The 56,041-nt window shown below is 72.6% G+C and carries 53 protein-coding genes (2 of these 53 running past the window's edge); 20 read left to right on the top strand and 33 right to left on the bottom strand.

All coding sequences use genetic code 11. The annotated features are described in order from the left end of the window. From ABD466_RS04475 to ABD466_RS04455, 5 genes are all read right to left on the bottom strand, one after another. Positions 1–599 carry the 5' portion of a hypothetical protein gene (locus ABD466_RS04475; protein WP_344655624.1) on the bottom strand. 136 nt of this gene lie to the left of the window's left edge, so only the first 599 of its 735 coding nucleotides appear in the window; the start codon lies at positions 597–599; its stop codon lies off the left edge, out of view. A 57-nt stretch (positions 600–656) separates the two neighbouring features. Next, the gene (gene cobA, locus ABD466_RS04470) at positions 657–1,874 is read right to left on the bottom strand and encodes a uroporphyrinogen-III C-methyltransferase (RefSeq protein WP_344655623.1); all 1,218 of its coding nucleotides are present in this window, start codon (positions 1,872–1,874) and stop codon (positions 657–659) included. A 38-nt stretch (positions 1,875–1,912) separates the two neighbouring features. Further along, the gene (gene cobT, locus ABD466_RS04465) at positions 1,913–5,980 is read right to left on the bottom strand and encodes a nicotinate-nucleotide--dimethylbenzimidazole phosphoribosyltransferase (RefSeq protein WP_344655622.1); all 4,068 of its coding nucleotides are present in this window, start codon (positions 5,978–5,980) and stop codon (positions 1,913–1,915) included. Positions 5,981–6,122: 142 nt separating this feature from the next. Continuing rightward, positions 6,123–7,409, bottom strand: a complete 1,287-nt coding sequence (locus ABD466_RS04460; RefSeq protein ID WP_344655621.1) for a bifunctional cobalt-precorrin-7 (C(5))-methyltransferase/cobalt-precorrin-6B (C(15))-methyltransferase — start codon at positions 7,407–7,409, stop codon at positions 6,123–6,125. A gap of 302 nt (positions 7,410–7,711) precedes the next feature. Further along, a complete protein-coding gene (locus tag ABD466_RS04455; RefSeq protein ID WP_344655620.1) occupies positions 7,712–8,146 on the bottom strand; it encodes a GNAT family N-acetyltransferase in 435 nt (144 codons plus the stop codon). 507 nt (positions 8,147–8,653) lie between these two features. Here ABD466_RS04455 and ABD466_RS04450 point away from each other — a divergent pair. Beyond that, positions 8,654–9,250 (top strand): hypothetical protein, encoded by a 597-nt coding sequence (locus tag ABD466_RS04450; RefSeq protein WP_344655619.1) that lies wholly within the window; start codon positions 8,654–8,656, stop codon positions 9,248–9,250. A gap of 149 nt (positions 9,251–9,399) precedes the next feature. On the opposite strand, the gene ABD466_RS04445 is transcribed toward ABD466_RS04450, so the two are convergent. Beyond that, complete coding sequence (locus ABD466_RS04445; RefSeq protein WP_344655618.1) at positions 9,400–10,191, bottom strand: sulfite exporter TauE/SafE family protein; 792 nt, start codon at positions 10,189–10,191, stop codon at positions 9,400–9,402. Between the two features lie 278 nt (positions 10,192–10,469). Between ABD466_RS04445 and ABD466_RS04440 the strand changes: the two genes are divergently transcribed. Beyond that, a complete protein-coding gene (locus ABD466_RS04440; protein ID WP_344655617.1) occupies positions 10,470–11,339 on the top strand; it encodes a DMT family transporter in 870 nt (289 codons plus the stop codon). 101 nt (positions 11,340–11,440) lie between these two features. On the opposite strand, the gene ABD466_RS04435 is transcribed toward ABD466_RS04440, so the two are convergent. The 3 genes from ABD466_RS04435 to ABD466_RS04425 form a co-directional block, all read right to left on the bottom strand. Further along, positions 11,441–12,490: an SPFH domain-containing protein gene (locus ABD466_RS04435; RefSeq protein ID WP_344655616.1), complete on the bottom strand. Its 1,050-nt coding sequence runs from the start codon at positions 12,488–12,490 to the stop codon at positions 11,441–11,443. 230 nt (positions 12,491–12,720) lie between these two features. After that, the gene (locus tag ABD466_RS04430; protein ID WP_344655615.1) at positions 12,721–13,140 is read right to left on the bottom strand and encodes an NfeD family protein; all 420 of its coding nucleotides are present in this window, start codon (positions 13,138–13,140) and stop codon (positions 12,721–12,723) included. 67 nt (positions 13,141–13,207) lie between these two features. Next, positions 13,208–14,044, bottom strand: coding sequence for an ABC transporter ATP-binding protein (locus ABD466_RS04425; protein ID WP_344655614.1), 837 nt, complete (start codon positions 14,042–14,044; stop codon positions 13,208–13,210). A 113-nt stretch (positions 14,045–14,157) separates the two neighbouring features. Between ABD466_RS04425 and ABD466_RS04420 the strand changes: the two genes are divergently transcribed. Further along, positions 14,158–14,937, top strand: a complete 780-nt coding sequence (locus ABD466_RS04420) for a hypothetical protein (RefSeq protein ID WP_344655613.1) — start codon at positions 14,158–14,160, stop codon at positions 14,935–14,937. Between the two features lie 83 nt (positions 14,938–15,020). After that, positions 15,021–15,500 (top strand): mycothiol transferase, encoded by a 480-nt coding sequence (locus ABD466_RS04415; RefSeq protein ID WP_344655612.1) that lies wholly within the window; start codon positions 15,021–15,023, stop codon positions 15,498–15,500. Between the two features lie 59 nt (positions 15,501–15,559). Here ABD466_RS04415 and ABD466_RS04410 read toward each other — a convergent pair whose 3' ends face one another. Beyond that, positions 15,560–16,003 carry a DUF3592 domain-containing protein gene (locus ABD466_RS04410; protein ID WP_344655611.1) on the bottom strand — a complete coding sequence of 148 codons (444 nt, stop codon included), beginning with the start codon at positions 16,001–16,003 and terminating at the stop codon, positions 15,560–15,562. A gap of 182 nt (positions 16,004–16,185) precedes the next feature. Here ABD466_RS04410 and serB point away from each other — a divergent pair, with 182 nt between their 5' ends. Beyond that, on the top strand, positions 16,186–17,421 hold the full coding sequence (serB, locus tag ABD466_RS04405; protein ID WP_344655610.1) for a phosphoserine phosphatase SerB: 1,236 nt from the start codon (positions 16,186–16,188) through the stop codon (positions 17,419–17,421). A gap of 51 nt (positions 17,422–17,472) precedes the next feature. Here the strand turns inward: serB and ABD466_RS04400 are convergent, their stop codons facing one another. The 8 genes from ABD466_RS04400 to fabG form a co-directional block, all read right to left on the bottom strand. Beyond that, on the bottom strand, positions 17,473–17,979 hold the full coding sequence (locus tag ABD466_RS04400) for a SixA phosphatase family protein (RefSeq protein WP_344655609.1): 507 nt from the start codon (positions 17,977–17,979) through the stop codon (positions 17,473–17,475). Further along, positions 17,979–18,170, bottom strand: a complete 192-nt coding sequence (locus tag ABD466_RS04395; RefSeq protein WP_344655608.1) for a hypothetical protein — start codon at positions 18,168–18,170, stop codon at positions 17,979–17,981. The genes ABD466_RS04400 and ABD466_RS04395 overlap by 1 nt, the downstream gene beginning before the upstream one ends. Before the next feature lie 153 nt (positions 18,171–18,323). Beyond that, positions 18,324–18,800 carry a MarR family winged helix-turn-helix transcriptional regulator gene (locus ABD466_RS04390; RefSeq protein ID WP_344655607.1) on the bottom strand — a complete coding sequence of 159 codons (477 nt, stop codon included), beginning with the start codon at positions 18,798–18,800 and terminating at the stop codon, positions 18,324–18,326. A 104-nt stretch (positions 18,801–18,904) separates the two neighbouring features. Then, positions 18,905–20,641 carry an MFS transporter gene (locus tag ABD466_RS04385; RefSeq protein ID WP_344655606.1) on the bottom strand — a complete coding sequence of 579 codons (1,737 nt, stop codon included), beginning with the start codon at positions 20,639–20,641 and terminating at the stop codon, positions 18,905–18,907. Between the two features lie 86 nt (positions 20,642–20,727). Then, a complete protein-coding gene (locus tag ABD466_RS04380) occupies positions 20,728–21,432 on the bottom strand; it encodes a hypothetical protein (RefSeq protein ID WP_344655605.1) in 705 nt (234 codons plus the stop codon). 117 nt (positions 21,433–21,549) lie between these two features. Then, the gene (locus tag ABD466_RS04375; RefSeq protein ID WP_344655604.1) at positions 21,550–23,097 is read right to left on the bottom strand and encodes an MFS transporter; all 1,548 of its coding nucleotides are present in this window, start codon (positions 23,095–23,097) and stop codon (positions 21,550–21,552) included. A gap of 261 nt (positions 23,098–23,358) precedes the next feature. After that, positions 23,359–24,129: an enoyl-ACP reductase FabI gene (gene fabI, locus ABD466_RS04370; protein ID WP_344655603.1), complete on the bottom strand. Its 771-nt coding sequence runs from the start codon at positions 24,127–24,129 to the stop codon at positions 23,359–23,361. 2 nt (positions 24,130–24,131) lie between these two features. After that, positions 24,132–24,836: a 3-oxoacyl-[acyl-carrier-protein] reductase gene (gene fabG / locus ABD466_RS04365; RefSeq protein ID WP_344655602.1), complete on the bottom strand. Its 705-nt coding sequence runs from the start codon at positions 24,834–24,836 to the stop codon at positions 24,132–24,134. Positions 24,837–25,008: 172 nt separating this feature from the next. Between fabG and ABD466_RS04360 the strand changes: the two genes are divergently transcribed. The 4 genes from ABD466_RS04360 (at position 25,009) to ABD466_RS04345 (ending at position 29,351) form a co-directional block, all read left to right on the top strand. After that, positions 25,009–26,520: a TldD/PmbA family protein gene (locus ABD466_RS04360; protein ID WP_344655601.1), complete on the top strand. Its 1,512-nt coding sequence runs from the start codon at positions 25,009–25,011 to the stop codon at positions 26,518–26,520. Beyond that, a complete protein-coding gene (locus ABD466_RS04355; protein ID WP_344655600.1) occupies positions 26,517–27,944 on the top strand; it encodes a metallopeptidase TldD-related protein in 1,428 nt (475 codons plus the stop codon). The genes ABD466_RS04360 and ABD466_RS04355 overlap by 4 nt, the downstream gene beginning before the upstream one ends. 92 nt (positions 27,945–28,036) lie before the next feature. Continuing rightward, positions 28,037–28,432 (top strand): DUF3099 domain-containing protein, encoded by a 396-nt coding sequence (locus tag ABD466_RS04350; RefSeq protein WP_344655599.1) that lies wholly within the window; start codon positions 28,037–28,039, stop codon positions 28,430–28,432. A gap of 100 nt (positions 28,433–28,532) precedes the next feature. Further along, positions 28,533–29,351: an isocitrate lyase/PEP mutase family protein gene (locus ABD466_RS04345; protein WP_344655598.1), complete on the top strand. Its 819-nt coding sequence runs from the start codon at positions 28,533–28,535 to the stop codon at positions 29,349–29,351. A gap of 3 nt (positions 29,352–29,354) precedes the next feature. On the opposite strand, the gene ABD466_RS04340 is transcribed toward ABD466_RS04345, so the two are convergent. Further along, positions 29,355–29,591, bottom strand: coding sequence for a hypothetical protein (locus ABD466_RS04340; RefSeq protein ID WP_344655597.1), 237 nt, complete (start codon positions 29,589–29,591; stop codon positions 29,355–29,357). A gap of 205 nt (positions 29,592–29,796) precedes the next feature. Continuing rightward, positions 29,797–30,786, bottom strand: coding sequence for a GTP 3',8-cyclase MoaA (gene moaA, locus ABD466_RS04335; RefSeq protein WP_344655596.1), 990 nt, complete (start codon positions 30,784–30,786; stop codon positions 29,797–29,799). A 279-nt stretch (positions 30,787–31,065) separates the two neighbouring features. Between moaA and ABD466_RS04330 the strand changes: the two genes are divergently transcribed. Continuing rightward, entirely contained in the window at positions 31,066–31,827 is a 762-nt protein-coding gene (locus tag ABD466_RS04330) for a helix-turn-helix transcriptional regulator (RefSeq protein ID WP_344655595.1), read from the top strand. Between the two features lie 57 nt (positions 31,828–31,884). Then, a complete protein-coding gene (locus ABD466_RS04325) occupies positions 31,885–33,426 on the top strand; it encodes a D-alanyl-D-alanine carboxypeptidase family protein (RefSeq protein WP_344655594.1) in 1,542 nt (513 codons plus the stop codon). Between the two features lie 10 nt (positions 33,427–33,436). Here the strand turns inward: ABD466_RS04325 and ABD466_RS04320 are convergent, their stop codons facing one another. From ABD466_RS04320 to ABD466_RS04285, 8 genes are all read right to left on the bottom strand, one after another. Beyond that, entirely contained in the window at positions 33,437–33,931 is a 495-nt protein-coding gene (locus tag ABD466_RS04320) for a DUF1003 domain-containing protein (protein ID WP_344655593.1), read from the bottom strand. 55 nt (positions 33,932–33,986) lie between these two features. Then, positions 33,987–34,352, bottom strand: a complete 366-nt coding sequence (gene mscL, locus ABD466_RS04315) for a large conductance mechanosensitive channel protein MscL (RefSeq protein ID WP_425558530.1) — start codon at positions 34,350–34,352, stop codon at positions 33,987–33,989. A gap of 174 nt (positions 34,353–34,526) precedes the next feature. Continuing rightward, entirely contained in the window at positions 34,527–35,642 is a 1,116-nt protein-coding gene (locus ABD466_RS04310) for a trypsin-like serine peptidase (protein ID WP_344655591.1), read from the bottom strand. Between the two features lie 457 nt (positions 35,643–36,099). Next, positions 36,100–36,261: a hypothetical protein gene (locus ABD466_RS04305; protein ID WP_344655590.1), complete on the bottom strand. Its 162-nt coding sequence runs from the start codon at positions 36,259–36,261 to the stop codon at positions 36,100–36,102. A gap of 108 nt (positions 36,262–36,369) precedes the next feature. Next, the gene (locus ABD466_RS04300) at positions 36,370–37,632 is read right to left on the bottom strand and encodes an amidohydrolase family protein (RefSeq protein WP_344655589.1); all 1,263 of its coding nucleotides are present in this window, start codon (positions 37,630–37,632) and stop codon (positions 36,370–36,372) included. Beyond that, positions 37,632–38,957: an amidohydrolase family protein gene (locus ABD466_RS04295; RefSeq protein WP_344655588.1), complete on the bottom strand. Its 1,326-nt coding sequence runs from the start codon at positions 38,955–38,957 to the stop codon at positions 37,632–37,634. Before ABD466_RS04295 ends, ABD466_RS04300 begins: the two co-directional genes overlap by 1 nt. A 17-nt stretch (positions 38,958–38,974) precedes the next feature. Beyond that, positions 38,975–39,871 (bottom strand): SDR family NAD(P)-dependent oxidoreductase, encoded by an 897-nt coding sequence (locus tag ABD466_RS04290; RefSeq protein ID WP_344655587.1) that lies wholly within the window; start codon positions 39,869–39,871, stop codon positions 38,975–38,977. Continuing rightward, positions 39,861–40,661 carry an acetoacetate decarboxylase family protein gene (locus ABD466_RS04285; protein ID WP_344655586.1) on the bottom strand — a complete coding sequence of 267 codons (801 nt, stop codon included), beginning with the start codon at positions 40,659–40,661 and terminating at the stop codon, positions 39,861–39,863. The genes ABD466_RS04290 and ABD466_RS04285 overlap by 11 nt, the downstream gene beginning before the upstream one ends. A gap of 90 nt (positions 40,662–40,751) precedes the next feature. On the opposite strand from ABD466_RS04285, the gene ABD466_RS04280 reads away from it, so the two are divergent. From ABD466_RS04280 to ABD466_RS04265, 4 genes are all read left to right on the top strand, one after another. Then, positions 40,752–41,405 carry a TetR/AcrR family transcriptional regulator gene (locus ABD466_RS04280; RefSeq protein WP_344655585.1) on the top strand — a complete coding sequence of 218 codons (654 nt, stop codon included), beginning with the start codon at positions 40,752–40,754 and terminating at the stop codon, positions 41,403–41,405. A 34-nt stretch (positions 41,406–41,439) separates the two neighbouring features. Next, on the top strand, positions 41,440–42,186 hold the full coding sequence (locus ABD466_RS04275; protein ID WP_344655584.1) for an SAM-dependent methyltransferase: 747 nt from the start codon (positions 41,440–41,442) through the stop codon (positions 42,184–42,186). Between the two features lie 85 nt (positions 42,187–42,271). Further along, on the top strand, positions 42,272–43,177 hold the full coding sequence (locus ABD466_RS04270) for a GNAT family N-acetyltransferase (protein WP_344655583.1): 906 nt from the start codon (positions 42,272–42,274) through the stop codon (positions 43,175–43,177). 100 nt (positions 43,178–43,277) lie between these two features. Further along, the gene (locus ABD466_RS04265) at positions 43,278–43,562 is read left to right on the top strand and encodes a hypothetical protein (RefSeq protein WP_344655582.1); all 285 of its coding nucleotides are present in this window, start codon (positions 43,278–43,280) and stop codon (positions 43,560–43,562) included. Between the two features lie 31 nt (positions 43,563–43,593). Here the strand turns inward: ABD466_RS04265 and ABD466_RS04260 are convergent, their stop codons facing one another. Then, the gene (locus tag ABD466_RS04260; RefSeq protein ID WP_344655581.1) at positions 43,594–45,606 is read right to left on the bottom strand and encodes an arabinofuranosyltransferase; all 2,013 of its coding nucleotides are present in this window, start codon (positions 45,604–45,606) and stop codon (positions 43,594–43,596) included. Between the two features lie 260 nt (positions 45,607–45,866). Continuing rightward, positions 45,867–47,240: a MocR-like pyridoxine biosynthesis transcription factor PdxR gene (gene pdxR, locus ABD466_RS04255; protein ID WP_344655580.1), complete on the bottom strand. Its 1,374-nt coding sequence runs from the start codon at positions 47,238–47,240 to the stop codon at positions 45,867–45,869. A gap of 69 nt (positions 47,241–47,309) precedes the next feature. On the opposite strand from pdxR, the gene ABD466_RS04250 reads away from it, so the two are divergent. After that, on the top strand, positions 47,310–48,299 hold the full coding sequence (locus ABD466_RS04250) for a DMT family transporter (protein WP_344655579.1): 990 nt from the start codon (positions 47,310–47,312) through the stop codon (positions 48,297–48,299). A 49-nt stretch (positions 48,300–48,348) separates the two neighbouring features. Further along, positions 48,349–49,197 carry an SURF1 family cytochrome oxidase biogenesis protein gene (locus ABD466_RS04245; RefSeq protein ID WP_344655578.1) on the top strand — a complete coding sequence of 283 codons (849 nt, stop codon included), beginning with the start codon at positions 48,349–48,351 and terminating at the stop codon, positions 49,195–49,197. On the opposite strand, the gene ABD466_RS04240 is transcribed toward ABD466_RS04245, so the two are convergent. Continuing rightward, positions 49,178–50,149, bottom strand: a complete 972-nt coding sequence (locus tag ABD466_RS04240; protein ID WP_344655577.1) for a VOC family protein — start codon at positions 50,147–50,149, stop codon at positions 49,178–49,180. The two genes, ABD466_RS04245 and ABD466_RS04240, sit on opposite strands and share 20 nt — an antisense overlap. A gap of 330 nt (positions 50,150–50,479) precedes the next feature. Between ABD466_RS04240 and ABD466_RS44360 the strand changes: the two genes are divergently transcribed. Then, positions 50,480–51,058 carry a transposase gene (locus tag ABD466_RS44360; protein ID WP_425558529.1) on the top strand — a complete coding sequence of 193 codons (579 nt, stop codon included), beginning with the start codon at positions 50,480–50,482 and terminating at the stop codon, positions 51,056–51,058. 49 nt (positions 51,059–51,107) lie between these two features. Here the strand turns inward: ABD466_RS44360 and ABD466_RS04230 are convergent, their stop codons facing one another. After that, positions 51,108–52,982, bottom strand: coding sequence for an ABC transporter ATP-binding protein (locus ABD466_RS04230; RefSeq protein WP_344655747.1), 1,875 nt, complete (start codon positions 52,980–52,982; stop codon positions 51,108–51,110). A 297-nt stretch (positions 52,983–53,279) separates the two neighbouring features. Here ABD466_RS04230 and ABD466_RS04225 point away from each other — a divergent pair, with 297 nt between their 5' ends. Together ABD466_RS04225 and ABD466_RS04220 are read left to right on the top strand one after the other, a co-directional pair. Then, positions 53,280–53,702, top strand: coding sequence for a phosphotransferase family protein (locus ABD466_RS04225; protein WP_344655576.1), 423 nt, complete (start codon positions 53,280–53,282; stop codon positions 53,700–53,702). Positions 53,703–53,708: 6 nt separating this feature from the next. Then, positions 53,709–54,533 carry an SGNH/GDSL hydrolase family protein gene (locus ABD466_RS04220; RefSeq protein WP_344655575.1) on the top strand — a complete coding sequence of 275 codons (825 nt, stop codon included), beginning with the start codon at positions 53,709–53,711 and terminating at the stop codon, positions 54,531–54,533. A 1,241-nt stretch (positions 54,534–55,774) separates the two neighbouring features. Here the strand turns inward: ABD466_RS04220 and ABD466_RS04215 are convergent. Next, a protein-coding gene (locus ABD466_RS04215) for an enoyl-CoA hydratase/isomerase family protein (protein ID WP_344655574.1) crosses the window boundary here: on the bottom strand, positions 55,775–56,041 show its end. Its footprint extends 510 nt past the window's final position; 267 of the gene's 777 nt are visible here — the last part of the coding sequence; its start codon lies off the right edge, out of view; its stop codon occupies positions 55,775–55,777.

Here is a 56,041-nt window from a genome sequence, read left to right as displayed (position 1 = left end):
ACCAGCAGCGCGGTGATCTTGTCACCGGCCCGCGTCCCGGCGACGGTCACGGTCATGCCGACCTGCAGCTGGTCCACACTCAGCGGACGCGCCTTGGTACCGAACTTGGTGTCGTCGCCGTAGACCACGGTGACCGTCTTCGCCCTGCCGCCCTCGATGCCGGTGAACGAACCGGCGTCGAGTTTGGTGATCTTGATCCGGGCGGCCTTGGCGGTGGTCTTCACCTTCTTCCCGGCCCCGTCGGCCGGTGCGCCGGCGGCCGGGTTCTGGTCCTGCGCCCGCGCCTGGGCGGCGCCGGACGGCTTCGACGAGGCCAGCGCCGTCGCCCCCCAGGCCACGCCCCCGACCACGATGACCAGCCCGGCGCCCAGCGCGGCGAGCTTGGGCGCTCCGAGACGGCCCAGACGGTGCTTCAGGCCTTGCGGCCGCCGGGGCGGCACTCCCTCCGGCCCCGGCAGCCCGAACTCGGCCGCCTGCTCCGGACGGTAGCCGTCCTCATAGCCGGGCAGCGGCGCTCCGGCGGTGTCCGGGCCGATGTTGTAGGGATCGATCGGCTGGAACTTCCGCGTCGCGTCGAGCGGGTCGTGGTCCTGGCTCATGCCGCCAGTACACCGCGCCGCTGATAAGCCGCCGGTGAATAAGCTTTCTGTAAGGGCTCAGGCCAGGCCGACGACCGGCCCGACCACCACGATCGCCGGCGGCCGGATCGCGGCCTCGGCCACCGCCGCCTCGATCAGCCCGAGCGTGGTCTGCACCCGCCGCTCCCCGGGCATCGTGCCCTCCTGGATCACCGCGACCGGCGTCTCGGGATCGCGGCCGTGGGCGATCAGGGTCGCGGCGATCGCGCCTATCCGCTCGATGCCCATCAGGATCACCAGCGTGCCGGTCATCCTCCCGAGCGCGGCCCAGTCCACGAGCGACTTCGGGTTGTCCGGGGCCACGTGCCCGGAGACCACCGTGAACTCGTGCGCGACCCCGCGGTGCGTGACCGGGATCCCGGCCAGCGCCGGGACCGAGACCGAGCTGGTGATGCCGGGCACCACCGAGCACGGGACGCCGGCCTCGGCACAGGCCAGCACCTCCTCGAAACCGCGGCCGAAGACGAACGGGTCGCCGCCCTTGAGCCGCACCACGGACTTGCCGGCCTTGGCCCGGTCGATCAGCACCTCGTTGATGGCCTCCTGGGCCAGCGCGCGGCCGTAGGGGATCTTGGAGGCGTCGATGATCTCCACGTCGGCGGCCAGCTCGTCCAGCAGCCCGCGCGGGCCGAGCCGGTCGGCCACCACCACGTCGGCCTCGGCCAGCAGGCGCCGGCCGCGCACGGTGATCAGGTCCGGGTCGCCGGGGCCGCCGCCGACCAGCACCACGCCCGGCGTCCGCCCGCGGTGGTGCGGCGCCGCCAGGGTCCCGTCGCGCAGGCCCTCCAGCACGCCGTCGCGCACGTCCACGGCGCGGCGCGGGTCCCCGCCGCCGATCACGGCGACCGTGACACCGTCGTGCCGGCCCACCGCCGGAGTCCACGCGGTGGAGTCCTCGGCGGAGTCGGCCCGCGAGCAGAACACCCGGCCCGCCTCGGCCTCACGGGCCACCGCGGCGTTCACCGCGGGGTCGTCGGCCGCGGCGATCGCGTACCAGGCCTCGGCCAGATCGCCGTCCCGGTACGGCCGCCGCTCCCAGCGCACCTCGCCGCCGTCGGCCAGGGCCTCGATCGCCGGCGTGGCCTCGGGGGCCACCACCAGCACCTCGGCCCGGGCGTCGAGCAGGCCCAGCACGCGGCGCTGCGCGACCGGGCCGCCGCCGACCACCACCGCCCGCCGGCCGGCCAGCCGGAGCGCGGCCGGGTAGACGGGGGCGGAGTCGGCGTAGGTGCTCATCTGTGGTGGTTCCCGGGGTCGTGAGAAGGGTCGTCGGCCTAGTGGTCGGCGGCGTCCTCACCGTCACGCTCGGCCACGCCCGCCGACTCGAAGGTGGCGACGTCCCGCAGCGCGCGCACGGCCGCCTGGACCAAAGGTAGGGCCAGGACCGCCCCGCTGCCCTCCCCCAACCGCAATTCGAGATCGATCAGCGGGACCACGCCCAGCGCCTCCAGCGCGAGCTGGTGCCCGGACTCGGCCGAGCGGTGCCCGGCCACCATCGCCGCCGTCGCCTCCGGGGCCAGGGCCTGCGCCACCAGCGCCGCGGCGCCGGCGATCACGCCGTCCAGGATCACCGGGGTGCGCAGCGAGGCCGCGCCCAGGATGAAGCCGGCCAGCGCGGCGTGCTCCAGGCCGCCGACCGCGGCCAGCACGCCCAGCGGGTCGGCCGGGTCCGGGCGGTGCAGGTCCAGCGCCCGGCGCACCACGTCGACCTTGTGCGCGTAGGTCTGCTCGTCTATCCCGGTGCCGTACCCGGTGACCTGCGTCGGCGAGGCGCCGGTGAACGCGGCGATCAGCGCGGCGCTGGCGGTGGTGTTGGCGATGCCCATGTCGCCGGTCAGCAGCACCTTGTTGCCGGCGGCGACCAGGTCGCGCGCGGTCTCGACGCCGACCTCGAGCGCGGCCAGCGCCTCCTCGCGGCTCATCGCCGGGCCCTCGGCCAGATCCGCGGTGCCGTACCGGATCTTGCGCGGCACCAGGCCGGTCTGCTGCGGCAGCTCGGCGTTGACGCCGACGTCGACGACGCACACCTCGGCGCCGATCTGGTGCGCGAAGGCGTTCACCACCGCGCCGCCGGCCAGGAAGTTCTGCACCATCTGCGCGGTGACCTCCTGCGGCCACGGCGTGACGCCCTGCGCGTGCACGCCGTGGTCGGCGGCGAACACCGCCACCGCGGCCGGCTCGGGCACCGGCGGCGGGCACACCCCGGCGAGCCCGGCGAGCTGCACCGAGACGTCCTCCAGCACGCCGAGCGAGCCGGCCGGCTTGGTCATGGCCGCCTGCCGGGCCAGGGCGGCGGTCCGCGCCGCCTCGTCCAGCGGCGCGATCGCGGCCAGGGTCTCGTCCAGCAGCGACACCGGGTTGTTGCCGGGCAGCGCGCGGCGGCCGTACTGCTCGTCGTGCACGGCCCAGGCCAGCGGGCGCCGCTTGGCCCAGCCGGCGCCGGACAGCTCCGGCTCCTCCGGGAACTCGCGGACGTAGCCGACGCACAGGTAGGCGACGACGGCCAGGTGGTCCGGCAGGTCCAGCGTGCGGGTCAGCTCGCGCTCGTCGAAGAACGACACCCACCCCACGCCCAGGCCCTCGGCCCGGGCGGCCAGCCACAGGTTCTCCACCGCGAGGGCGGCGCTGTAGGGGGCCATCTGCGGCTGGGTGTGACGGCCCAGGGTGTGCCGGCCGCCGCGGGTCGGGTCGCAGGTCACGACGATGTTCACCGGCGTGTCGAGGATGGCCTCGATCTTCAGGTCCTTGAACGCCCGCTGCCGCGCCTTCGGCAGCGAGGCCGAGTAGGCGTCGCGCTGGCGGGCGGCGAGCTCGTGCACCGCCTGGCGGGTCTCCCGGCTGCGCAGCACCAGGAAGTCCCAGGGCTGCGAGAAGCCGACGCTCGGCGCGGTGTGCGCGGCCTCCAGCACCCGGTGCAGGACGTCGTCCGGGATCGGGTCGGCGAGGAAGGTGGAGCGGACGTCGCGGCGCTCGCGGATCACGCGGTGCACGGCGGCCAGCTCGGCGTCGTCGTACGGCGGCACGCGCGGCACGTCGTCGTAGGCCTCGAGGGCCTCGTCGTACGGGTCCGCGGCCTCCTCCCCGGCCACTTCGGCCGCCTCAGCCGCCTCGGCCGGGGCCGCCCACGGGACGAGCATCTCCGGCTCGGCGTCGGCGTCGTCGACGTCCTCCTCGTCGGCCGCCGCGGCCACCGCGCCCACGGCCGCCCCCACGGCCTCGGGCTCGGCGTAGTCGCCGAACGTCTCGGCCGGGGTGATGGCCACGGTCGGAGTGGCGAAGACCGGGCCCGGGTCCTCGGTGCCGCCGGCGAACTCGGCGCCCGCGGGGAACTCGGCCCCCTGGGCGAACTCCGCGCCGGGCGCGAACTCGACGCCCTCGGCCGGGTCGTCGAAGACCGGGGGCGCGGGCTCGAAGCGCGGCGGGTCGAAGTGGGCGCCGGGGAAGGGCGAGTCCGCGGGCTGGGCGAGCGGTGCGGCCTGCGGGGCCGGGGCGGCTTGAGCGGCCGGTGCGGCCTGCTCCTCGGCACCCGGCGGAAGACCGTAGTTGGGCCCGGTGTTGGCGGTCAGCGGCCGGTCGCCGAACGACGGCATACCGCCCTCCGGCGGGCCGAAGACCGGGCCGGCCAGCGGCGACTCGCCGTTCGGGCCGAACGCCCGCAGCTCGCCGAGCCCGCTCGGGGCCTCGGCCGCGGGCGGGAAGCCGGCGTCGTCGGCGGCCGGCGGGAACCCCGGGCGGCTGTTGAACGACGGGTCGCTGCCGGCCTGCTGCGGGAACGGCATCGGGCCGCCGAACGTGGCCGCCGGGTCGAGGCCGGCGTCGCCGCCGAAACCGTGGGCCTGCGCGTTCTGCTGCTGGCCGACGAAGGGCGGCGGGACCGGCGGCGGGAAGCTGAAGGCCTGGTCTTCTTCGGCCTGCTCGCCGCCGTGCGGCGGGAAGCCCTGGTTCGCGAACCCGTCGGCGGCGGGCGGGAAGCCCTGGTTGGCGGCGAGCTGCTCATCGCCGGGCGGCGGGAAACCCTGGTTCGCGAACCCGTCGGCGGCGGGCGGGAAGCCCTGGTTGCCTGCGAGCTGCTCGTCGCCGGCCGGCGGAAAACCCTGATTCCCGAACCCGTCGGCGGCGGGCGGGAAGCCCTGGTCCCCGAAGCCCTGGTCCCCGAAGGCCTGGTCCCCGAAGCCTTGGTCCCCGAAGCCCTGGTCGTAGGCCTCCTCGCCCTGCGGGCCGCCGAACGCGGGCGCGGCGCCGTAGCCGCGGTTATCAGCGTTCTGCCTCCCCGGGCGGCGGCCGAAGGAGTCGGCGCGCTGCGGCCGGCCGGGCTCGTCGACGATCGCCGGGATGATGTCCGTCGGCTGGTCATAGGACGCCGGGTTGGGCAGCGGGGACCGGAGGTCGAAGCTGGCGGGGCGCTCGGCCGGCTCGCCGCCGTCGAAGACGCTGATGTCCACCTGGCCGCGGCCGTCCTGCGGGAAGCCGTCCTGGGGGAAGCCGTCCTGCGGGAAGCCGTCGTGGGCCAGCGGGGTGCGGTCCGCGGCCTCGTCGAAGTCGTTGCCGTCGGCCGGGGACGTCTGCTGCGGCACCACCGGATCGCGGCGGAAGACGTCGAACTGCTGGGCCTGGCGCAACGCCTCGGCGCCGCGCGCGCCCGGGGAGCGGCGGGTGGTGGGACCGGAGTCGGCGTTGGCGTCGCGCTGCTGCGGCAGGCTGAAGCCGCGGGCTTCAGGACCCTGATTCCGGCCGCCGGAGGGCGGCTGCGGGCCGCGGCCGGGCGGCGGGCCCGGGCGCTGCCCCCGGCCGTCCACGCGGCCGTCCACGCGGCCGTCCACGCGCCCGTCCATGCGGCCGTCCACCGGGCCGCGCTGCGGGGCCTGGTCGCGGAACGCCGAACCGGGCGGCACCACCGGACCTCCGGGGGCCCCGCCGGGGCGCGGCCGGATCGGCCGGGTCGGGCGGTTTCCCGCATCCGAGCCCTGCGGTGCACCGGGCCCGCCGGGGCCGGGGCGCCCGCCCTGCTCGGGGAAACCCTGGCCGGGACCGCCCGCCGGGCCGCCGATGCCGCCGCCCCCGCCGCCGCCCTCGCGCTGGTCGCGGTTCTCCCGCGGATCGCGGCCGCGGTGGCCGGCCGGACCGGCGGGGCCGCCGCCGGCCGGACCGCCCGGACGCGGCGCCGGGAAGTCCGGGCCGTCGTCGTCGAAGACCAGGCGGCTGAACTCCGTGGTCGGCTCGTCGTAGGGGCCGCCCCGTCCCGGCGGGAAGTCCCCTTCGAACGGCGGCCTGCCGGCACCCTCACGCCCGAAATCGTCGGCACCGGTCACCGTGGGTTCCTCGATCCTGTCGTTCCATACCATGGTTCGTTCCCGCTCCCGTTCCCCGTCCCCCTCGTGCGCGGGGGTTCGCGTGGGCGCTGCCAAGTATCGCTCTTGAAAGCCGCGCGCAAGCCCGGAAGAGCATACGCAGCCCCTGATCGGGTTGACTAAAAAGCCGGGTCGATCACCCGAGCTCACCCCAAAGAACGAATACCGGAGCCGCCGGGGCCATCCGGAACGCGTCCCCCGGGAACGGCGCCAGCCTCGAGGCCTGCAACTGCACGCCGTCCACGCGCCGGCCCCCGATCCGCAGCGCCTGCCGGACGGCGGGCAGCCGGTCCAGGGCGGTGACCGCGGTGACGACGGTGCGCGCGGAGGTGGTGGCGCAGGCCCGGACGATGTCGGCGCGCTCGGTGCCGACGAAGATGGCGTCCGGGCGCGGCAGGGTGCTGAGCGCGCCCGGCGCCGGACCGCTGACCACCTCGACGTCCACGCCGTGCATCACGGCGTTCAGGGCTATGCGTTCGCAGGCGTCGGGGTCGCGGTCCACGGCGACGACGGCGGCGCCCAGCCGGGCGCACTCCACGGCCAGCGCGCCGGCGCCGGCCGCGACCTCCCAGACCATGGCGCCGAGGCGCGGGGCCAGCCGCGCCAGAATCAAGGCCCTGACTTCGGAGGGCAGCACCTGCGGGCCGCGGGCGACGAAGGCGTTGTCCGGCACCGCCCAGCCGGCCGACGGCCCGGCCCACGCCGAGACCCAACCCGAGCCCCAGCGGGGGTCGTGCGGGGACTCCGGGCTCAGCCGCTCCTCGTCCAGCACCAGGATGGCGTCGGCGGCGCCCCACACCGCGCGGGCGGCCGCCTCGGCCGGGGAGAAGCTCTCGATGGCCTCGTCCGGTTCGCCCAGATGCTGGGCCACGATGAAGGCGCGCTTGGCCCCGCGCAGGGCGGTGGCGACCCGGTGCGGCGGGAACTCGGGGGCGGCCATGATGGCGACCTTGGGGTGGGCGCGGGCGGTGTTGGCCGCGCGCTCCAGCGAGCGGTCGTCGGTGACGCAGACCACGACCGCGTCGTCCCACGGCAGGCCCAGGCGGCCCAGCGCGGCGGCCACCGGGCCGGGCGCCGGGTAGCCGACGACCTCGAAGCCTGATTCGCGCAGATCACGCAGCACGCCGAAGAACCCCGGGTCGCCGGCCGTCACCACCACCGCCGGACCCGCCTTCGGGTCGGTGAGGTGCGCGGTGAGGCGGGCGTAGGCCAGGCGGTTGTCGTCGCCGAGCAGGATGCGCCGCACGTGGTCCGGGACGCCGATGCCGTCCAGGTGCCGGGCGGCGCCCACGACCAGTTCGGAGGACTCCAGGACGCGGCGCACGACCGGGCCCGGGAGCGAGCCGTCGTAGCCGACGACGGCGACCGGCGCCGCCGCCTGGGCTATCGCCGACCCCGCGGCGCCGTGCCGGCCGGCCGTCATGCCGGCCTCTCGGCCGGCATCACAGGCACGGCGAGGCTGGGGTCACGCCGTGGTTCGGGCATGGAGTCGTCCTCCGTGTCACATCTGTAGGAACTTCAACGCACACTAACACCGCCTGTTCCGTCCGCGAGGCGGCGAATCCGGCGAAACGGGGCGAATCAGACAGCGAACATGCCCGTTCGGTGGTGGCGTGACCGCGTGGCGCGCCCCCGGCGGACACCGGACCGGGGCCGCATCCGCAAAGGCACGTGCACCGGACCGTGCGGCCGCCCGACGTGCTCCCCGCCGACGCCCTCACGCGATCAGTGCGCCATGGTCACCTGCTGGATACCCTCGGCGAGGAAAGGCTCACCGGCCCGGGCGAACCCGAACCGCTCGGCCCACGGCTCCAGGGCGGTGGGCACGTCGATCAGCAACCGGCGTTCCCCGGCCATCTTCACGGCGTAGTCCAGCAGCCGGCCGGCGATCCCCCGGCCGCGCGCGCCGAACCGCGTGGCGAGCCGCTCTATCCGCAGCGCGTCGTCGGACTCCTGGACCACCCGCAGGGCGGCCAGCACCTCCCCGTCCCGCTCGGCCCACAGGTGGACGCTGGCCGGCTCGGTGTCCCGCCCGTCGATGTCCAGGTGGGAGCTCCCCCACTCGACGATGAAGACCTCCTGGCGCAGGCGGAGCAGGGCGTAGATGGTCGGCGCGTCGAGGTCCTCGATGTGCGCGTAACGATAGGAGACCTTGCCCAAGACGCATCTCCGAAACGGACCTGCCGGCTGTCTGCCGGGTTGTCATGGTGACGCGGATGCGCCGCGCCGCGTTGCCGAACCTGCCTGCTTCCCTGCCCCACGAACCAGCTCGCCCGGACCCCCGCCCCAGCCCGCCGACGACCCCCGTCACCGGCAGGATACTGACCACGGAACCCGGACGCCATGCGATCGGGACCGCACCGGGTCCTCCCCCAGGATAAGTAGTATCAGCTGGATACACTGCCATTTCGGGGAAGATGGACAACGCCCCAGTTTGCATCTATGTGGACGGGTATGCGCGCCCTTGCACGGACGCCACCCGGCGTCCCCACCACGGGAGTCGCACACGATGCGCCACAGCACGAGATTCGCCCTACTCACCACCGCCGCCCTCGCGGCCTGCGCCACGGGGGTGGGCACCGCCTCCGCATCCGCCCATACCCAGCCGACCGCCGACCCGGTGGCACCCCTCACGGCGACATGCGGCGACTCGTCGATGAAGGCGGCGTGCGACGCGGCGCTGGCGGCGATCCAGGCACTGCAGACGGCGATGCAGGCCGGAGGGACGACGGCGGCTCCGGCGCCGAGTTCGCCCGGCTCGCCGACGGCCCCGACGACGCCGCCCACGACCACCGCGCCGCCGACCACCGTGCCGCCGACCACTACGGCGCCGCCCACTACGGCGCCGCCCACGGACCCGGCGAGCCCGACGAGCCCGACGACACCGGCGCCGGCGCCAGCGCCGGACCAGCCCACGACACCGACAGCACCGCCCACCACCACGGCTCCGCCGACCACCACCACGCCGACCACAACGCCCACGACCCCGACCGCACCGGCGCCAGACCAGCCCTCGATGCCTACGGCACCGGCTCCGCCGACCACCACCGCGCCGCCGACGACACCTGCAGCACCGACAGCGCCTACCACCACGGCTCCGCCGACCACCGCCACTCCGGAACTGCCGCCGACCACCACCGCACCGGCTCCGCCGACCATCACCACTCCGGAACTGCCCCCGACCCCCACCACCACGGCCCCGCCGACCACCACCACCCCGGACCTGCCCCCGCCCTCCACCGCACCGGCCCCCATCCCGAGTAGCCCGAGCTCCCCGAACCTCCCGGTTCTCCCGAGCATCCCCGGCTCCCCCTCGCTGCCGGTGAGTCCGCCGACGTCGGCTGTCGCGGCTCCGGCGGCGGTCGACCGCTAGCGCTGGACCAGCGGGCCGCCGGTCGTTCCGGCCGGCGGCCTCACACCAGCATGGACACGATCGCCACCAGGCCGACCGTGATGATCAGTCCTCGCAGCACCTTCGGCGGCAGGCGGCGTCCCACCCTGGCGCCGATCTGGCCGCCGATCAGGGCGCCGATGGCGATGGCCGCGGCCGGGCCCCACTGGACCGCCGGGCCGCCGCCGAAGGTCCCGACCAGGATGAACAGCACCGCCGCGACCGCGTTCACCACGCAGGCGAGGACGTTCTTCACGCCGTTGAGGACCTGCAGGTGGTCGGCGTAGGTCAGGCCCAGGATCGCCATCAGCAGCACGCCCTGTGCCGCGCCGAAGTAGCCGCCGTAGACGCCGGTGCCGTAGACCGCGGCCAGGACGCCCCAGCCGCGGTCGCGGGAGCCGTCGCCCGCCGCCTCGCGCCGGGCCGCGATCCGCTTCGCCAGGCGCGGCTGCACCACGATCAGGACCAGCGCCAGGGCGATCAGCGCCGGGACTATCGCCTTGAAGGCCTTCGGGGGCAGGACCAGCAGCAGCAGGGCGCCGGTCGTGGCGCCCAGCAGGGAGGCGGCTATCAGGCGGGCCAGGCGGCCGGCGCGTTTGGCACGGAAGTCGCCGATCTCGGTGCGGTAGCCGTGGATGCCGGACAGGGAGCCGGAGACCAGGCCGACGGTGTTCGTCACGTTCGCGACCACCGGGCTGTAGCCGAAGGCCAGCAGGGTCGGGAAGGTCACCAGGGTGCCGGAGCCGACCACCACGTTGATCGTGCCCGCCGCCATGCCCACGCCCAGCAGTGCCGCCGCCTCGCCGATGCCCACTGCCGCCTCCGCCTCCCGCGCCTTCCGTGCCGTGCAAGTGTCGAGGGTAGCCCCAGAAGATCGCTTGGCCGCGAGGTGTCCCGCCCACTAAAATCCCGACCGTGCACCGGTTGTTCCCGGTCACCCCGCCGCCGAGCTCCTGAAGCGGGGTCGACCCGGTCCGTGGCCGCCACGGATCCAGGACCGCCTGCCGGCCGTCTGACGCCCGCAGGGCACTGAGTCACGCCCCCGCTTCCCGCGACCTCCATCGGACCTTTCCCGTCGCAGGAGCGATTCCCTTGATCTTCCTCATCACCTCCGGCGTGCTCTGGGGCACCGGCGGCCTCACCGGGCGCCTGCTCGCGCTGCACACCCACCTCTCCCCGGCCGCGGTGGCCGGCTACCGGCTGCTCATCGGCGGCGCGTTGCTCGTCGGCTACTGCGCCGCCACCGGCCGGGGACGTCCCCGAGATCGCGCCGCCTGGTTCCGGGTCGGCGTCCTCGGCCTGCTCTCGGCGCAGTTCCAGGCCTGTTACTTCTCCGCGGTGACACTGACGAGCGTGAGTCTCGCCACACTGATCACCATCGGCGCCGCCCCCGTCCTGGTGGTCGGCTTCGAGCAGGCCACCGGCCGGCGGCGGCTGGATACCCGCGTGGCCGGCACCGTGGCACTGGCCGTCGCCGGCCTCGGCCTGCTCGTCGGCCGGCCGCCGCACGGCATCGGCGCCTCCGCCCTGGCCGCCGGCGCGGCCTGCGCCGTCGCCAGCGCCGCCGGCTTCGCCGCGATCAGCCTGATCTGCGGCACGCCGGTGCCCGGCCTCGACGAGGCCGCGATGACCGGCTACGGCTTCCTTCTCGGCGGCGTGGCGCTGCTCGCCACGGCGACCGCCACCACGGGCGCGTCCTTCGCGCCCGGCCCCGCGGCCCTCGGCCTGTTGCTGGCGCTGGGCCTGGTGCCGACCGCCACCGCCTACGCGCTCTACTTCACCGGCCTGCGTACCGCGGCGGCCAGTACCGGCACCGTCACCGCGTTGCTGGAACCACTGACCGGCACGGCGCTCGCCGTGGCACTGCTCGGCGACCGCCTCACCGCGGTCGGGGCGCTCGGTGCAGCGCTGCTGGGGGTGTCAGTGGCAGCTGAGGCACTCGGAACGAGACAGGCGAGCTGAACCACGCTTCAGGTTCGATCCGCGCACAGAGGGCCGAGGTACCTCGGAGGCGAGGTACCTCGCTTCCGAGGTACCTCGGCCCCTACGTAACGAACCCGAGATCAGTCCTCGTCCTGATTGAAGAACACGTCGTCGGCCGGACTCGACGTCCCCCGCTGCCGCGGCGGCCGGTCCGCACGCGGCCCCTTCGCAGGGCCCTGCGCGTCGCCGCCGTGGGACAGCGGCCCGCCGCCGTTCCCGTTGGCGGCCAGCGACGGCTCCGGGGGCGCCGCGGGCATCCCGGGCAGCCGCCCCAGCGCCCCGCCCACGTTCTCCAGCGCCTTGCCGAACTCGCTGGGGATGATCCACAGCTTGTTGCTGTCACCCTCGGCGATCTTCGGCAGCTGCTGCAGGTACTGGTAGGCCATCACCTGGTTGTCGGCGTTGCCGTCGTGGATCGCCTCGAACACCTTGCGGATCGCCGCCGCCTCGCCCTCGGCCTGCAGCGCGCGGGCCTTGGCCTCGCCCTCGGCGCGCAGCACCGCGGCCTGCTTCTCGCCCTCGGCGGTGAGAATTTGCGACTGCTTGAAGCCCTCGGCCGACAGGATCGCCGCGCGGCGGTCCCGGTCGGCGCGCATCTGCTTCTCCATCGAGTCCTGGATCGAGGCCGGCGGCTCCACCGCCTTCAGCTCGACCCGGCTGACCCGGATGCCCCAGTTGCCGGTCACCTGGTCCAGGACCCCGCGCAGCTCGTTGTTGATGTAGTCGCGGCTGGTCAGGGTGCGCTCCAGGTCCATGCCGCCGACGATGTTGCGCAGCGTGGTCACGGTCAGCTGCTCGATGGCCTGGATGTAGTTCGTGATCTGGTACACCGCCGCGCGGGCGTCGGTGACCTGGAAGTAGATCACGGTGTCGATGGACACCGTCAGGTTGTCCTGGGTGATCACCGGCTGCGGCGGGAACGGGACCACCTGCTCGCGGACGTCGATGATGGCGCGCACCCGGTCGACCACCGGCATCAGGATCCGAAGGCCCGGGGTCAGGGTGCGGGTGTAGCGGCCGAAGCGCTCGATGACCGCGACCGTGCCCTGGCCCACGATGCGCACCGACTGGAACAGCGACAAGCCGATCAGGGCGGCGATCACGATGAGGACGACAACCGTGGTGATCATATCGACACCTCCTTTATGACATCGGAGTCCGGCGGAGGAGGCGGCGGCACCCCCCGGTGACAGAGCTCGATCTTAGGCCCACCCGTCACCCGCCAACCACCCTTCCAGGAGGCGCTGGGCGCCGCTGCGCCACCGAATCGCGAAGGCACGGCGCACACACCGTTCCCCGAGGATTGTCCTGCCCACCGGACCGACCGGGGAACCACCGGTCCTGACATCCCTCGGGAGGGCTACAGCACCAGAGCGGTCGCCCCGTCGATCTGCGCGACGTCCACGCGGTCGCCGACCGCGTACTCGCTCTGGCCGTCGTAGGCCCGCGCGCTCCAGATCTCCCCGGATATCCGCACCCGGCCGTCGTGCCCGTCGACCCGCTCGACCACCACCGCCTCGGCGCCGAGCAGCCGGTCGGTGCCCTGCCGGTGCTCGGGACCGTGCAGGCGCTTCATGGCGGCCGGGCGCGCGAAGACCAGGGTGGCCACCGACACGGTGCCGAACGCCACGATCTGCACCGCCGCGTTCCCCCCGACGCCGGCTCCGACCGCGGCCGCCGCGGCCCCGACCCCGAGCATCGCGAGGACCAGCGTGGTCGTGGCCAGTTCCAAGCCGATCAGCACGGCCGCAGCGACCGCCCACACCATCCACGCGTGCATGGATCCCATGCTACGCAAGGAGAACCGCCGGGGGCAGGCCTCGAATGTCAGGCCCTTGTCTCCCCGGTCACACCGCGCGGGCGTACCAACGGTCGCCCGCGGCGGTGGCGTACTTCTCCACGCTCAGCGGCAGCCCGAACGTGGCCGTCAGGTTGTCCGAGGTCAGGGCCCCGTCGATGGGCCCGGCCGCCACCACCGCGCCGGCCCGCACCAGCAGGATGTGCGAGAAGCCCGGCGGGATCTCCTCGACGTGGTGCGTGACCAGGACGGTCACCGGCGCGTACGGGTCGCTCGCCAGCCGGGACAGCCGCCGCACCAGGTCCTCGCGGCCACCCAGGTCCAGGCCGGCGGCCGGCTCGTCGAGCAGCAGCAGCTCCGGGTCGGCCATCAGCGCCCGGGCGATCAGCGCCCGCTTGCGCTCGCCCTCGGACAGCGTGCCGAAGGTGCGGGCGCCGAACTCGGCCATGCCCCACCAGGCCAGCAGTTCGTCGGCGCGCCGGGCGTCGGCCTCGTCGTACTTCTCGCGCCAGCGGCCGACCATGCCGTAGGAGGCGGTCATCACCACGTCGCGGACCGTCTCGCCGCGCGGCAGGCGCTCGGCGACCGCGGCCGAGGAGTACCCGATGCGCGGGCGCAGTTCGAACACGTCCACCGCGCCGAGCCGCTCGCCCAGCACACCGACCACGCCGGCGGTCGGGAACAGCGAGGTGGCGGCGATGTTCAGCACCGTGGTCTTGCCCGCGCCGTTCGGCCCGAGGACCACCCAGCGCTCGCCCTCGCCGACCGTCCAGTTCACGGCGTCCAGCAGCTTGCGGCCCTCGCGGACCACGGAGACGTCGACGAGGTCGAGGACGCTGTCGGGGTCGAGGACGCTGTCGGGGTCGACGGACAGGACTTCGGTCATGGCGGGCACAACTTTCTGACGCGATACGGCCTCGATCTTCGATCGGTCAAAGCTTAGGCCACTCCCGCGGACGACCGGCGCCCCCGTCGGGCGCGCCACGTACCCTGGTGGACATGCTGAGCGAACACCGGTCGGGACGTCTGGTCGCCTGGGGCAACGCCTGGCTGGCCGGGCACGCCAGCCTGGACTCGGCCGCCGAGCGGGTCATGGCCGACGGCGACGACCCGCACCGGGTGACCGGCGTGCCCGGCGAGGACGGCGAGGTGGGCTGGACCATCGCGCTGGGCCGGCTGCGCGCCGCCGGCGTCACCGGCCTGCGCCTCGCGCTGCCCCGGCCCGGCGACCCGCTGGGGCTCAAGGGCCCGGCGGCGTTCAACCAGGCCGCGATCGCCGCCGGCGAGGCGGTGCTCACCGACGGCCCGGCGCTGGGCGTCGTCCCCAGCGTCGACGGGTACGGCCCGAACGGCGACCGCGGCCACACCGTGCGCTGGACCGTCACCCCGGTCGAGGGCGGCGCGGCCCCGGCGCCGACGCTGTCGGAGGCCGAGCGGGAACTGGCCGCGGCACTGCGCGAGGCCGCCGAGGAGCTGGCCCGGCTGGACGTGGCCCGCTGGCGGCCGGAGCTGGCCGAGTCGCTGGCCGCGATCCGCGGCCACGGCCGGGCCCCGGAGGCGGTGCTGGCCCCCGGCTACCCGCCCCGTGCCGTCAAGGTCCTGACGCAGGCGCAGCGGCTGGCGGCCATCGCCGACCTGGCCGGGCAGGACGAGGGCGGCAGCGTCACCGCCCTGGAGTCGCGGCTGCGGGCCTCGGCGCTGGTCGGCCTGGAGCGGGTGACCCGGCGGGCGCAGCTGGCGGCCTACCACTCGATCCTGGAGCCGGGACGCGTCGACTGAATCAGGTTGCTTGCTCACGGGTTTTGGTGCGTCAGGGATTCCACCGCCTACCTGGGGACAAATCGTTCGCTTACCTTCCTGGCATGCTTACGCGGCTCCACCCCCCGATCGCCGCCGACGAGCGCGCCACCCTCGACGCCTTCCTCGACGGCGCCCGCGCCGCGATCCGCGCCAGCTGCTCGGGTGTGTCCGACGCCGACGCGCGCCGGATCGCCCTGCCCGGTTCCGGCCTGACCCTGTGCGGCGCGGTGTCGCACCTGCGCTGGGCCGAGGCCACCTGGTTCGAGGTCGCGCTGCGCGGCGAGCGGGATCGGGCGCCGGCCCAGGACTACCTGGCCGACCCGGACGTGCCGCTGGCGCAGCTGCTGGACGAGTACGACGCGCAGTGCGCCCTGTCCCGCAGCATCGCCGCGAGGCTGAGCCTGGACACCTCGGTGGCGGGGGGCGGCACCCGCTACAACGTGCGCTGGATCCTGCTGCACATGCTGGAGGAGACGCGGCGGCTGCTGGGGCTCATCGAGGCGGTGCGGGAGCTGCTGGTCGGGGATCCGGTCGCGAGCTAGGCGGCATCCCCGCCGTCCGGCCGGCCGCCCGGCTACCCGGGCTACCCCGCCCACCCCGGCTACCCCAGCGTCAGCGCCGCGAACTCCATCGCGATCCCGATCCCGGTCACCGCCAGCGCCCCGGCCAGCGCCAGGAAGTCCCGGAACCGCAGGTCGAAGCGGGAGACCAGGATGCGCTCCGGGCGCAGCGGGTCGTACCAGAGCCGCACCTGCGCCCCGGTGGCCACGCTCTGGTGCGGACGGTAGCCGTAGGCGCGGGTGACGACCGGCGGGCCGGTGCTCGCGAAGTAGCGGACCCGCGGGGCGTTGCGCACGGTCCCGGAGGCGTCGCAGCACACCACCATGCCGATCACCTCGCCGCGGGCCGGCGCGCCGAGCAGCCGCAGCCGGAGCCGCGCCAGCCGCTGCAAGCACACCGCCAGCCAGAGCACCCCGCCACCGATCCAGAACATCCCGGACGCGGCGAGGAACCCGGCGACGAATGACAGGTCGTCCGCGGCCATACTCAAATGCTAGGCCGATCTTGGTCGGCGGCGGGGGTCGAACGGTCCGGCGTCACCCGTACGGGCCGAGCCTCACGGCCCTTGAGGTCCAGGGCGCCCTCGGCACAGCCCCATGACCTGCGGCGCCCGCCACGCGGACACTCCCCCGCGGCGGGGTGGCCCCCGGGTACCGTGGAAAGACCATGAACACCGCGCTCGCCCTGCCGCCGCCTGCCGAGACCGTCCTGGTCACCGTCTACGGCGCCGACCGCCCCGGCGTCACCGCGAGCCTGTTCGCCGCGCTCGAGCCGTTCGACGTCCCCGTCGTGGACGTCGAGCAGGTCGTGGTGCGCGGCCGGCTGGTGCTGGGGGTCCTGGTCGGGGCGCCCGCCGACGAGACCGCGCTGCGCCTGGGCCTGCACCGCTGGGCGGCGGACGAGAAGCTGGACATCGAGGTGGTCTCCGGCCTCGGCGACAACCGCAAGCGCCGCGAGGGCCGCACCCACGTGACGGTGCTCGGCGCGCCGCTGCGTCCGCACGCGATGGCCGCGCTGGCCCGCGAGATCGCCGCCTGCAAGGGCAACATCGACCGGATACACCGGCTGGCCAAGTACCCGGTCACGGCCATCGAGCTCGACGTCTCCGGCGCCGACCCGGACGTGCTGCGGCCCCGGCTGGCCCGGGTCGCCGCCGCCGAGCAGGCCGACGTCGCCGTGCAGCGCGCCGGACTGAACCGGCGGGCCAAGCGGCTGGTGGTGATGGACGTCGACTCCACCCTCATCGAGGGCGAGGTCATCGAGGAGCTGGCGGCGCACGCCGGGTGCCTGGACGCGGTCGCCGACATCACCGCGCGGGCGATGCGCGGGGAGCTGGACTTCGCCGGCTCGCTGCGGGAGCGGGTGGCGCTGCTGGCCGGGCTGGACGCCTCGGCGCTGGAGGACGTGCGCCGGTCGGTCCGGCTCATGCCGGGGGCCCGCACCCTGGTCCGGACCCTAAAGCGGCTCGGCTACCTGGTCGGGATCGTCTCCGGCGGCTTCACCCAGGTCACCGACTCGCTGCGGGACGAGCTCGGCCTGGACTTCGCGCTGGCCAACACCCTGGAGATCGGCCCGGACGGCCGGCTGACCGGCCGGGTGGTGGGCCCGATCGTGGACCGGGCCGGCAAGGCGGCGGCGCTGCGCGGGTTCGCGGCCTCGGCCGGGGTGCCGGTGGCCGACACGGTGGCGATCGGCGACGGGGCGAACGACCTGGACATGCTGGCCGCCGCCGGGCTCGGGGTGGCGTTCAACGCCAAGCCGGTGGTCCGGGAGCAGGCGGACACGGCGGTGAACGTGCCCTTCCTGGACACGATCCTGTACCTGCTGGGGATCACCCGCGAAGAGGTGGAGGCCGCGGATGCGGCCGAGGAGCTGCCGGAGCCGGTGCAACCCGCTGCCTGAGCCCGGCGGACTCGGTGACGTCAGGGGGGCTCGGCAACCTCAAACGCGAGCTCAGCCGCGCGGCGACTCCACGGCGACGATCGACGCGCCGGCCGGGTCCAGCGCGGCCCACTCGCCGTCGAACTCCAGCACCGTCGCGGTGTTGGTCGGATAGCCGGAGTGGACGCGGCCGACCAGGTCCGCATGGGTGTCGTCGGCCAGGGCCAGGGCCAGGTACTGGGTGCCGGGGTTGTGGGAGACCACCAACAGGGTGCCGACGCTCTCCGGGGTAGCCCGGATCACCTCCAGCATCTCCCCGGCCGAGGCGCCGTAGAGCTCGTCCAGATGGATGACCTCGGGCTCGGTGGTGAACGCTTCGGCGGCGAGGGCGTAGGTCTCACGGGTCCGCTGCGCGGTCGAGACCGCGGCCCGGTCAGGAACCCGGCCCTCGGCGACCAGCCACGTCCCGGTGCGCGGCGCGTCATGGCGGCCGCGCTTGTTCAGCGGGCGCTCGTGGTCGGCGACGCCGTCGGGCCAGTCCGACTTGGCGTGCCGCAGCAGGATCAGGGTGTGCCGCATCAGCCGTTGGCCATGCCCCAGAAGGACAGCACGACCAGCACGACCATGATCGCCGCGATCAGCGCCAGCGTCCGGTACATGCTCTTGCCGCCCGCACCGCGCCGCGCCTCGCGCCACTCCCGCGGCGGCCACTCGGCGTCGGCCGGGGTGTCCGGGACGGTGCCCTGGGGTTCCTCGCTCGCTGCGGTCATATCGTCAGTCTCCCATCGCTTCCGGGCGGCGCGCCCCGCGGGGTCGGCGGCGGGGCGGCCCCGGGTGAGCGCCAAGTCAGTACAGGTCAGCACCGGGTCGGCACTGGGTCGGCACTGGGTCGGCACCGAACCAGCGTCCCAGCCGGCACCAGCTCAGCGCTGCTTGGGCTCGACCTCGTCGGCGAGCTGCTCCAGCACCGGCACCGCCGCGTGCAACGCGGCCAGCTGCTCCGCGGTGAGCCGCTCCATGCCCTGCACCAGCGCCGCGGTGCGCTGGCGCCGGACTTTGCCGATGAGCTCCTGGCCGCCCGGCGTCAGGGTGACCATGAAGGAACGCCCGTCCTCCGGGTCCGGCTCGCGCTGCACCCAGTCGGCGGCCACCAGCCCGTTCAGCGTCCGGGTCATCGACGGCGCCGCGACCTTCTCCCGCTGGGCGAGGTCCCCGATCCGGATCGGCCCCCACTTCTCGATCACGAACAGCGCCGACAGCTGCGCGAAGCTGGCCTCGGACTGCCGTTGCAGCAGCTGCCGGTTCAGGCGGCCCAGGGCGACCCGCAGCCGCGCGGCGACCTCGGCGTCGGGCTGAGCGTCGGAGGGGGCCGCGGGCCGGCCGGGAGGCGAGGAGTTCATCGGGTCCTTCACAGGAGCTGCGGGCAGGGCGGACGGTGCGGATATGCGGTGCGGGCGCGACGGAGTGCCGCACCCGCACCTTCAATCTACCGAGCCCCGCCGCCTCAGGCGGTCGCCGCCGCGCTCTGCTGCTGATCGGCGCCCGCGCCGCTCCCGGCCTGCTCCTCCGGCGCCGGCCCGTCGGCCGCCCGGCCGGGCAGCGCCGAGGCCGCCGCCCCGATCACCGCCATGGCGATGGCGAGCCAGAACACGACCATCAGGCCGTCGTGGAAGGGCCCCGAGATGAGGTGGGGGAAGAATTCCCGGCCCGTCAACGTCTGCGCGTTGGAGGGGGGCACCGCGCTCAGGGTCGACGGGCCGAGAAGCTGTTGCATCGGGTTGTACCCGAGGAAGGCGGCGAACAGGGTCGCCACCGGCGGCAGGTGCGAGATCTGGGAGGCGGTGTCGGCCGGCACGCCCTGCGCGGTCAGGCCGCTGGACAGGGTGTGCGGCAGCGAGCTGGACAGCCCGGCCACCATGAGCGAGAAGAAGATGCCCATCGACAGCACCATGCCGGCGTTCATGAACGTGGCGCGTGCCCCGGAGGCCGCACCGCGCATCCGGGTCGGGACGCTGGACATGATCAGGGAGGTGTTCGGGGCGGAGAACAGGCCGCCGCCGACGCCGTTGAGGAAGATCAGCAGCGCGAACACCCAGTAGCTGAAGTCGGTGGGGATCATCAGCAGCCCGGCGAAGGAGACAGCCATCACCAGCAGGCCGCCGGCCGCGAACACCCGCGGCCCGAACTTGTCGGACAGATGCCCGGCGATCGGCCCGGCCGCGAGGAACCCGAGGGTCAGCGGGATCATGTAGATGCCCGCCCACAGCGGCGTGTCCTTGTAGTCGTAGCCGTGCAGCGGCAGCCAGATGCCCTGCAGCCAGATGATCAGCATGAACTGCAGGCCGCCGCGGGCGATGGCGCCGAGCAGGTTGGCCAGGTTCCCGGTGGCGAAGGCCCGGTTCCTGAACAGGGACATCGGCAGCATCGGATCCGAGCTCTTGGCCTCCACGACGCAGAACACCACCAGCATGGCGAGCCCGCCGATCAGCCCGGCGAGCACCCACGGGTCGGTCCAGCCCTGAGTGTGGCCGCCGTAGGGCTGGATGCCGTAGGTGATGCCGGCGAGCAGCGCTGTGAGGCCGACGGCGAACGTGAGGTTGCCCCACCAGTCGATCTTGGCCTTGCCCCGTATCCCGGTGTCGTGCAGCGACTTGTAGGCCCAGACGGTCCCGATCAGCCCGACCGGGACGTTCACCCAGAACACGGTGCGCCAGTTCCACTCCGACAGCGCACCGCCGAGCACCAGGCCGATGAAGGACCCGGCGATCGCCGCGACGATGTTGATGCCCAGCGCCATGCCGCGCTGCGCCGCGGGAAAGGCGTCGGTGATGATGGCCGCGGAGTTCGCCATCAGCATGGCGCCGCCGATGGCCTGCAACACGCGCCATCCGATGAGCCACAGCGCGCCGGTGCCGCCGTGGAAGGGATCCAGCGACAGCGCCACGGAGCAGACCGTGAAGACCAGGAACCCGGAGTTGTAGATCTTCACCCGGCCGAAGATGTCCCCCATCCGCCCGAGCGCCACCACGAACACCGCGGTGACCAGCATGTAGCCCATCAGCATCCACAGCAGGTAGCTGACGTTGGAGGGCTGGAGCGGGTCGAGCTTGATGCCGTTGAAGATGGCCGGCAGCGAGATCAGCACGATGGAGGAGTTGATCGTCGCGATCAGCGTGCCCACCGTCGTGTTGGACAGCGCCACCCACTTGTAGTGCGGATGATCCGGCCCGCGTGCGGTCATGCTCTCCCACCCTCGGCGATTTACTTAGTTTACGCACGCTAAGTATATGGAGGGGGTGGGAGGCTGACAAGAGAGAGGTGTTCCGGCTAGGAAGCCGAGGCCTGGTGACGGGCCTTGTGGAAGATGGGCTCGACGGCCACCACGCAGAACGCGTGCATGGGATCGTCGGTGCCCCGGGGATCGAAGAAGCCGCGGATGTCACCGAGGAAGCTCTCACCGTGCCGATGGATGTGGCGGTCCCGGGCGATCTGCTCACCGGCCGAGGTCAGCCAGTCCCCCATCCAGAACAGGACCTCGGCCCGGGCCGTGACGATGATCGTCCCGGCATGCTCGGCGTACCGGGCGGGATGGCGGTCGGACAGGCGGACGACCTCGCCGGAACGGTCGGGAGAGCGCGGGGCCGGAGCGGTCACCGTCAAGGGCGCCGAGGCACGCCGCATCCCGCGCCGCAGGGCGGGCCAATCCGAGCGTTTCAGTCCCGAGTCGTCGCGGGCCATGACCAGAGCCAGCGGTCGGGTGTCCACACCGAGGGCGGTCATCGGCTGGGCTCCGGGCGGCACCGGTACATGGATCGCGCTGTGCGCACTTGTCGCGGCGACGCGGAACAAGGCGCCGAGCCGCAGGAGGTCAGCGCGGTTCGCGTGCAGATACGCGACCCGGAGAGCGGGCGGATAGACGAGCGTGTTCCGCAGCATGGAGCCGGTGCTCAGGATCCTGCTGAGCCCGGATCCGGCGCCGCCGACCGGATGGCTCGTCACCCGCAGCCGCATCCTGCCCTCGCCCACCCCCATGGAGCCAGTACAGCACAGGAGCGGCCCGGCGCCTGGCGCGCCGAGCCGCTCCTCCCCCGAGTCCCCGTGTCCCCCGGATCCCCCCGAGTCCCCCGGACTCGTGGACGCCCGCGGGCGTCAGATCATGATCTCGTCCTCGCTCCGCGCCGTCTTCGGCACCATGAACGCCAGGGCCCAGGTCAGCACCAGGACGCCGGCGCCCAGCCAGTAGACGAGTGCCGCGGAGGTGAACGGCGAGCCGCCGCTGACGGTGGTGCCGGAGACCTTGATGTGCTCGACGCCGCCGTAGAACACGGTGCTGAAGACCGCGCCGGCGACCGCGTTTCCGAGTTGGTCGAAGGAGGCGATGACCCCGTTCGCCGAGCCCAGTTCGTGGTCGTCGACGGCGGAGAGCACCAGGCCGAAGAAGGGGGCGAAGACCAGGCCCATGCCGATGCCGCTGATGATCAGGGCGGGGGCGAGGTTCCAGCTGCTCAAGCCGCTGTCGAAGATCGGGCCGTTCTCCGTCATGTGCGAGAAGGAGCCGTTGTAGTGCTTGATGGTGAGCGCGGTCAGCGCCAGGCCCACGGCCAGCGTCAGCAGACCGGCGTGCAGCACCCGGCGGGGGGTCTTCTTGACGAACGCCTGCCCGGCGCCCATGGAGATGATCGTGCCCACCGACCACCACGCGCCGGTCAGCCCCGCGCGCAGCGGCGACCAGCCCAGGGTGACCTGCAGCAGCAGCGGGCTGACGATGAACGCGCCCGAGCACGCGCCGAAGAACAGGAAGATGGTCATCGTGCCGGTGGTGAACGCACGCTTCTTGAACAGGCTGGTCTCGATGAAGGGGTCCAGGTTCTGCTTGTGCCGGGCCCGGGCGTAGAGCCCGAAGACGCCCATCACGACCGCCGACGAGGCCATCATCAGCCAGGTCCAGGCCGGCCACTTGTACTCGTGGCCCTGGATGATCGGGTAGACGAGCAAGCCCACCGCCGCCGAACACAGGATCATGCCGATGACATCCAGTTTCGGCTTGTCACCCTCGCGGTGGTGCACCGTCGGCAGTACCTTGCCGGCGAAGTAGAGCGCCACGATGCCGATCGGCAGGTTGATGACGAACACCCAGCGCCAGCTCGTGTAGGTGATCAGGATGCCGCCGAGGATCGGGCCGAGCGCCGCGGACAGACCCATGAACGGCCCGAAGACGGCGAACGCCTTCTGGCTGTTCTCCCGGCCGAACTTCTCCCGGATCATGCCGATGCCCTGCGGGATCATCATCGCCGAGGCGCTGCCCTGGAGCAGCCGGGCGGCGATCAGCTCACCGGGATTCTGCGCCAGCGCGCACAGCCCGGACATGACCGTGAAGCCCGCGAGCCCGATCAGGAACATCCGGCGCCGCCCGGCGATGTCGCCGAGCCGGCCGCCCGCGATGAGCAGCACCGAGAACGACAGCACGTAGCCGATGTTGATCCACTGGTACTCGGCGTGCGTGGCCCCCAGCCCCTTGCTGACCGACGGTGCGGCGACGTTCATCACCGTGGCGTCCAGCAGGTCCATCATCGAGGCGCCCAGCACGGTGAACATCACCGCCCACGCACCCTTGGGGATCGGCGTCCCCGTCTCCTTCGGTACAGCGTCGGCCACCGGGGCCGTCAGGCCCTCGGTCCCGCTCAATGCCTCGCTCATCGGATTCCCCTCCGCGCCGATCGTCATGGCGGCATGACTGCGATGCACACGCTATATCTCGTGTGCCGATAGTCAAGCTATATCGCGAAACCCGCCGACCCCGACGACCTCAGATTGACGGTCTCGCCGTCCTTTCTAGCGGAGGCCACCGACAGGTTCGCCGGAATTTTCGGCGCGACGGCGGCCGGGCCCGCCCCTCACGAGGAGGAGCGGGCCCGGCCGGAAGGTCCGCGGTCCTTCGGGTCTCCCCGAGCCGAGCGTTCAGGCCCCCATGGCGTGCACGCCGCCGTCGACGTGGACGACCTCGCCGGTGGTCCGCGGGAACCAGTCCGACAGCAGCGCGACGATGCCGCGCGCGGCCGGCTCGGCGTCGTGCAGGTCCCAGCCGATCGGGGCCCGCTGGTCCCAGACGCCGTCGAAGGCCTCGAAGCCCGGGATCGACTTGGCGGCCATGGTCTTGATCGGCCCGGCCGAGATCAGGTTGCTGCGGATGCCCCGCGGGCCCAGGTCCCGGGCCAGGTAGCGGGAGGTCGACTCCAGCGCCGCCTTGGCCACGCCCATCCAGTCGTAGCCCGGCCACGCCACCTGCGCGTCGAAGTCCAGGCCGACGACCGAGCCGCCGGTCTCCGGGAACAGCGGCAGCAGCGCCATGGTCACCGACTTCAGCGAGTACGCCGAGACGTGCACCGCGGTCGCCACCGACTCCCACGGCGTGTTCAGGAAGTTGCCGCCGAGCGCGTCCTGCGGGCCGAACGCGATGCTGTGCACGATCCCGTCGACGCCGTCCATGTACTGCTTCACGTTGTCCGCCAGCGCCGCCAGGTGGTCGGCGTTGGTGACGTCGAGCTCGATCACCGGCGCGCCGCCGTTCGGCAGCTTCTTGGCGATCCGCTCGGTCAGCGAGGGCCGCGGGAAGGCGGTGAGCACCACCTCGGCGCCCTCCTGCTGGGCCAGCCGCGCCGCGTGGAAGGCGATGGAGCTCTCGGTGAGCACACCGGTGACGACGATGCGCTTGCCTGCGAGGATTCCCATGCTCAGTGCCCCATTCCGAGTCCGCCGTCAACCGGGATGACGGCTCCAGTGATGTACGCGGCGTCGTCCGAGGCCAGGAACCTCACGACCCCCGCGATCTCCTCGGTGGACGCGTAGCGGTTCAGCGGCACCTGCTTGAGGATCTCGGCCTTGCGGTCGTCGGTGAGCACCGCGGTCATGTCGGTCTCCACGAACCCGGGCGCCACCACGTTGCAGGTGATGCCGCGCGATCCGATCTCCCGCGCCACCGAGCGCGCGAAGCCGACCAGGCCGGCCTTGCTGGCCGCGTAGTTGGCCTGCCCGGCCGAGCCGGACAGCCCGACCACCGAGGAGATCAGGACGATGCGGCCGCGCTTGAGCCGCAGCATGCCCTTGCTGGCGCGCTTGGCCACGCGGAAGGAGCCGACCAGGTTGGTGTCGAGGACCGCCTCGAAGTCCTCGTCACTCATCCGCAGCAACAGCGTGTCGCGGGTGATGCCGGCGTTCGCCACCAGCACCTCGACCGGACCGTGCTGGGCCTCCACCTCGCCGAAGGCGCGCTCGACGTCCTCGGCCGAGGTGACGTCGCACTTCACGCCGAACAGGCCCTCGGGCACCTCGCCGGAGCGGTAGGTGATCGCGACCTTGTCGCCCTGCGCGGCGAAGGCCTTCGCGATGGCCAGGCCAATTCCCCGGTTTCCCCCCGTGACCAGTACGGACCGGCTCAATTCGACACCTCTTGTTCAGTCTCCGTGGGACGTCCACCTATGACGCCTGTGCCGACGTTATCGGGCTACCGGGCGGTAGCCGCAACCACGGTCGGCATAGATCGTCCGGCGTCGATTTTGTAGGGGTTCCACAACCAGGACGGAGCAGGGTTCTGCGGATAGGTTGGGCGGTATGACCGTAGACGAGTCCTTCACCGCGCTGCCTCTGGCCGATCTGGCCGAGGCGGCGCTCGCCCGGGCCCGGGAGCTCGGCGCCGAGCACGCCGACCTCCGCGTCGAGACCGTCCGCTCCCAGCTGATCAACCTGCGCGACGGCCACGTCGACGGCGTCGCGGACGCCTCCGACAGCGGCCTGAGCGTGCGTGTCGTGTACGACGGCACCTGGGGCTTCGCCGCCGGTGTGGCCCTCACCCCCGAGAACGCCGCGCTGCTGGCCGAACGGGCCGTCGAGGTGGCCCGGGTGTCGCAGCCGGTGAACGCCGAGCCGGTGGTGCTGGCCCCGGAGCCGGTGCACGGCGAGCGGGTCTGGGTCTCCGCCTTCGACGTCAACCCGTTCGACGTCCCCGACACCGAGAAGATCGCCCACTTCCGGGCCTGGTCCGAGCGCCTGCTGCGGCACCGGGGCGTCGCCCACGTGGACGCCGACTTCCAGGCCGTGCAGGAGTGCAAGTACTTCGCCGACCTGGCCGGCAACCGGCTGACCCAGCAGCGGGTCCGGACCGAGGGCGGGCTCACGGCGGTCACGGTGGACGAGGAGACCGGGGCCTTCGAGACCATGCGCACCACCGCGCCGCCGGTCGGCCGCGGGTGGGAGTTCTTCACCTCGAACGCCCACTTCGACTGGGACGCCGAGCTCGACGCCCTGCCCGGCCTGCTGCGGGACAAGCTGGCCGCGCCCTCGGTGGAGCCCGGCGAGTACGACCTCGTCATCCACCCCTCGAACCTGTGGCTGACCATCCACGAGTCCATCGGCCACGCCACCGAGCTGGACCGCGCGCTCGGCTACGAGGCCGCCTACGCCGGCACCTCGTTCGCCACGCTCGACAAGCTCGGCACCCTGCGGTACGGCTCCCCGGTGATGAACGTCACCGGCGACCGCGTCGTCGAGCACGGTCTGGGCACCGTCGGGTTCGACGACGAGGGCGTGCAGACCCAGCGCTGGGACATCATCAAGGACGGCGTCCTGGTCGGCTACCAGCTCGACCGGCGCATCGCGCAGCTGAAGGGCCTCAACGGCGGCCGCTCCAACGGCTGCGCCTTCGCCGACTCCGCCTCGCACGTCCCGATCCAGCGCATGGCCAACGTCTCGCTGCAGCCGGCCCCGGACGGCCCGTCCACCGACGAGCTGATCTCCCGCGTGCGCCGCGGCCTCTACATCGTCGGCCACAAGTCGTGGTCCATCGACATGCAGCGCTACAACTTCCAGTTCACCGGCCAGCGCGCCTTCCTGATCGAGGACGGCGAGATCAAGGGCCAGGTGAAGGACTTCGCCTATCAGGCCACGACCACCGACTTCTGGGGCGCCATGGAGGCCGTCGGCGGTCCGCAGACCTATGTCCTGGACGGCTCCTTCCAGTGCGGCAAGGGCCAGCCCGGGCAGGTCGCCCCGGTCAGCCACGGCGCGCCCAGCGCGCTGTTCCGCGGCATCCGCATCCTCAACACCGTCCAGGAGGCCGGCCAGTGACCGCCAGTGTGAGCCCGCAGGAATTGGTCGAGAGGGCCCTGGAGCTCTCCCGGGCGGACGGCGCGGTGGTCATCGTGGACGCCGCCACCGACGCCAACCTGCGCTGGGCCAACAACACCCTGACCACCAACGGCGTCTCGGCCGGGCAGTCGGTCACCGTGATCTCCGTGAAGAACGGCACCGTCGGCGCCGCCAAGACACAGCCCAAGGCCGGCGCCGGTGTGGTCGGCCGCTCCGGCGTCGACCTGTCCACCCTCGAGGACCTGGTGCGGGCCAGTGAGAAGGCGGCCGAGGACGCCGGCCCCGCGGACGACGCCAACGAGCTGATCCCGGGCCGCGTCTCGGCCGACTGGGACGCGGCGCCGGAGGAGACCGGCATCTCGGTGTTCGGCTCCTTCGCCCCGGCGCTCGGCGAGGCGCTGGAGGCCGCCCGCGCCGAGGGCAGCCTGCTGTTCGGCTACGCCGAGCACAGCCTGAGCACCCAGTACCTGGGCTCCTCGACCGGGCTGCGGCTGCGGCACGTGCAGCCCACCGGCTCGGTGCAGCTGAACGCCAAGTCCGGCGACCGGTCCCGCTCGGCCTGGGCCGGGGTGCCGACCGCGGACTTCGCCGACGTGGACATCGTGGCCGTCGGCCGGGACCTGGCGCGGCGCCTGGACTGGGCCAAGCGCAAGATCGACCTGCCGGCCGGCCGCTACCCCACCCTCATGCCCCCGACCGCGGTCGCCGACCTGATGATCTACGCGTTCTGGTCGGCCTCGCTGCGGGACGCCAAGGACGGCCGGTCGGTGTTCAGCAAGACCGGCGGCGGCGTGAAGTTCGGCGAGAGCGTGTCCGGCACCTCGCCGGTCAAGGTGACGATGCGGAGCGACCCGGCCGCCCCCGGCCTGGAGTGCGCGCCGTACGTCGAGGCCTACTCCTCGGACGCGTTCCAGTCGGTCTTCGACAACGGGCTCGAACTCGGACCCACCGACTGGATCCGGGACGGGGTGCTGACCTCGCTGGTGGCCACCCGGCGGACCGCCGCGGCGGCGCAGGCCCCGTTGACCCCGCCGGTGGACAACCTGATCCTGGAGGGCGCGCCCGGCGGCACCGGGCCGTCGCTGGCGGACATGGTCGCGAGCACCGACGACGGCCTGCTGCTGACCTGCCTCTGGTACATCCGCGAGGTGGACCCGCAGACGCTGCTGCTGACCGGCCTGACCCGGGACGGCGTCTACAAGGTCGAGGGCGGCGAGGTCGTCGGCGAGGTGAACAACTTCCGCTTCAACGAGTCGCCGGTGGCGCTGCTGTCCCGGATCGCCGAGGCGGGCCGGACCGAGCGCACCTACTCCCGCGAGTGGGGCGAGAACTTCAACCGGACCGCGATGCCGGCGCTGCGCGTCCCCGACTTCAACATGTCGTCGGTGAGCCAGGCGTCGTAGGGCCGGGCCTGGTCGCAGCCTTACCAGACCCCGCCGACGGGATGTCGGCGGGGTCCTGTTTTGGGCGGATGAGCGGGGCGTAGCCTGGAAGTATGCGCATCGGGCGGGACAAGGAATCCCAGCAGGAAGTGATCTACGGGATCACCGACGCACCCACGCCGCTGAGCCAGGACATCCGCTCGCGCGAGTCGAAGTACTTGATGGCGATGGGGATAAGGATCGCTGCGTTCCTGCTCATCGTGATCCTGCCGATCGCGTGGCCGTGGAAGCTCGGCCTGGCCGCACTCGCGCTGGTGCTGCCCTACATCGCCGTGGTCTACGCGAACGGCGGCCGCGAGCCGGAGCGCGGCGCGGACTCGCTGTACCGGGACCCCGCGCGGCGGGCGCTGACGCCGGGGCAGGGCGAACGCGACGGCCGGGCCGCCCCGGGCCGGGACGACGCTCCGGCGGAGCCGCTCGTCGGCCGCGTCATGGACGACGACGAGTAAGGGCCCCCGGACCCCGCTCCGCGCGCCGTCCGCCGCGCCACCGGATTCGGAACACCCCGAATCCACTGCGCACGTCGGTGGCATGTGATTCCGTCGTGCCATGACTTCTCAGCACGACTTGGCTGTCCGCTTCCGTGAGCTCCACGTCCCCGGGAACCCGCTGGCCCTGGCCAACGCCTGGGACGCCGCCAGTGCCCGCGTCGTCGCCGCCACCGGGGCCCCGGCCGTGGCCACCACCAGCGCCGGGGTGGCGTGGGGCCTCGGCGCCGCCGACGGCGACAAGCTCGACCGTGCCTCGGCGGTCGAGCTGATCCGCCGCGTCGTCGCCGCGGTCGGCACCTTCGACGTGCCGGTGACGGCTGACATCGAGAGCGGCTTCTCCGCCGATCCGGACGGCGTCGCCGACACCGTCGCCGAGGTGCTGACGGCCGGCGCCGTCGGCATCAACATCGAGGACGGGATCCGGGAGCCGGCCGACCACGCCGAGCGGATCGCCGCCGCCCGGCGGGCCGGCGAGGCCGTCGGGGTCCCGCTGTTCATCAACGCCCGCGTCGACGTCTTCCTCTTCGGCCTCGGAGCGCCCGAGACCCGGCTGACCGAGACCCTGGCCCGGGCCGAGCGCTACCTCGAGGCCGGTGCGGACGGGATCTTCGTCCCCGGCGTGGTCGCGCCGGAGACGATCGCCGCGCTGGTCAAGGACATCGCGGCGCCGGTGAACATCCTGGTGGGGCCCGGCGCGCCGTCGGTCGGCGAACTGGGGGCGCTGGGAGTGGCGCGCGTCAGCCTCGGGTCGGGCGTCGCGGAGGCCGCCTACGGTCTGGTCCGCCGGGCCGCGGAGGAGCTGGCAACGAGCGGCACTTACACCTCGCTGTCCGAGGCGATGGACTACGGCGAGCTCAACAACCTCATGAGCCGCTGAGGTTCAGGCCCCGTCGGAGGGCTCCGGCGCACCCGGCCGGAACGGTTCGACCTCGATCAGGAACCCCCGCAGATCGAGGAAGTCCGCCAGGTGCTGCCGGTGCTCCTCGCAGGCCAGCCACACTTTGCGCCGGTCCGGCGCGTGCAGCTTCGGGTTGTTCCACACGACGCTCCACGCGGCGGACCGGCGGCAGCCCTTGGCCGAGCAGATGACGGTACCGGGAGCGTCGTTCGAGGTCACGCAGCCACTGTAGAACACCGGGGGAAGGGCCGCGCCGGGGAAAGAAGACGCGGCGTCGAACGGCCACGGGGGGAGCCGCTCGACGCCGCAGGTGGCGCCCCGACGGGGGTTCAGGGCGCAGGTAAGAAGTATGACATGCGAACAGCCACCAGGGGAATGGGCCCCTTACTTTTCCCCGGTCAGCGCCGTTATGCGAGCGAGTGGTTCAGCCGCCGATCGCCGACATCGGACGGTCCGGCTGCACGAAGTCCGGCTCCCCGATCCCGGCCGCGCGCTTCTTACCGAGCATCGCGGTCCGCCAGCGCTCGGCCAGCTCGGCGTCGCCGGCGCCGGACCGCACGGCGGCGCGCAGGTCCGACTCCTCGCGGGCGAACAGGCAGGTGCGGACCTGGCCGTCGGCCGTCAGCCGCACGCGGTCGCAGGCGCCGCAGAAGGGGCGGGTGACGCTGGCGATGACGCCGACCCGGCCGGGCCCGCCGTCCACCAGCCAGGTCTCGGCCGGCGCCGCGCCGCGCACCTGCTCGCCCTCCGGAGTGAGCGTGAACTCCCGCTCCAGGGCGGCCAGGATCTCGTCGGCCGTGATCATCTCCGCGCGGTCCCAGCCATGCTGCGCGTCCAGCGGCATCTGCTCGATGAAGCGCAGCTCGTAGCCGCGCTCCAGACACCAGCGGAGCAGGTGCGGCGCCTCGGCGTCGTTGATCCCGCGCATCAGGACGCTGTTCACCTTCACCGGCGTCAGCCCCGCCCCGGCCGCCGCGGCGAGGCCGTCGACGACGTCCGCGAACCGGTCGCGCCGGGTCAGCTTCCGGAACACGGCGTCGTCGAGGGTGTCCAGCGAGACGTTCACCCGGTCCAGGCCGGCGGCCTTGAGGCCGGGGGCCAGCCGGGCCAGGCCGATGCCGTTGGTGGTCAGCGAGATCCGCGGCCGGGGCTCCAGCGCCGCGACCCGGGCGACCAGGTCGACCACCCCGGGCCGCACCAGCGGCTCACCGCCGGTGAAGCGCACCTCGTCCACCCCGAGCCGCTCCACCGCGACGCCGACCAGGCGCACGATCTCGTCGTCGGTCAGCAGCTCGGCCTTGGGCAGCCACGGCAGCCCCTCGGCCGGCATGCAGTAGGTGCAGCGCAGGTTGCAGCGGTCGGTCAGGGACACCCGCAGATCCGTCGCCGTTCTGCCGAACGTGTCGACCAGCATGCGTGCCCCTCTTTCGCCGTGCGGGCGGAATCCGCCTGTCCTGTGACTCCAGCTTCTCAGAAGGGACTGTTTGTTCCCGCCGGGCGTCTGCTCCTCGAACCGCACAGCCGCCGTTGACCGGCCGATCGGTGGGGATTCCCAAGGGCGTTCCCGGCGGCGGCACGGCTCGCTAGGCTGTGGATGTCCACCAACCGGCGCCGTTCCGTCACTCACCGCCACCCCACCGCTTGACGCCGACACCGCAGCCCCCGCTCGAGTCGCGATCGCAGGTGATAAGCAATGCCGTCCCCGGCAGACGTGAAGTCCCGTCCCCGGCCCGCGTCCGCGCGCATCCCCACGCCCGGCGAAGTCGGCTTACGCCGGATCCTGGCGGTGGCGGACGTGCTCCTCGGCGGGATGGAGGAGGACGAACTGGTGGAACACCTGCTGCCGGTACTCAGACGCGCGGTGCCCGCGGACAGCGTGCTCTGGCTGGCCGGCGACCGGCAGCACCCGAAGGTGTGGCACGCGGAGCCGGCCGGGGCGGTCACCGCCGAACAGGCCGCCGCCCTGGACGCGCACCACGCCACCGATCCGCTGCTGGCCCACGCCTGGACCGGCTCCGGAGCCGCGGTCCGCCGCTCGGACCTGCACACCGATCCCGAGTTCCGCCGGCTGCCGACCTACGACACGGTGTTCGCGCCGCTGAAGGCACGCCGGCAGCTGGTGGTCGGCGTCCACCCGGACGAGCAGCGGCGGGTCGCCGTGGTCTTCAACCGCACCGCACCGGACTTCGCGCACCACGACGTCGCGGTCGCCGAGGCCCTGCGCCCGCGGATCGGCCGGGCGCTGGCCCGGTTCGGGAGCCCGAGCCCGCGCCGGGAGAAGGTGTCGCCGCGCGAGGCCGACGTGCTGGACCTGCTGTGCCGCGGGCTGACGGACCGCCAGATAGCCACCCGGCTGGGCATCAGCCCCCGGACGGTCGACAAGCACTTGGAGCACGCGTACGTGAAACTCGGCGTGCGGTGCCGCGTCCAGGCCGCGACCCGCTGGCAATCGTGATCCAACCGAGACTTCGGGAAGGGCAACCGCACAGGGCCGCCGCACGTCTTCTCGGGCATGGAAGTGCGCGATCAGGGCTCGGAGCCCGAGCAGGGCCCCGGGCCCGAGGCCGGCTCGGAGGACGAGCTCGGCTCGACCGTGGTGCTGGGGCCGAAGACGGGGACCGAGCCGGAGTCCGAAGCGGAATCCGAGCCGGAGTCCGCGCCGGAGTCCGAGGCGGACCCGGAGCCCGAGTCGGCGTCGGCGTCGGCAGACCCGGAGCCCGAGTCTGCGTCTGCGTCTGCGTCAGAGGACGAGCTCGGCGCGACCGTGGTGCTGAGCTCGAACGCCGAGCCGAACGCGGCGTCGGAGTCCGAGGCGGGGTCCGAGGCGGAATCCGAGTCAGCCTCGGCGTCCGAATCGGCCTCTGCGTCTGCGTCTGCATCTGCGCCGGAAGACGAGCTCGGCGCGACTGTCGTGCTGAGCCCGAAGGCCGAGCCGGAGACCGCGTCTCCGTCCGAGCCGGAGTCGGATCCGGATGCCGAGGACGACCTCGGCTTGACCGTCGTGCTGACCTCGAAGGCCGGTCCGGAGGCTGCCGAGCCGGAGCCGGAGCAGCGCCGGGAACCGGAGCCGCGCACGCGGCCGGTCGTCGAGGAGATCGGCGAGGAGATCGGCGAGGACATCGGGCGGGCCGCGGCGCTGGCGGTCGCGGAAGCCGAGCGCGACGATGACCGCGAGGCCGAGTACTCGACCGTCCCCCTCGTCCGGCCGTCCTCTCCCCAGTTCGCCGGCGGACGCGCCCCGTACGCCGACTACGCCGACCACGGTGACCACGGCGACACCCCGGCCCCGTCCCGTGGCGCCCGCCGCTGGCTGGTGACGGCCGGCGTCGTCGTGTCCGCGCTGGTCCTGGCCGGCACCGCCACGGCCATCGCCACCCGCGACTCGCACCGCTCCGGCTACACCACCGAGAACGCCGCCGCCGCGCGCACCGCCGACAGCCCCACGCTGCCGGATTCGCTCCAGACCACGGGAGCCGCCGACGGCACCGCCACGAGCGGCGACTCCTCGTCGCAGAGCTCGTCCACCTCGTCGTCGTCGAGCTCGTCGTCGCCGACAAAGCCCTCGACGACGACGTCGCCCTCCCCCACCAAGTCCTCCACCCCCGCGAACCCGGCCGGCACCGACGAAGAGGGCGGCGACTGCGAGAACACCTCGCACTCCACGCAGCAGGACGAGGCCATGAAGTTCAGCGGCATGACCAAGGGCACCCAGCGGGCCTTCCTGGCCGCCCAGACCGCCGCCAAGGCCGAGAACCTGTCGTTCGTCCTGAACTCCGGCTACCGGTCCGCGGCCTATCAGGAGCGCGTCTTCGAGTGCTGGGTCAAGCAGCTCGGTTCACCCCAGGCGGCCCGCCAGTACGCGCTGCCGCCCAGCGAGTCCGCCCACGTGAAGGGCTACGCCATGGACATCGCCCCGCCGGCGGCCGCCGCCTGGCTGGAGTCGACGAAGGGCGAGTTCGGACTCTGCCGGCGGTACGCCGACGAGACGTGGCACTTCGAGTACCAGGCGACCTACAAGACCAACGGCTGCCCGAAGCTGCTGCCGCACCCGTGACGCGGCGGCCTCACTCCGCCTTCGGCAACCGCGCCAGCAGCTCGGCCAGCTGCCGGCTCTGCTCACCGTGCTGCGCGCGCAGCTCGCTGAACTCGCGCGTCAGCACCTCGAGCATCTCCCGGGACTGGCTGTCGGCCTCGTAATCGTGCTGCGCCAGCTCACTGGCCACCTGGTCGGAACGCTTGGCCGCGATGAGCAATATGGCCCCCTGCAACGCGGCGACGCAGGACAGGACCAGGTTCAGCAGGATGAACGGATACGCGTCGAAGGTGTGCCCCGTCGAGCGCTCCAGCACAGCGTTGACCGTCATCCACGTCGCCAGGAAGCCCAACGAGACGAACACGAACATCCACGAGCCCATGCCGTTGCGCATGGAGTCCGCCGCCCGCTCGCCCCGGGTGAGCTGCGTACCGGTGCGAACACCAGGGTGCCGCCGCCAGCCGGCGGGGTTGATGTGCTGCACGGCGGACTTCACGGACGACTTGAGTTGAGCTTCTGCGGTCATGGTACGGAGTGTCGCAGACGGCGGGCAGCGGCCTGGGCACCGCTTCCCGTTCCCCCTAACCGACCGCCCTCTGCGCCAAGATGTCCCTGATCTCGGCCAGCAGTTCCTTCTCCGTCTCCTCCGGCTCCTGAGGAATCGCCACGCCGCGCGCCCGCCGCCGCTCGTTGACGTGGTTGATCGGGGCCACGATGAAGAAGTAGACGGCCGCGCCGACGCAGAGGAAGTTGATGATGGCGGTGATGAGGTCGCCGTAGCGGATCTCCGACTTGTTCAGGGTCCAGATCAGGTTGCTGTAGTCCTGCTTGCCGAAGATGGCCGTGATCAGAGGCATGATGACGTCTTTGACCAGGGCGTTGACGACGGCGCCGAACGCGGTGCCGATGACCACGGCGACCGCGAGGTCGACCACGTTGCCGCGCATCAAGAACTTCTTGAAACCGGAGAGCAAAGCCGTGAACCTTCCGGGAGGGGGCGGGCGCACCGTCCTTCGAGGCGCCTCCTTGTCGGACGCTAGTCGGCCCCGGCCCCGCGGTCGGTGTCCTCGGCGCGTGTCGGTCCTGATCTCACCCGACTGGGTCGAGGGTGGCCGAACGGCTCACCGCGCCGACGCGTTCTGGTACAACGCCTGGATCGCCCCGCCGAAGTAGGAGCTGTAGGAGACGTCGGGGGTGCTCCCGCCCTGCTGGTAGCCCCCTATCACGCCGACGACGGTGCCCTTCTCACCGCTGGCGTCCACGTCCGTCAGGAACGGCGCGCCCGACGTCCCGTCCGGATACCCGCGGCAGTCCCACTCGGTCTGCGTCGCGCTGTACTTCACCGCCGGCGCCACGCACGTGATCGGGGTGCCCGAGCCCTGCGGGTAGGCGGGCACCGTGACCGGCATCCCGAAGCCGCGGTCGAACGCGATCTGGTTGGCGCCGGTGACCGACTCCAGCGACGCGCCCGACCCCGACGGCGCCACCTGCAGGAACGCCACGTCCTGGTCCTGGTCGTTGGTGCTCCGCCAGGCGTCGGAGACCACGATCTTCGTCACGTTCCAGCTGCCGTACGGGGTCTTGCCGTCGTGGTAGCCGGGCGCGAAGGCGATGTTCTGCTTCGGTCCGTCGCTGTAGACGCAGTGCCCGGCGGTGATGACCAGGTTGCCGGCCGGGCTGTGCACGACCGACGCGCTGCAGAAGTGGCTGTCGACCCCCGAGTCGGTCCGGTACAGCACCCCGACCGCCGGCGTACCACCGAAGGGCTTGCCGACGGGCGAGCCGGTCTGGTGGGGCGGGGAGTCGACCGTCGAGCCGGGGTTCGCGGCCCCGGTCGCACCGGCGGGGTCGTTCGCCGCGGCGCTCTCGGCCGACGGTTCCGGCGAGGCACTGTCCGGGGCCGTCGTGCTGGTGGCCGCGGCGGACGCCGAAGACGAGGCCGGGGACTGCGCGGCCGCGGCGGTCGTCGCCGCCAACGCGGTGAAGACCGACGTGTCACTCGCCGGGCCACCGGCGGAGGCCGGCGCCTGACCGGCCTCGGCCGCTCCGTCCGCGGCCAGGGCGCGCGCCGAGGAATGCCCCGTGCTCAGCGCCATTCCGAGCATCCCGGCGATGACCAGCAGGCCCGCCACGCCGGCGGCCAGAGCCGCCCGCCGCGCCCGGGCCCGCTTCCGGTCCCGGATGCGCTGCCGCCGACGCGCCACCCGCGACCGTCCGCCGCCGCCGGGGTTCACCATCGGTGCCACTCTCCGTTCGCCGTTCCGCTCGGCGGCCCGAGTCGGGAACCGCCAACCCTACAGAAGTCCAGATCAACACGGACTCCGCCGGTTGCCGAGTACCGGAACCGGTGATTCCAGGGAAACCCGCTCACCTGAGGCCGTCCTGAAGGGTGGGCCGATCAGGGGCGGGAGTACTGGAACCGATGGCCCTCCCATACCCACCCACACGACCCCACCCTGAAAAGTTGGGCCAAATGGCGGCCGAAGCACCGCAGCCGTGGCTGGACCGAACGTGGCGGGGGCCCGCCGACCGGCGGGGGTCGGCGGGCCGCGTACCTGGGGTCGGCGGGCGGTTCCCGGCTGTGCCGGGTTCCCGGACGCTTCTGAGCGCTCCCGGGATCTCGGTGGTCCCGGACCGCACGCCTCCCTGTCGGCGGGCTCGGCGGGGAGCCCGCCGACAGAGCTCGGGCCGGACTCAGCCGAGCGAGCCGGCGGCCGCCGGTGCCGGTGCCGGCTTCGCGGCGTCGGAGCTGGTGCCGCTGACGACGTCCTGCACGCCGGTGAGGTGCGGGCCGTGCGGGCCGTGCGGGACGCGCGGCAGCGTGGACAGGCGGGTGGCTCGGGTGCGGGCGCTCATACGACTCCTCGTTCTCAGGCGGAGACCCAGAGAATCAGAACACTGAGCACAACATCCGAAAGCCGGCCCGTGCGCAATAGCACCGGGCCGGCTTAGGGAAAGCATGTATCACCAGACGCGGATCAAGGGATCGGCCACGAAGGTCGGCGACGTCGCGTCGGCTGGCACCTCCTTCAGCGGCTCATCGATCTCGGCCACCGTCGGCCCCACCTTCGCCGCGATCACGTCGAGCGCCGAAAGGTCGAAGCCGTAGACGCGGGCCGCGTTCTTGCCGAGGATCGCCTCGATCTCCTCGTGCGGCAGCCCCGCGAACGCGTTGCGCAGCGCCTCCCGCGAGTACGGGAACGTCCCTTCGTCGTGCGGGTAGTCGCTGCCCCACATCAGCTTCTCCAGGCCGATGGCGTGCCGCAGCGGCACCTCCGACGGCCGCATGAACGAGGCACCGAGATAGAAGTTCTGCTTCCAGTACTCGCTGGGCGCCTTGCCGACGGCCTCGGCGACGCCGGCGCCGAAGCGGCTCTCGGCGGTGACCGCGCCGGCGTCCGCCATCGCCGCGCTCATCCGCCGGACCAGGGCCCGGTGGTAGTAGTCGAGCATGTCCAGGACGCCCGGCACCCAGCCGGAGCCCTGCTCGGTGAGCACGAACTTCAGCCCCGGGTGCCGCTTGAACGCGCCGCCGTAGATCAGGTGCCACAGCGCGCGGTGCGCGAACCAGGTGATCTCCACCATGAACACCGCGCGCCCGGCGGGCTCCTGGCCGATTTCCGGCGAGGCCGAACCGGCGTGGTGGTTGATCGGCATGTCGAGCTCTTCGCACACCGCCCACAGCGGCTCGTAGGTGTCCGAGTACAGCTGCGGGACCGACGTGCCCGGCGGCGTCCCGGGCAGCAGCACGCCCCCGAACAGGCCGTGCTCCCGGGCCCAGCGCACCTCCGCGACCGCGTGGTCCATGTCGCCGAGCAGCACCTGGCAGGTGCCGGCGCGCCGGCCCGGGGCCTGGGAGCAGAAGTCGGCCATCCAGCGGTTGTGCGCCCGCAGCCCGGCCCACCGCAGTTCGTACTCGGCGGCGGTGGGCTGCTGCGCGCCGAGCGACATGCTCGGGTAGAACGGCGGGATGGTGTTGGGGAACAGCACCTCGGCCACGATGCCGTCGCGTTCCAGGTCGGCCAGGCGGCGGGCGGAGTCCCAGTTGCGGGTGGCGTCGCCGTGCAGCAGGTCCTCGTAGGGGTTCACGTAGGTGGCGGCCCACGCGTCGAACTCGTCGTGGTACTTCGCCTCCAGATACGGCCGGTAGTCCAGCAGGTCCGCACCGGCGTGCCCGTCGGCGGAGATGACGGTGTACCTCGATCCGGCATCGGCCTGCTCCGCCATCACGACACCTCCGATCCGACGCCCTCGGTCCGGTAGCCGCCGAGCGCGGCGCCGTGGCCGATGACCGGGAAGTCGTGGCCGGTGAGCCAGTGCCGGCCGACCTCGCGCGCGGCGGCCCAGCCGGCGGCCTCGTCCCCGGTCTGGCCCAGGTCGCCGGGCCGCAGGTTGATGCGCTCGGCGACCGGCTGGAGCGCGGCGACGTCGAACCCGTACACCTCGGCGGCGGCCAGGCCGATCATCCGCCGGGTCTCGTCGACCGGCATGTCGTGGAACGTGGTCCTGAGCCACTTCCGGGTGTTCGGCCAGGTGCCCTCCGGGTGCGGGAAGTCGTTGCCCCACAGCATGTTGTCGACGCCGATCTCGTAGCGGTGCGCGAGCTCGCGCCGTTTGGTGTTGGAGGCGCCGATGAAGCAGTTGCGGTCGAAGTACTCGCTCGGCGGCCGCTTGACCTCCTCGAACGGCGTCAGCTTCGCGGCCGCGTGGGCGCCGAGGAACAGCCGGTCCATGAACCACAGCAGGTTGGGGACCCACCAGCAGCCGGCCTCGGTGACCCCGAACTTCAGGCCGGGGAAGCGCTCGAAGACGCCGGACCAGATCAGGAACCAGATCGGGCGGGCCGGCCACCAGGTGACCTCGGAGACGTAGATACCGAGGTGGTCGCCGTACTCGTCGCGCGGCGCGACGCCGGAGTGCGTGGCCACCGGCATCTGGAGCTCCTCGCAGACCGCCCAGACCGGGTCGTACCTCCGGTCGTGGTACGGCGCCTTGTCCTCCCACATCGCCGGGATCATCACGGCGCCCAGGCCGGACTCCTTGGCCCGCCGGATCTCCGCGACCGCCGCGTCCACGTCCCCGGTGATCGGCACCAGCGCGACCCCGCGCCGCCGCTCCGGCGACTGCGCGCACAGCTCGGCCAGCCAGCGGTTGTGCGCCCGGGCGCCGACCAGCGCCAGCTCCTGGTCCAGGCCGCCGGAGAAGGTCAGGCCGACGCCGAACGGCGCGGCCGTGGTGGACTCCACGGCGTCGGCGTCCGGGAAGATCACCTCGGCGGTGACCCCGTCGGCGTCGAGCTCCTTGTCGCGCTGCGCCGAGTCCCAGCCGCCGCGCAGCCCTTCCTCATGCTCCTCGAACCAGTGCCGGGCGAACTCGGGGTTGCGCACGCCGAGCTTGGTCGCGGCCTCGACGCGCGCGGCCTGCTCGGCGAGGAAGTCGTCGAAGGCGGGGTGGTACTTGCTCTCGATGTAGGTGCGGTACTCCTCAGTGGGGAGCCCGGCGTGGCAGTCGGAGGAGATGATGAGATACGGGCTGTTGTCGGGCTCTGGCATGAGACTTTCGACTCCCCTCAGTCAAGAATGAACTTCTCCAGGTACTCGGGGTTGGCGCGCTCCAGCATCGAGTGAGAGCGGCGGCGGATCATGTCGTCCGAGCTGCCACCCTTCGGCAGGATCCAGAAGCTGCCGGTGCGGATGCCTTCCAGGGCGTGGGCGGCGACCTCCTCGGGCTCGGTCATCTTCGCTTCCAGGCCGGCGGCCTTCATCGCCTGCTCCCAGCCCTCCAGGGTCGGGTAGGGCGTCTGCCGCGGGCGGGTCTTCGCGTAGCGGTCGGGGCGGTTGCGGTACGACTCCCACAGACCGGTCCTGACCATGTGCGGACCGGGGAACAGCACCGAGGCGCCGATCTTGGCGTCGGCCTGCTTCAGCTGCGCGTACAGCGCCTCCGTCATCGTCACGATGGCGGACTTGGTGACCGCGTACACGCTGGCCGTGGGCAGCGGGGCGATGCCGCCGTCCGGGGAGCTGGTGTTGACCACGTGCCCGGGCGTGTCCTGGGCCAGCATGCGCGGGACGAAGGCCTGGATCCCGTGGAACACACCCCAGATGTTCACCGCGAAGGCCCACTGCCAGTCGGTGCGCTCGTGCTGCCACATCGGGCCCTCGGCGCCGGAGCCGACGCCGGCGTTGTTGCAGAGCACGTCGACGCTCGGGAAGGTCGCGAAGGCCCGGTCGGCGAGCGCCGCCACGGAGTCGGGCAGCGAGACGTCGGTGACGTGGCCGATCGCCCCGGCGCCCGGGGCGGCGTGCTCGGCCACGGCCTCGACGGCGGCGTCGAGCGCCGGTTCCTCGACGTCGGCCAGCACCACGTTCATGCCCTCGGACGCGAACAGCTTCGCCATCGCCAGCCCGATGCCGCCGGCCGCGCCGGTCACGACCGCGGTCCTGCCGGGCAGGTCAGTGAGCATCGGGATCCTCCACCGAGTCGTGGACCTGTGCGGGGTCGTCGTAGCGCTGGTGGACGTAGGGCAGGATCGCCTGTGGATCCAGGCGGGCCACGACCTCGCCGCGCTGGTCCGAGGTCTTCTCGCCGAACGTGATCTCGACCAGGCGGCGCACCGGCAGGTCGGCGATCGGGTCGAGGGCGGACTCGCGGAGCACCACCTCGCCGTCGACGGCGTACAGCACGCGGGTTTTCTCGGTGCGCAGGCAGCGCACCAGCAGCGGGTCTGCGTCGAAGCCGTGGCCGTCCACGGCGGGCAGGAACTTCAGGTACCAGTCGGTCTTCACATAGGGCGCGGGCGTCGGGAGTTCGTCGCCGATCCGCCCGCGGATCTCGGCGAAGGTGACGCCGTGCCGGGTGACCTTGGCGGTGACGGCGTCACCGCCGCGCTCGACGGTGACCTCGGCCAGCTTCTTCGGTTCGCCGAAGACCTCGCGGCCGCCGATCAGCGAGCGCTCCGTGGTCATCGGCATCACCAGGCTGTACCAGCCCTCTTCGTCGCCGTGGGCGCAGGCGACGGAGATCGCGGCGGCGCCCAGCGGCGTGCCGAAGATGTCGACATGGTTGATCGTGGCCCGGACGTGGGGCTTCGCGCCGGGCTTCAGCGGCGGCGGGAGGACCTGGGCCAGGGCGTCGGGGTCGGTCTCCCAGACGGCGTGCACGCCGGTGGACCACAGGTCGGGCAGCTTCGCGGCGGATTCCCGGGCCTGCGCGACCGCTTCGAGGTCGCGGGGGCCGTAGCGGACCTTGGGCATATCTGACTCCTCGTCATAAGCCTTCTGTAACACTGTTACACCCGCGAGCGCGAAGGGTAAAGGGCCGCTGTCGGCGAGAGGATGGACCCCGTGACCCAGGAAACTGCGAAGCCGGTGCGGGCGCCCCGGCGCGCCCCCGCCGTGTCCCGTCAGGCCGTGCTCGACGCCGCCACCCGCCTGATCGAGGAGCAGGGCGTGGCCGGGCTGTCGATGCGCAAGCTGGCCGCCCGGCTCGGCGTGGCCGTCACCTCGATCTACTGGCACGTCGGCAACCGCGAGGCGCTCGTCGACGAGCTCGTGCAGGAGATGGTGCACGGCCTGGACACCCTGGCGGCGACCGGAAGCGACCCGGTGGCGCGGGTCCTGTCGCTGGCCACCGGGCTGCGCCGGGTGCTCCGCGAGCACCCGCACCTCATCGGGCTGGTCAACGAGCGCGGGATGACGCCGGCGATGTTCCTGCCCTCCCAGCGTGCGCTGGCCTCCGAGGTCGCGTCCGCCGGGCTGGCCGGCCCGCGGGCCGCCGACGCGGTGCGGGCGGTGCAGTACCACGTGATCGGGTTCGTCCTGGTCGAACGGCACACCGACCGCTCGCCGGAGCAGCGTCCGTCGGCCGAGGAGCTGTGGCTGGCCGAGCCGGCGGCGGACGCGGCGCTGGCCGGGGCCCTCGCCACGCCGGTGGACGCCGACCGGCTGTTCGCGGTGTCGACCGAGGCCCTGGTGCGGGCCCTGCTCACGAAGCAATAGCCTGCGACGCGCTCGCGGCCTACGCTGGTTCGCCATGGACCTGGACGACATATTCGGCTCGATGTCCCGCATGGTGTTCCACTCGCCGATGACCGAGGAACGGGGCGACCGCATCGCCGCCGACCTGGCCTCGATCAAGCCCTCGACGGTCACCGACTACGCCTGCGGCTGGGGCGAGTTGATGCTCCGGGTCCTCGCCCTGGCCCCGGAGGCCCGCGGGGTCGGCGTCGACCTGTCCGCGCGGGACCTGGCCCGCGGGCGCGCCAACGCGGCCGCGCGCGGCCTGGCCGAGCGGGTGGAGTTCGTCGACGACCACGCGGGCAACCACCTGCGCCCCGCGGACGTGGTGATCAACTGCGGCGCGTGGCAGGTGTTCGGCCGGACCGTGGCCGAGAGCCTGGCGACGCTGCGACCGCTGGTGAACCCGGGCGGCCGGCTGTTCTTCGGCGTCGAGCACTGGGAGACGGTGCCGCCGCCGGAGCGGCTGGCCCACATGTGGGAGGGTGTCACCGCCGACCGCTGCGAACTGCTGCCGGACATCGTCGACCACGCGGTCGCGGCCGGCTTCCGTCCGCTGCGGATCGAGTCCTCGACCCGCTCGGAGTGGGACGACTACGAGTCGCTGGAGAGCGCCGACGCCGAGGAATGGCTGCTGGCGAACCCGGACCACCCGGACGCCGCCGAGGTGCGCGCCCGGCTGGAGCGCAAGCGGGAGATCTGGCTGCGGGGCCACCGCGACTACTTCGGCTTCACCATGCTCACCCTGGGCGTTCCCAAGTAGCGCGCCACCAGGACGCCGCCCCTCGCCCTCAGGGCATTACCGGTTTCGAGCTGACGTGAGGGCCTCGATCGCATAACGTTCTGCCGTGTCCTCACCGCACCACGACTACCCGAAGGGCCCTCGCGTGTCGCTGCGCGAGTTCCGCCCCGATGACCTCCTGGCCTGGCAGCGCATAGCCGGTGACCCCCGGGTCGCCGCTCACACCCCGTGGCCCGCGCTGGCCACGCCGGACACCGCCGGCGCCTGGCTGGCCGAGACCGCGCGCATGGCCCAGGCCCAGCCCCGCCGCAGCTTCTACCTGGCCGTCGAACAGTACGGGGACCTGATCGGGACCGCCACGCTGGACATCCTCAGCTTCCCGCACCGCCAGGGCGAGATCGGCGTCTACCTGCGCCCCGACCGCTGGGCCGAGGGCCTGGGCACCGAGACCACCCGGCTGCTGCTGGAGCTCGCCTTCAGCCGCCTGGAACTGCACCGCGTCCAGGCCACCTTCGACCCGCGCAACCTGGCGGGCCTGCGCGTGGCCGAGCACGTGAAGATGCGCCCCGAGGGCGTCCTCCTGGACCGGTATCTGATCGCCGGCCAGTGGCAGGACCGCGCCATGTACGCGATCACCCTGCCGGAGTGGCGCGGCCTGGGCCGCCAGCCGAACGTCGTGTTCGAGGGCGTCGCCGAGGAGCCGCTGATCGGCAGCCCGCGCGCCGAGGAGCCGCACCTTGCGGAGCCGCGCCCGGAGGAACCCCGCCTGGAGGAGCCGCCGGCCGCGGCCGAGCCCCCGATCGACGAGCCGGCGACCGCGCCCGCCCAGGAGGAGCCGCTCGTCGGCGACACCCTCAGCTCCGAGGAACTGTTCGGCGAAGGGCTGTTCCGTGACCTGGCGCCGGACGACGTACCGTCGGCGGACCGGGACGGCGCCGAGCCGCAGGTCCTGACAGCGCAGATCGTGACGCGGCAGATCGAGGTCGTGGAGATCCTGCCCCGGGACCTGTAGCGGCGGCCGCCGCCCCAGATGGCGCAACGGCCGACTAGCCGAAGATCACACCGGGTAGGGCGTCGCCGGGGGCACCCTACGAGAGCAGGAGATCCTTCCGATGGCGGTCTGCGAAGTCTGCGGCAACGACTACTACATGTCCTTCGACGTCATCGCCGCAGGTGTCAAGCACACGTTCGACTCGTTCGAATGCGCGATCCACCGTATGGCGCCGACCTGCGAGCACTGCCGGTGCCGGATCGTCGGGCACGGCGTCGAGTGCGACGGGAAGTTCTACTGCTGCGCGCACTGCGCGTCCGCGTCCGGAGCCGACGGGATCGTGGACCATGTGGACCACTCGCCGCATCCGGGGCACCAGGATCTGATCGGCGCCCCCGGGGCCTGAGAGGGCCCGGGCCCCGGCGGCACCGGGGTCCTCAGCGGCGCGCGACGATCACCGTCGAGCCCGTGGTCCAGCGCACGAAGGCCGGGGACTCGAACGCCTTCGGGCTGAACACCACGTCGTGGCCGCTGTGCTCGGGCGAGTTCAGGTGGTGGTCCTCCTCGATCCACGAGTGCCACCCGTCGGGCTTGCTCTCGAACACGAACACCGTCGGCGGCGTGAACCGGCTCGTGTCGAGCTCCTTCAGGAGCTCCTCCGGGGTCTTCGCGGCGGACCAGCGGGTGATCTCGGCGTTGCGGCCGTCGTAGTCCGCCAGCGGGTTGCTGTACTGCGGGATCGGGGCCTGGAAGTTCCAGTACGGATACGCCGCGATCAGGTTCAGCGGAGGGTTCAGGATCACGGTGTCCCGAGGCGCGCGGCCGGTCGCGTTCCGGATCTCCCGGTCGTAGTCCTCGGCGGTGTGGGGATCCCTGGTGGTGCCGTCCGCGGCGGTCCCGGACGGGACGGGCTGCGAGTAGGCCTTGCCGACCAGGCTGCTCACGTCGCTCTGGCCGGTCTGCACGACGGACACCCCCGCGACGACCACGACGCCCGCCGCCAGGACGGGGTGCGCCCGCTCGACCAGCTCCGCGTGGTGCCGCCGCACCCAGCCGGCCGTGTCGATGACGCCGAGGACCCCGGCGCAGTACAGCGTCGGGTACAGCACCACGTTGGCGCTGACGGACAGCAGCGTCGTGTTCTTGAACACGGCCAGGACCGAGAGCACGTGCCAGGCGACGGCGCCGGCCGCCAGCGCGGCCAGCCCGGCGGCGACCTGGTCACGGCGGGCGGCGACGACCAGCCACACCACGCCCCCGAGGAAGAACGCACCCTCGAAGGTCGGCGCGAACATCGGCAGCGAGAACTGCGCCGAGGTCTCCGGCAGGAAGTCCTGCGCCGGGTTGGGCGGCATACCGGCCGCCAGCGCCTTGCCCAGGTAGGCGGCCCAGACCGGAATCATGAAGGCGGCGGCGACGGCACCGATCGCGGCGAGCCGCGCGATCACGGTGCCCCGGGGCAGAGCACGGACCCCGGTATCGGGGAGGCCGCTCCGGCGGGGCAGCAGGGCGACGACACCGTAGCCGACCGCCACGAGCACCAGCACGCCGCCGATGAGGGCGTAGACGTCGCCGGCGACCCCGATGAAGGCGCCGACACCGGCCAGGGCCCATCGGCGTCGCGCGGCGTCAGCATTCCGCGGGCTGCGCAGTACGCGACCCATCAAGACGACGATCGGCGGCGCGAGCGCGTAGACCGCCCAGGCGTAGGGCTCCCACATCGGCGTGACCGAGGCTGCGCCGGCCACAGCGGTGACCGTCGCCAGGGCCAAGGCGGTCTTACGGGTGAGGAGCATGCTCCACAGACTGAACGCCAGCGCCGGGACAACGGCCATCGTCAGGATCGCGAAGTCCTTGTAGGCCGTCCACCCGGGAAGACCGCTGAACGAGGCGAAGCGCCCGCCGGTCCAGAACCAGCCGACGGAGTAGAACGACGGCAGGCCCCGATAGGTCATGTCGACAGGCGTGGCTGACGCAGTCATGTGCGTGAAGTAGGGGATGCGGAACATGTTGTCGCCGAACAAACCGCCGAGATACCAACGCGTCCCGTGCAGGGGGATCGACAGGACACTCGTCGACACGGTCGCCAACCCGCTCCACACGGCCACGGACTTCCAGCCGCTCCATACCGGACCGGTCCGCGCGGCGAGGGCGACCAGACCGGCCAGGACCGCGGCGACGATGAGGAGGGTGACTTCGAGCTTGGCGAAAGAGGGCTCCGGCAGCGGTAGCCGGACCGAGATCCACTGGACGATCAGGCTCACCACGGCTGCGAGCGCGAGTGCCGAGGCCAGTTCCCTCGTGCGGCGGAGCGCGGATCGTCCTGCGGAGTACGTGGCGCGTGTGCTGTCCCCGGTGGGGACGCCATCGCCGGCGGCATCGCGGTCGCCATCGTCATCGTCGAGGGCTGCTATGTCATCAAACTCGTCGACACGTTGCGTCGCCGCCATGTGCCCTCCCCGTACTCGATCATCAACCCCCCCATCGGAATACATACGCGCCGAGGGTTAGAAAGGTTGCATCAAGTCGGAGACCGACTTCGTCAGTCCTGGCAAGCGTCTCCGCGATGTCGGCGAAGAAGACGCTCGGCATCACCACGACTCATCGCAGGAGGCGAGGGCTCTGTGGCAGGTTACTGAGGCGCTTCGGGGCTGCTTTCCAGTCGTGTAGGAGCTGCTCACCGACCACCGGTAATCCGAGCCCTGAGCCCCTAGACATCCCCCGCCGCCGCCCCCAGCCTCCGCGCCGCCTCCACCAACCGCCCCGGCGCAAGTCCCGCATAGCCGAGCACCAACCCCGGCTCCCCCGGCGCAAACCGCAGCGGACCAAGCGGCTGCACCCGCACCCCCCGCCGCGCCGCCGCAGCGGTGAGCGCACCCTCATCGCTCCCCGGCGGCAGGTCGACCAGAGCATGCAGGCCGGCCGCGACCCCGCGCACCTTCCACTGCGGCAGCTCCGCGGCCAAGGCGCCGACCAGTGCGTCGCGGCGCTGGCGATACCGGCGGCGGATGGTGCGGAGGTGGCGGTCGTAAGCGCCTTGCGCGATGAGGTGGGCCATGGCCAGGTGGTCCAGCACCGACCCGCCGAGGTCGCTGTCCTGGCGGAGTTCGCGCATGCGCGTGCCGAGCGCGGGTGGGGCCACGGCCCAGCCCAGGCGGAGAGACGGGGCCAGGGACTTGCTGGTCGTGCCGAGATACAGCACGCGGTCCGGGGCCATGCCCTGGAGGCAGCCGACCGGGTCGCGGTCGTAGCGGAACTCGGCGTCGTAGTCGTCCTCGAGGATCACGCCGTCGGTGATGCGCGCCCACGCGATCAGTTCGGCGCGGCGGTGGGGTGCCAGCACCACGCCGGTGGGGTACTGGTGTGCGGGGCCGGAGAAGACCACGGTCGCGTCGGAGCGGCGCAGGTCGCTGACGACCAGGCCGGAGGCGTCGACCGGCACTCCGATGATCTTCATGCCGGAGGCGGCCATCAGAGGACGCGGACGGTCCGCCGAGGGGTCCTCCACGGCCAGGACGCGGTGGCCGCGCTCGTACAGGGCCTGCAGGCCGAGGGCGAGGCCGTGGGCTGAGCCGTTGACGGCGACCACGCGGTCGGGCGTGGCGTCGGCGGCGCGGACGCGGCGCAGGTAGCCGGCGATCTCCTCGCGGAAGCGGGGGACGCCGCCCGGATCGCCGTAGCCGAGGTCGGCGTGGGGAAGGTCGGCGAGGACGCGGCGTAAAGCCGCCACCCATGCGGTGCGCGGGAAGGCCGCGAGGTCCGGACGGCCGGGGGTCAGGTCGAACTCCGGCTCGGCCGCCACGGGGACGGGCGGCGCCGCGGTGGCCTCCCCCACGGTGTGGCAGCTCGCCACCCAGGTGCCGGCACCGGGGCGGCTGAGCAGGTAACCCTCGGCGACCAGCTGCTGGTAGGCCTCGACCACGATCCCGCGCGAGAGCCGCAGCTCGGACGCCAGCTGTCGGCTGGGAGGCAGCATGGTGCCGCCGGCGATCCGGCCGGAGCGGACACCGTCGCGCAGGCCGGCGACCAGTTGCTCGACCAGACGGCCCGCGGAGCGGTCCAGTGCCACGAGGATCTCGGCCATGGATTGGTCCCCTGTTCGCGACAACGATTGGTCCTTACTCGCGGACCAATCCGAGCCTAGCCTCGCAGCATGTCGACGATCACGGAAGGGGGCGCGGTGGCGGCCGGTCCCGCGCTCGCCCCGCTCGCTCCAGCGGAACGGGCGGCTTCGGCGGACCCCGCGGCTCTGGTGGCGGGCTCCCTCACCGCCAGGCCCCGCACCGCCCGCTACGTCGCCCAAGGCGCCCTGGCCATGTCCATCCTCGGCGCCTCGACCGCGGTCAGCGCCCGCATCACCGACTACCCGGTGCTCGGCGGCCAGGCTCTCCGCTACGCGCTCGCCGCCGCGGTCTTCGCCGTCGTCGTCCGGCGCCGCCGGCTCCCGCCCGTGCGCCCGACCGTTCGGGACTGGCTGCTCCTGGCCCTGCTGTCGGCGACCGGCCTGATCCTGTTCAACATCTTCGTGCTCGCCGCCCTGCGCCACACCGACGCGGCTACCCTCGGCAGCGTGGTGGCGTGCTCGCCGCTGGTGCTGGCCGTCGCCGGACCGCTGGTCACCCGGACCGGCCACCGTCCGCGGCGCGGGGTGGTGCTCGGCGCGGCCGGCCTGGTCGTCGCGGGCAGCGCCATGGTGCAGGGCTTCGGCCACGGCAGCGCGCTCGGCATCGTCTTCGCGGTCCTGGTGCTGGCCTGCGAGTCGCTGTTCTCGCTGCTCGCGGTGCCGCTGCTGCCGAAGTTCGGCGAACTGCGGGTGTCGGCCTACGTCACCGCGGTCGCCGTCCCCGTCCTGGCGCTCGCGGGCCTGGCCACGGACGGCACCGCGATGCTCCGCGTGCCGACCGCCGCCGAGACCGCGGCGATGCTCTATCTGTCGCTCCCGCTCACCGTCGGCGCGTTCCTGCTCTGGTACCGCGCGCTGGGCGGTCTCGGTCCGCAGCGGGCCGGGCTGCTGATCGGCGCGGTGCCGGTGTCGGCGTGTGCGGCCAGCGCCGCGCTGGGCGTCGGGACGCCGGGGATCCCGCAGCTCGCCGGGGTGGCGGTGGTCGTGGCCGGGATCATCACGGGCCTCGCCCGGGGGTAGGCGCCGACCTGGCGCGAAGGTGTCCGGAGAGGTCGGGTAACGTCGGCGCGTGTACCGTTTCGTCTTCTCGTGGCGCTGGATCCGCCTGCACGTCCTGGTCTGGCTGATCCTCATCCCGGCCTTCATCGGCCTGGGGATGTGGCAGCGCGGCCGCTACCACGAGCGGAAGGCGGAGAACGCGGTCATCAGGACCGCCATGGACGCCGCGCCGGTGCCGATCGAGGGGGTCGACGCCGTCGGGGCGGCGGTGCCGAAGACGGACCGCTGGAAGCAGGTCACGCTGTCCGGCACCTACGACACCGCGCACCAGTTCCTGGCCCGCAACCACCAGGTCAACGGCAACCCCGGATTCTGGGTCATCACGCCGCTGACGCTCACCGACGGTACGTCGGTGCTGGTGAACCGGGGCTGGATCCCGACGGAGAGCGCCGACCAGCAGCAGTCGCCGGCGATCCCGGCGCCGCCGGCCGGGACGGTCGCCGTCACCGCGCGGCTGCAGATGGCGGAGACCAAGGGCAACACCGGGATCCGGGATGTGACGTCCGGCCTGCCCGCCGGGCAGATCAGTCTGGTCAACACCGAGTCGCTGGCCGCCAAGACCGGGCTGCGGCTGCGCGGCGGCTACGCCGAGGTGATCACCTCGAAGCCCGCCGACTCGCCGCAGATCCGCCTGCTCGACAAGCCGTCGCTGGACGAGGGGCCGTACCTGTCCTACTGGTTCCAGTGGTGGCTGTTCTCGCTGATCGCGATCGGCGGGTGGATCACGATCATCCGGCGGGAGGCGCAGCACCGGGTGCGCGAGGCCGCCGAGGCCGCCGAAGCGGCCGAGGACAACAACGAAGCCGAGGACGCGGACGCCGAAGCGCCCGCCTCCCCCGCTACCGCGCCAGCGCCCTGAGCACGTCCGCCAGCTCCTGCGTCGGCTCGAACCGGATACCGTCCGGACCGCGCCGCGAGCCCTGCCGGTACAGCACCCCGTCCCGCCACCAGAACAGCTGGTCGCTCACCGGACCGGGTCCGGTGTCGTACTGGCGCCCGGCCAGCCGCAACAGGCCCTCGGCCGCCGGCACCGCCTCGGGTCCCCGCACGGGGTGCGCCGCGAAGAGCCCGCGGTTCGGTATCACCACCAGGGCGCCGTTGCTGTCGACGGGCACGTAGTCCGGCAGCCAGAAGCTGTGGGTCGGCGCGTAGCCGGTGCCGCCGCGCACCACGGTGATGCCGACGCCGTCGGCCTCCAGGCGCCGGGTCTCCAGCAGGCCCTCGCGCCGCACGTTCTCCCGCGCGGTGCGGTACGCCTCGCGCGCCGTCACCTTCCAGCGGGCCAGGTCGCCGTACGCCACCGGGCCCTCCTCCGGCCGGTACCAGCGCACACCGGCGCCCAGCGGGTCGCGCAGCGGGGACGGCGGGACCAGCTCCAGGATCTCCACCAGGCCGTCGGCACAGAACCGGTGCTCGATCCCGGCCAGCGCCGCGGAGTCGGCTTCCTCACCGCCGAACAGGCGGGCGCGGATGCGGCCGCGGACGGAGGCCCACTCGGAGTCGTGGTCGCCGGTGGCCGACACCGAGCTGGCGTAGAAGCCGGTGGGGTCGACCCGGGCCAGCACCAGCTCCTCGACCAGCTCCGGCCAGTCCGCCTTCTCGGCGACCTCCATCCGGCGCTTGAGAGCGGCCAGCGGCCAGCGGCCCCGGTGCGGGCCGTAGACCTCGATCAGCCCCTCCTCCACGATCGACCACGCGCAGCCGCGACGGCGCAGCTCCACGTCGAGCAGGCCCACCATCGCCACCGCGACCGGATCCCCCTCCGGCCAGCTCCTACGGGCCTCGGCGGCATGGCGTCCGTTCGTTCCCACCTGCGGTTCCCCCCAAGAAGAGAGTCGTCGTACCGGCTTGCAGAGCAGCCCCCGGCTACCCCCGATCGCACCCCGCACTCAACGCTGCACTCAACATTCTGACGAAAGCCCGGCCTGTTCGGTTGCCGAACCGTGCCGATCTAGTCCCCACCTAGTCCTTTCGGCGTATAAGCGCCACGTCTCCGTGCCCATCCCGCACGCGTCCCCACGCGCCGGACCAAGGCAAGCCAGGGCCCAGAGTAACGCTACGGGGCGCGTTCGTCTGCCTCCAATGGGTGACAACCGACCCGAAAGCGTGACGTCTGCTGTTTCGACCGCGTTGGGCGATACGTGCCCCACACTCCGCCGCGCGGCGAAGCGCCCGACATCCACAGCGCGGTGCTGTTGGGCGTTCCCGCACCTCGCCGCGACCCGGCCTCCAGCAGCGCCTCCGGCAACCCCCCGCTGGTCCGGCCCCGCCGCACCGGCCACCCGGACCCGGTGGTGAACGACCGCGCCTGGGAGCGCATCAGCGCCCTGCTGCCCGAGCGGCCCCGGCGCCGCCGCAATCCCGGCCGCAAGCCGCTCGACGACCGCGCGGTGCTCAACGGCATCCTGGTGGTGCTCGGCCGCCGCATCGGCTTCGAGAAGCTGCCCCAGGAACTGGAGTACGGCAGCGGCATGACCTGCTGGCGCCGGCTGCGCGACTGGCAGCGCGCCGGGATCTGGCCGGACATCGCCCGGGTGCTGCGGGAAGAGATCCCGGAGACGCGGCGGATCGACTTCGACCGGGTGATCGACAGCGGCGAGACCACCGACGGCGGCGGGGAGACCCGGGTCGCGCGGCGGCCCCGGTCGACGACGCTGATCCGGCAGCCTTCGCCGGTGGCGATGGAGTTCGGGTTCACGGCTCTGAGGAAGAGCCGCTGAGGGCTCGGTAAGAGCCGCCGAGCCGCTGGAAGCCGCTCGGCGCCACTCCTCAGACCGCCGGGACACCCTCCTGGCCCTGGAACTGCACCCGGTAGAGCTCGGCGTACAGCCCGCCCGACGCCAGCAGTTCCTCGTGCCGTCCCCGCTCCACGATCCGGCCGTCCTCGACCACCAGGATCTGGTCGGCGTCCCGCACGGTCGACAGCCGGTGCGCGATGACCAGCGACGTCCGGCCCTGCAGCGCCCTGGCCAGCGCGCGCTGCACCGCGGCCTCGGACTCGGAGTCCAGGTGCGCCGTGGCCTCGTCGAGGACCACCACGCTCGGGGCCTTCAGCAGCAGGCGGGCGATGGCCAGCCGCTGCTTCTCGCCGCCGGACAGGCGGTAGCCGCGGTCGCCGACCACCGTGTCGAGGCCGTCGGGCAGGGCCTGCACCAGGTCCAGGATCTGGGAGTCGCGCAGCGCCTCGATGAGTTCCTCTTCCGTGGCGGCCGGGCGGGCATACAGAAGGTTGTCGCGGATCGTCGTGTGGAACATGTGCGCGTCCTGGGTCACCGTGCCGACCGTGGCGTGCAGGGACTCCAGAGTCACGTCCCTGATGTCGGCACCCCCGATGCGCACCGACCCCTCGGTCGGATCGTAGAGGCGGTTGGCCAGGGAGGTGATCGTCGTCTTGCCCGCGCCCGACGGACCGACCAGCGCCACCATCTCGCCGGGGGCCGCGCGGAACGTCACGCCGCGCAGCACCTGCGCCGACGGTGCCTGGTCCAGGCGCGCCACCGACTCCAGGGACGCCAGCGACACCTCGTCGGCGGTCGGGTAGTGGAAGGCCACGTCCTCGAACTCCACCGCGACCGGCCCGTGCGGCAGCCCCGCGGCGTCCGGCTTCTCCTTGATCATCGGTTCCAGGTCCAGGACCTCGAAGACCCGGTCGAAGGAGACCAGCGCCGACATCACGGTGATCCGGACGTTCGTCAGGGCGGTCAGCGGACCGTAGAGCCGGCCGAGCAGCGCGGCCAGGGCCATCAGCGTGCCCAGCGTGATCGAGCCGCTGATCGCCAGGTGGCCGCCGATCAGATAGGTCAGAGCGGTGGCCAGGGACGCGACCAGGGTCAGCACCGTCATGAAGGCCGCTCCGGTCAGGGCGATGGTGACGCCCGCGTCCCGGACCCCGGCCGCCTTCTCGGCGAACTGCGCGTCCTCCTCCTCGGGGCGGCCGAACAGCTTGACCAGCAGCGCGCCGGAGACGTTGAAGCGCTCGGTCATCATCGCCGACATGTCGGCGTTGAGCGTCATCTGCCGCCGGACCTGGCCCTGCATGCGCTTGCCGACGCGCCGCGCCGGGATCAGGAAGACCGGCAGGAGCAGCAGCGACAGCACGGTGATCTGCCAGGACAGGTAGAACATGGTCCCGGCGACCAGCACCAGGCTGATCACGTTCGACACCACGTTGGACAGCACCGAGGTGAACGCCTGCTGCGCGCCGATCACGTCGCTGTTCAGCCGGGAGATCAGGGCGCCGGTCTGGGTCCGGGTGAAGAACGCGATCGGCATGCGCTGGACGTGCCCGAACACCCTCGTGCGGAGGTCGTAGATCAGACCCTCGCCGATCCGCGAGGACAGGAAGCGCTGCACCAGCGAGGCGCCCGCGTCGGCGATCGCGACCGCGGCGATGATCAGCGCCAGCTGCGTGACCAGGCCTTTGTCACCCTTGAGCACACCGTTGTCGACCAGCCTCTGGGACAGCAGCGGCGGCAGCACCACGAGCACCGCGTCCCCGATCACCACGACCAGGAACAACGCGATCAGCACGCGGTAGGGCCGCGCGATCCCCAGAATCCGCTTGATGGTCCCCGGGGCGAGTTTGTGGTTCAGGATCTCCTTGTCGTCCCGGCCGCGGGCACCCCGCATCATCATCGGGCCCATCATCGACACCGGCGTACTTCCTCTCCTGGCCGATCTGGCCACCCGTACATAATGCGTCGGCCGCGGCGCGACATTCCCCTAGCCTGCTGCCATGCTGAACCCTCCGGAGCGATTTTCCGAGGAGCTGCTGCGCACGCTCCTGGCCGACCACTGGAAACTCCAGGTCACGGCGCCGTCCTGAAGATCCTCGCCGAGCTGCACGCGATCCCGCCGGCCGGGCGCGGTCCCGCCGACGTCGAGGACTTCGCGATACCCGAGCGCGCGGGGCTGGAGCAGCTGCTCGCCGGTGGCGGCCCGGTGGCGTCGGCAGGACCGTACACGCAGCGCGCGGTGACGGCGGTCACCGCCCACGCTGCCGCGCTCGGCCGGGCGCTGGCCCGCTACGACCACCTGACCGGGATCGGCCTCGCCGGCCGCGACCGCTTCGTCCTGACCCACGGCGAACCGCATCCCGCCAACACCATGCGGGTCGACGGCCGCTTCGTCCTCATCGACTGGGAGAGCGCGCTGATCGCTCCGCCGGAGCGGGACCTGTGGAACTTCGCCGGCGGCGACCCGGAGATGTGCGAGCTCTACAGCCTGCGCTGGGCTCTCGTCGAGGCGGCCGGATACCTGAGCCTCTTCCGCCGCGACCACCGCGACGGCCCGAACGAGGGCGCCAGCTGGCGCTACCTGACGGACACCCTCGCGAAGCTGGAAACTACCACCGCTAGGATCTAGCCCATCATGGACTTCACGACGCTGAGCGCCCGCCAGGGCAAGCTCATGGTCTCGGTCGGGGACTCCTTCACCGAGGGCATGTGCGATGACACGCTGCCGGACGGCACCTTCCGCGGCTGGGCGGACCGGGTGGCCGAGCGGCTCGCCCAGGACGATCCGCAGCTCCGCTACGCGAACCTCGCGGTGCGCGGCAAGCTGATCGGCCAGATCGAACGGGATCAGGTCCCGCTGGCCGCCTCGATGGACGCCGACGTGATCACCCTGGCCGGCGGCCTCAACGACGTCCTGCGCCCGCGCTGCGACATCGAGCTCGTCGAGGCCAAGCTCCGCTCCTGCCTGGAGCAGCTGGCCACCGAGAAGGCCACCGTCGTCATGTTCCTGCCCACCGACCCCCGCCGCCGGATGCGCGGCTCGCAGCGGCTGATGCCGAACACCCACCGGCTGATGAAGCTGGTCGAGGGCTTCGCCGAGACCCACGGCGTCGTGGTCGTCGACCTGTTCAGCGCGCGGGTCTTCGACGATCCCCGGCTGTGGGCCGAGGACCGGTTGCACCTGTCCCCCGAGGGCCACCGCCGGGTGGCCGAGGCCGTGCTCCAGGCGCTCGGCGCCGAGGAGGGCTTCGACTGGCGCGCCGGGCTGCCGCCGGCCCGCCCGGCACCCTGGTTCCGGGCCCGCCGCCAGGATCTGCGCTGGATCAGGATCTACCTGCTGCCCTGGATAGGCCGCCGGCTCACCGGCAAGTCCTCGGGCGACGGCCGGCCGGCCAAGCGCCCCGAGCCCACCCTGGTGGCGGACGCCACGAGCAACCCGGCGGCGGACGCCACGAGCTAGCCCGGCGGCCGAGTTGAGATGCGCCGCGCCGTCCACGAAGATGGCGCGGTCCCTTCCCGACGACGACCGACAGGCGGGTCCCTCACCCATGGACAAGCTCCGGCGCCTGGGCCTGCGAGCCCGCGGCGAGGTCCCCATCGCCGCGTGGCTGATCCTGCTCGTGGTCTTCGTGACGGAGTACTGGTGGTGGCACAGCCGGGTGAAGCTGTGGGACGGCGACGCCCTGTACTACGTGGCCGCCGCCCTGAAGTTCGCCGGGCACTCCACCGACGAGGCCCTGCGCCAGACCGGCGTGTTCTTCCACCAGGAGGACACCGTAGAGCGCATACGCGGCACCCTGACCGGCATCGCCGGACAGCCCGGTGCCGGGGCGCACAACCTGGAGGCGCCGCGCTTCTTCTACTCGTTCCTGGCGGTGCCGTTCGTCTGGGTCTTCGGCGCCAAGGGCATCTGGATCGTGTCCCTGCTGTGCGCGATGGGGTTCCTGTACGTCGCGATGCGCCTGCTGACCCGCCTGTTCGACGTGCAGCTCGCGCTGGTGCTGCTGGTCCTGTACCAAATAGCCTACGCGTTCTGGTTCTTCCAGACCGGCCTCTACACCGAGTCGCTGGCCGTGCTGCTCATCGTCCTGATTCTCACCCGGCTGCCGCTGGACCGGACCACGACCCGCCGCGACCTGCTCTGGATCGGCGTCCTGCTGGTGGTGCTGGCCTTCACGCGGCAGACCGTCCCGGTGCCCGCCGCCGCGATCGTCTTCGCCTGGTTGTGGACCGCCCTGCGCACCAAGACGTGGGGCCGCGCGAACGTGTGGAGCGGTCCGGCGCTGGTCGCGGCGGGCGTCGGGATCGCCGCCGTGGGCCTGGTGACCGTGCTGTTCCCGTTCAACGAGCTGCGCCACTACTCCGAGGTGAACCACCTCGGCAACGTGGCTTACGTCAAGGCGCATCTGGGCCAGACCCTCGGCAAGATCCCGGGCTTGGTCGTGGACATGTTCGCCCGCGAGTTCCGGGGAGCCTTCGCCGGCGACCACGGTCTGCAGGTGCTGTGGCTGCTGACCGCGGCCGGCATCGTCTGGCGGTTCCGGAGCGTCTACGCGGCCATGGTCGTCGGCTCGGCCCTGGCCTGCGCGTTCCTCAGCGTGCTGGACGCCACCGGGCGCACCTCGCTGCGCTATTTCGTGCCGATGTACCCGATGGCGTTGCTGCTGGTCGCCGACTTCTGGCGGTCCCGCGACTGGAGTCTCAGGACTCTCCCGTCCCGGCCAGGTCCCGGAACCGCCGGGTCTGAGCCGCCCGCTCCGCAGCCCGCTGCTCGTCGTACGGACGCCCCGACGCGGCCCGCAGCAGAGCCTTCGACTCCGTGACCGCCCCGCGCGGGGCGGCGAGCAGGTCCGCGGCGAGCCCGGCGGCCGCGGCGTGCAGCTCCGCACCGGGCACCACGTGGTTGACCAGGCCGATGCGCAGCGCCTCGGCGGCGTCGACATTGCGCGCCGTGGCCACGATCTCCAG

The organism is Catenulispora subtropica, from assembly GCF_039531675.1.
GTDB classification, from domain to species: domain Bacteria; phylum Actinomycetota; class Actinomycetes; order Streptomycetales; family Catenulisporaceae; genus Catenulispora; species Catenulispora subtropica.
This window is presented reverse-complemented; position numbering and strand designations above follow the sequence as displayed.

Bases quoted from the DNA above. Each gene is read 5' to 3' on its own strand.
- cobA (WP_344655623.1), bottom strand. From the start codon at position 1,874: ATGAGCACCTACGCCGACTCCGCCCCCGTCTACCCGGCCGCGCTCCGG.
- cobT (WP_344655622.1), bottom strand. From the start codon at position 5,980: ATGGTATGGAACGACAGGATCGAGGAACCCACGGTGACCGGTGCCGAC.
- ABD466_RS04460 (WP_344655621.1), bottom strand. From the start codon at position 7,409: ATGACGGCCGGCCGGCACGGCGCCGCGGGGTCGGCGATAGCCCAGGCG.
- ABD466_RS04435 (WP_344655616.1), bottom strand. From the start codon at position 12,490: ATGATCACCACGGTTGTCGTCCTCATCGTGATCGCCGCCCTGATCGGC.
- ABD466_RS04430 (WP_344655615.1), bottom strand. From the start codon at position 13,140: ATGCACGCGTGGATGGTGTGGGCGGTCGCTGCGGCCGTGCTGATCGGC.
- ABD466_RS04425 (WP_344655614.1), bottom strand. From the start codon at position 14,044: ATGACCGAAGTCCTGTCCGTCGACCCCGACAGCGTCCTCGACCCCGAC.
- ABD466_RS04420 (WP_344655613.1), top strand. From the start codon at position 14,158: ATGCTGAGCGAACACCGGTCGGGACGTCTGGTCGCCTGGGGCAACGCC.
- ABD466_RS04415 (WP_344655612.1), top strand. From the start codon at position 15,021: ATGCTTACGCGGCTCCACCCCCCGATCGCCGCCGACGAGCGCGCCACC.
- ABD466_RS04410 (WP_344655611.1), bottom strand. From the start codon at position 16,003: ATGGCCGCGGACGACCTGTCATTCGTCGCCGGGTTCCTCGCCGCGTCC.
- serB (WP_344655610.1), top strand. From the start codon at position 16,186: ATGAACACCGCGCTCGCCCTGCCGCCGCCTGCCGAGACCGTCCTGGTC.
- ABD466_RS04400 (WP_344655609.1), bottom strand. From the start codon at position 17,979: ATGCGGCACACCCTGATCCTGCTGCGGCACGCCAAGTCGGACTGGCCC.
- ABD466_RS04395 (WP_344655608.1), bottom strand. From the start codon at position 18,170: ATGACCGCAGCGAGCGAGGAACCCCAGGGCACCGTCCCGGACACCCCG.
- ABD466_RS04390 (WP_344655607.1), bottom strand. From the start codon at position 18,800: ATGAACTCCTCGCCTCCCGGCCGGCCCGCGGCCCCCTCCGACGCTCAG.
- ABD466_RS04385 (WP_344655606.1), bottom strand. From the start codon at position 20,641: ATGACCGCACGCGGGCCGGATCATCCGCACTACAAGTGGGTGGCGCTG.
- ABD466_RS04380 (WP_344655605.1), bottom strand. From the start codon at position 21,432: ATGGGGGTGGGCGAGGGCAGGATGCGGCTGCGGGTGACGAGCCATCCG.
- ABD466_RS04375 (WP_344655604.1), bottom strand. From the start codon at position 23,097: ATGAGCGAGGCATTGAGCGGGACCGAGGGCCTGACGGCCCCGGTGGCC.
- fabI (WP_344655603.1), bottom strand. From the start codon at position 24,129: ATGGGAATCCTCGCAGGCAAGCGCATCGTCGTCACCGGTGTGCTCACC.
- ABD466_RS04360 (WP_344655601.1), top strand. From the start codon at position 25,009: ATGACCGTAGACGAGTCCTTCACCGCGCTGCCTCTGGCCGATCTGGCC.
- ABD466_RS04350 (WP_344655599.1), top strand. From the start codon at position 28,037: ATGCGCATCGGGCGGGACAAGGAATCCCAGCAGGAAGTGATCTACGGG.
- ABD466_RS04345 (WP_344655598.1), top strand. From the start codon at position 28,533: ATGACTTCTCAGCACGACTTGGCTGTCCGCTTCCGTGAGCTCCACGTC.
- moaA (WP_344655596.1), bottom strand. From the start codon at position 30,786: ATGCTGGTCGACACGTTCGGCAGAACGGCGACGGATCTGCGGGTGTCC.
- ABD466_RS04330 (WP_344655595.1), top strand. From the start codon at position 31,066: ATGCCGTCCCCGGCAGACGTGAAGTCCCGTCCCCGGCCCGCGTCCGCG.
- ABD466_RS04325 (WP_344655594.1), top strand. From the start codon at position 31,885: ATGGAAGTGCGCGATCAGGGCTCGGAGCCCGAGCAGGGCCCCGGGCCC.
- ABD466_RS04320 (WP_344655593.1), bottom strand. From the start codon at position 33,931: ATGACCGCAGAAGCTCAACTCAAGTCGTCCGTGAAGTCCGCCGTGCAG.
- mscL (WP_425558530.1), bottom strand. From the start codon at position 34,352: ATGCGCGGCAACGTGGTCGACCTCGCGGTCGCCGTGGTCATCGGCACC.
- ABD466_RS04310 (WP_344655591.1), bottom strand. From the start codon at position 35,642: ATGGTGAACCCCGGCGGCGGCGGACGGTCGCGGGTGGCGCGTCGGCGG.
- ABD466_RS04305 (WP_344655590.1), bottom strand. From the start codon at position 36,261: ATGAGCGCCCGCACCCGAGCCACCCGCCTGTCCACGCTGCCGCGCGTC.
- ABD466_RS04300 (WP_344655589.1), bottom strand. From the start codon at position 37,632: ATGGCGGAGCAGGCCGATGCCGGATCGAGGTACACCGTCATCTCCGCC.
- ABD466_RS04295 (WP_344655588.1), bottom strand. From the start codon at position 38,957: ATGCCAGAGCCCGACAACAGCCCGTATCTCATCATCTCCTCCGACTGC.
- ABD466_RS04290 (WP_344655587.1), bottom strand. From the start codon at position 39,871: ATGCTCACTGACCTGCCCGGCAGGACCGCGGTCGTGACCGGCGCGGCC.
- ABD466_RS04285 (WP_344655586.1), bottom strand. From the start codon at position 40,661: ATGCCCAAGGTCCGCTACGGCCCCCGCGACCTCGAAGCGGTCGCGCAG.
- ABD466_RS04275 (WP_344655584.1), top strand. From the start codon at position 41,440: ATGGACCTGGACGACATATTCGGCTCGATGTCCCGCATGGTGTTCCAC.
- ABD466_RS04265 (WP_344655582.1), top strand. From the start codon at position 43,278: ATGGCGGTCTGCGAAGTCTGCGGCAACGACTACTACATGTCCTTCGAC.
- ABD466_RS04260 (WP_344655581.1), bottom strand. From the start codon at position 45,606: ATGGCGGCGACGCAACGTGTCGACGAGTTTGATGACATAGCAGCCCTC.
- pdxR (WP_344655580.1), bottom strand. From the start codon at position 47,240: ATGGCCGAGATCCTCGTGGCACTGGACCGCTCCGCGGGCCGTCTGGTC.
- ABD466_RS04250 (WP_344655579.1), top strand. From the start codon at position 47,310: ATGTCGACGATCACGGAAGGGGGCGCGGTGGCGGCCGGTCCCGCGCTC.
- ABD466_RS04230 (WP_344655747.1), bottom strand. From the start codon at position 52,982: ATGGGCCCGATGATGATGCGGGGTGCCCGCGGCCGGGACGACAAGGAG.
- ABD466_RS04220 (WP_344655575.1), top strand. From the start codon at position 53,709: ATGGACTTCACGACGCTGAGCGCCCGCCAGGGCAAGCTCATGGTCTCG.